57 protein-coding genes and 2 pseudogenes (2 of these 59 cut by a window edge) are annotated in these 57,671 nt (G+C 41.8%); 29 read left to right on the top strand and 30 right to left on the bottom strand.

Features of this window, described 5'->3' with window-relative positions:
- Window positions 1-1,210 carry the 5' portion of a 1-deoxy-D-xylulose-5-phosphate synthase gene (dxs, locus tag LZZ98_RS06095; protein WP_237787089.1) on the bottom strand. Its footprint begins 698 nt before the window's first position, so 1,210 of the gene's 1,908 nt are visible here — the first part of the coding sequence; the start codon lies at window positions 1,208-1,210; its stop codon lies off the left edge, out of view.
- Window positions 1,211-1,518: 308 nt separating this feature from the next.
- Between dxs and ribA the strand changes: the two genes are divergently transcribed.
- Window positions 1,519-2,121, top strand: a complete 603-nt coding sequence (ribA, locus tag LZZ98_RS06090) for a GTP cyclohydrolase II (RefSeq protein WP_237787088.1) — start codon at window positions 1,519-1,521, stop codon at window positions 2,119-2,121.
- Between the two features lie 110 nt (window positions 2,122-2,231).
- Here ribA and hemN read toward each other — a convergent pair whose 3' ends face one another.
- Window positions 2,232-3,596 (bottom strand): oxygen-independent coproporphyrinogen III oxidase, encoded by a 1,365-nt coding sequence (hemN, locus tag LZZ98_RS06085; protein WP_237787087.1) that lies wholly within the window; start codon window positions 3,594-3,596, stop codon window positions 2,232-2,234.
- 275 nt (window positions 3,597-3,871) lie between these two features.
- Between hemN and hemF the strand changes: the two genes are divergently transcribed.
- The 5 genes from hemF to LZZ98_RS06060 all read left to right on the top strand — a co-directional run bounded on the left by hemF (window position 3,872) and on the right by LZZ98_RS06060 (window position 9,566).
- A complete protein-coding gene (hemF, locus tag LZZ98_RS06080) occupies window positions 3,872-4,816 on the top strand; it encodes an oxygen-dependent coproporphyrinogen oxidase (RefSeq protein ID WP_237787154.1) in 945 nt (314 codons plus the stop codon).
- A gap of 279 nt (window positions 4,817-5,095) precedes the next feature.
- A complete protein-coding gene (locus LZZ98_RS06075) occupies window positions 5,096-5,302 on the top strand; it encodes a hypothetical protein (protein WP_237787086.1) in 207 nt (68 codons plus the stop codon).
- 160 nt (window positions 5,303-5,462) lie between these two features.
- A complete protein-coding gene (gene aroE / locus LZZ98_RS06070; protein ID WP_237787085.1) occupies window positions 5,463-6,251 on the top strand; it encodes a shikimate dehydrogenase in 789 nt (262 codons plus the stop codon).
- Between the two features lie 395 nt (window positions 6,252-6,646).
- Window positions 6,647-8,470, top strand: a complete 1,824-nt coding sequence (locus LZZ98_RS06065) for an acyl-CoA dehydrogenase C-terminal domain-containing protein (protein ID WP_237787084.1) — start codon at window positions 6,647-6,649, stop codon at window positions 8,468-8,470.
- 136 nt (window positions 8,471-8,606) lie between these two features.
- Window positions 8,607-9,566: a YncE family protein gene (locus tag LZZ98_RS06060; protein WP_237787083.1), complete on the top strand. Its 960-nt coding sequence runs from the start codon at window positions 8,607-8,609 to the stop codon at window positions 9,564-9,566.
- A 245-nt stretch (window positions 9,567-9,811) separates the two neighbouring features.
- On the opposite strand, the gene LZZ98_RS06055 is transcribed toward LZZ98_RS06060, so the two are convergent.
- Both LZZ98_RS06055 and hemW read right to left on the bottom strand, forming a co-directional pair.
- Window positions 9,812-10,402 (bottom strand): hypothetical protein, encoded by a 591-nt coding sequence (locus tag LZZ98_RS06055; RefSeq protein WP_237787082.1) that lies wholly within the window; start codon window positions 10,400-10,402, stop codon window positions 9,812-9,814.
- Window positions 10,403-10,412: 10 nt separating this feature from the next.
- On the bottom strand, window positions 10,413-11,567 hold the full coding sequence (hemW, locus tag LZZ98_RS06050) for a radical SAM family heme chaperone HemW (RefSeq protein WP_237787081.1): 1,155 nt from the start codon (window positions 11,565-11,567) through the stop codon (window positions 10,413-10,415).
- Window positions 11,568-11,691: 124 nt separating this feature from the next.
- On the opposite strand from hemW, the gene LZZ98_RS06045 reads away from it, so the two are divergent.
- Both LZZ98_RS06045 and LZZ98_RS06040 read left to right on the top strand, forming a co-directional pair.
- Complete coding sequence (locus tag LZZ98_RS06045) at window positions 11,692-12,153, top strand: DMT family transporter (RefSeq protein ID WP_237787080.1); 462 nt, start codon at window positions 11,692-11,694, stop codon at window positions 12,151-12,153.
- Window positions 12,154-12,189: 36 nt separating this feature from the next.
- Window positions 12,190-13,548 carry an MATE family efflux transporter gene (locus LZZ98_RS06040; RefSeq protein ID WP_330848193.1) on the top strand — a complete coding sequence of 453 codons (1,359 nt, stop codon included), beginning with the start codon at window positions 12,190-12,192 and terminating at the stop codon, window positions 13,546-13,548.
- Between the two features lie 109 nt (window positions 13,549-13,657).
- Here LZZ98_RS06040 and LZZ98_RS06035 read toward each other — a convergent pair.
- Window positions 13,658-13,726 (bottom strand): annotated as a pseudogene (locus tag LZZ98_RS06035) (DUF1737 domain-containing protein); the annotation flags it as partial.
- Window positions 13,727-13,938: 212 nt separating this feature from the next.
- Here LZZ98_RS06035 and LZZ98_RS06030 point away from each other — a divergent pair.
- A complete protein-coding gene (locus LZZ98_RS06030; RefSeq protein WP_237787079.1) occupies window positions 13,939-15,237 on the top strand; it encodes an ABC1 kinase family protein in 1,299 nt (432 codons plus the stop codon).
- Window positions 15,238-15,344: 107 nt separating this feature from the next.
- Window positions 15,345-15,599, top strand: coding sequence for a type B 50S ribosomal protein L31 (locus LZZ98_RS06025; RefSeq protein WP_237787078.1), 255 nt, complete (start codon window positions 15,345-15,347; stop codon window positions 15,597-15,599).
- Window positions 15,600-15,707: 108 nt separating this feature from the next.
- On the opposite strand, the gene crcB is transcribed toward LZZ98_RS06025, so the two are convergent.
- Window positions 15,708-16,088: a fluoride efflux transporter CrcB gene (crcB, locus tag LZZ98_RS06020; RefSeq protein WP_237787077.1), complete on the bottom strand. Its 381-nt coding sequence runs from the start codon at window positions 16,086-16,088 to the stop codon at window positions 15,708-15,710.
- A 155-nt stretch (window positions 16,089-16,243) separates the two neighbouring features.
- On the opposite strand from crcB, the gene LZZ98_RS06015 reads away from it, so the two are divergent.
- Window positions 16,244-16,576: a HopJ type III effector protein gene (locus LZZ98_RS06015; protein WP_237787076.1), complete on the top strand. Its 333-nt coding sequence runs from the start codon at window positions 16,244-16,246 to the stop codon at window positions 16,574-16,576.
- Between the two features lie 281 nt (window positions 16,577-16,857).
- Here the strand turns inward: LZZ98_RS06015 and LZZ98_RS06010 are convergent, their stop codons facing one another.
- On the bottom strand, window positions 16,858-17,265 hold the full coding sequence (locus LZZ98_RS06010; protein ID WP_237787075.1) for a protease inhibitor I42 family protein: 408 nt from the start codon (window positions 17,263-17,265) through the stop codon (window positions 16,858-16,860).
- 52 nt (window positions 17,266-17,317) lie between these two features.
- Window positions 17,318-17,878, bottom strand: coding sequence for a hypothetical protein (locus LZZ98_RS06005; RefSeq protein ID WP_237787074.1), 561 nt, complete (start codon window positions 17,876-17,878; stop codon window positions 17,318-17,320).
- A gap of 174 nt (window positions 17,879-18,052) precedes the next feature.
- On the opposite strand from LZZ98_RS06005, the gene LZZ98_RS06000 reads away from it, so the two are divergent.
- Window positions 18,053-18,670 (top strand): class I SAM-dependent methyltransferase, encoded by a 618-nt coding sequence (locus LZZ98_RS06000; protein ID WP_237787073.1) that lies wholly within the window; start codon window positions 18,053-18,055, stop codon window positions 18,668-18,670.
- Window positions 18,671-19,021: 351 nt separating this feature from the next.
- Here the strand turns inward: LZZ98_RS06000 and LZZ98_RS05995 are convergent, their stop codons facing one another.
- Window positions 19,022-19,489: a Holliday junction resolvase-like protein gene (locus LZZ98_RS05995; protein ID WP_237787072.1), complete on the bottom strand. Its 468-nt coding sequence runs from the start codon at window positions 19,487-19,489 to the stop codon at window positions 19,022-19,024.
- A gap of 119 nt (window positions 19,490-19,608) precedes the next feature.
- On the opposite strand from LZZ98_RS05995, the gene LZZ98_RS05990 reads away from it, so the two are divergent.
- From LZZ98_RS05990 to LZZ98_RS05970, 5 genes are all read left to right on the top strand, one after another.
- Complete coding sequence (locus LZZ98_RS05990; protein ID WP_237787071.1) at window positions 19,609-20,253, top strand: ParA family protein; 645 nt, start codon at window positions 19,609-19,611, stop codon at window positions 20,251-20,253.
- A 131-nt stretch (window positions 20,254-20,384) separates the two neighbouring features.
- On the top strand, window positions 20,385-21,512 hold the full coding sequence (locus LZZ98_RS05985; RefSeq protein ID WP_237787070.1) for an AI-2E family transporter: 1,128 nt from the start codon (window positions 20,385-20,387) through the stop codon (window positions 21,510-21,512).
- A gap of 115 nt (window positions 21,513-21,627) precedes the next feature.
- Window positions 21,628-22,176 (top strand): superoxide dismutase [Cu-Zn] SodC, encoded by a 549-nt coding sequence (gene sodC / locus LZZ98_RS05980; protein ID WP_237787069.1) that lies wholly within the window; start codon window positions 21,628-21,630, stop codon window positions 22,174-22,176.
- Between the two features lie 167 nt (window positions 22,177-22,343).
- Entirely contained in the window at window positions 22,344-24,494 is a 2,151-nt protein-coding gene (yccS, locus tag LZZ98_RS05975; protein WP_237787068.1) for a YccS family putative transporter, read from the top strand.
- A gap of 121 nt (window positions 24,495-24,615) precedes the next feature.
- On the top strand, window positions 24,616-24,912 hold the full coding sequence (locus LZZ98_RS05970) for a DUF3817 domain-containing protein (RefSeq protein WP_237787151.1): 297 nt from the start codon (window positions 24,616-24,618) through the stop codon (window positions 24,910-24,912).
- 75 nt (window positions 24,913-24,987) lie between these two features.
- On the opposite strand, the gene craA is transcribed toward LZZ98_RS05970, so the two are convergent.
- The 4 genes from craA to LZZ98_RS05950 form a co-directional block, all read right to left on the bottom strand.
- Window positions 24,988-26,217, bottom strand: a complete 1,230-nt coding sequence (gene craA / locus LZZ98_RS05965) for a chloramphenicol efflux MFS transporter CraA (protein WP_237787067.1) — start codon at window positions 26,215-26,217, stop codon at window positions 24,988-24,990.
- Between the two features lie 268 nt (window positions 26,218-26,485).
- Window positions 26,486-27,565 (bottom strand): hypothetical protein, encoded by a 1,080-nt coding sequence (locus LZZ98_RS05960; RefSeq protein WP_237787066.1) that lies wholly within the window; start codon window positions 27,563-27,565, stop codon window positions 26,486-26,488.
- An 85-nt stretch (window positions 27,566-27,650) separates the two neighbouring features.
- Window positions 27,651-28,028 carry a hypothetical protein gene (locus tag LZZ98_RS05955; RefSeq protein WP_237787065.1) on the bottom strand — a complete coding sequence of 126 codons (378 nt, stop codon included), beginning with the start codon at window positions 28,026-28,028 and terminating at the stop codon, window positions 27,651-27,653.
- A 111-nt stretch (window positions 28,029-28,139) separates the two neighbouring features.
- A complete protein-coding gene (locus LZZ98_RS05950; protein ID WP_237787064.1) occupies window positions 28,140-29,549 on the bottom strand; it encodes an FAD-binding oxidoreductase in 1,410 nt (469 codons plus the stop codon).
- A 357-nt stretch (window positions 29,550-29,906) separates the two neighbouring features.
- On the opposite strand from LZZ98_RS05950, the gene serA reads away from it, so the two are divergent.
- The 3 genes and pseudogenes from serA to LZZ98_RS05935 all read left to right on the top strand — a co-directional run bounded on the left by serA (window position 29,907) and on the right by LZZ98_RS05935 (window position 33,214).
- Window positions 29,907-31,139: a phosphoglycerate dehydrogenase gene (gene serA, locus LZZ98_RS05945; RefSeq protein ID WP_237787063.1), complete on the top strand. Its 1,233-nt coding sequence runs from the start codon at window positions 29,907-29,909 to the stop codon at window positions 31,137-31,139.
- Window positions 31,140-31,249: 110 nt separating this feature from the next.
- Window positions 31,250-32,151: pseudogene (locus tag LZZ98_RS05940) on the top strand (EamA family transporter).
- A gap of 196 nt (window positions 32,152-32,347) precedes the next feature.
- Window positions 32,348-33,214, top strand: coding sequence for an EamA family transporter (locus LZZ98_RS05935; protein ID WP_237787062.1), 867 nt, complete (start codon window positions 32,348-32,350; stop codon window positions 33,212-33,214).
- A 67-nt stretch (window positions 33,215-33,281) separates the two neighbouring features.
- Here the strand turns inward: LZZ98_RS05935 and LZZ98_RS05930 are convergent, their stop codons facing one another.
- The 3 genes from LZZ98_RS05930 to truB all read right to left on the bottom strand — a co-directional run bounded on the left by LZZ98_RS05930 (window position 33,282) and on the right by truB (window position 35,557).
- Window positions 33,282-33,749 (bottom strand): hemerythrin domain-containing protein, encoded by a 468-nt coding sequence (locus LZZ98_RS05930; protein ID WP_237787061.1) that lies wholly within the window; start codon window positions 33,747-33,749, stop codon window positions 33,282-33,284.
- 115 nt (window positions 33,750-33,864) lie between these two features.
- Window positions 33,865-34,632 (bottom strand): sulfite exporter TauE/SafE family protein, encoded by a 768-nt coding sequence (locus LZZ98_RS05925; protein ID WP_237787060.1) that lies wholly within the window; start codon window positions 34,630-34,632, stop codon window positions 33,865-33,867.
- Window positions 34,633-34,648: 16 nt separating this feature from the next.
- Window positions 34,649-35,557, bottom strand: a complete 909-nt coding sequence (truB, locus tag LZZ98_RS05920; RefSeq protein WP_237787059.1) for a tRNA pseudouridine(55) synthase TruB — start codon at window positions 35,555-35,557, stop codon at window positions 34,649-34,651.
- 149 nt (window positions 35,558-35,706) lie between these two features.
- On the opposite strand from truB, the gene LZZ98_RS05915 reads away from it, so the two are divergent.
- The 3 genes from LZZ98_RS05915 to LZZ98_RS05905 all read left to right on the top strand — a co-directional run bounded on the left by LZZ98_RS05915 (window position 35,707) and on the right by LZZ98_RS05905 (window position 39,064).
- Window positions 35,707-36,738 carry a lipase secretion chaperone gene (locus LZZ98_RS05915; RefSeq protein ID WP_237787058.1) on the top strand — a complete coding sequence of 344 codons (1,032 nt, stop codon included), beginning with the start codon at window positions 35,707-35,709 and terminating at the stop codon, window positions 36,736-36,738.
- Window positions 36,739-36,854: 116 nt separating this feature from the next.
- Complete coding sequence (locus LZZ98_RS05910; RefSeq protein ID WP_237787057.1) at window positions 36,855-37,835, top strand: lipase family alpha/beta hydrolase; 981 nt, start codon at window positions 36,855-36,857, stop codon at window positions 37,833-37,835.
- Between the two features lie 275 nt (window positions 37,836-38,110).
- The gene (locus LZZ98_RS05905) at window positions 38,111-39,064 is read left to right on the top strand and encodes an esterase/lipase family protein (protein ID WP_442862693.1); all 954 of its coding nucleotides are present in this window, start codon (window positions 38,111-38,113) and stop codon (window positions 39,062-39,064) included.
- Between the two features lie 74 nt (window positions 39,065-39,138).
- Here the strand turns inward: LZZ98_RS05905 and rplS are convergent, their stop codons facing one another.
- From rplS to ispH, 12 genes are all read right to left on the bottom strand, one after another.
- The gene (gene rplS / locus LZZ98_RS05900) at window positions 39,139-39,513 is read right to left on the bottom strand and encodes a 50S ribosomal protein L19 (protein WP_086198593.1); all 375 of its coding nucleotides are present in this window, start codon (window positions 39,511-39,513) and stop codon (window positions 39,139-39,141) included.
- 154 nt (window positions 39,514-39,667) lie between these two features.
- Window positions 39,668-40,408: a tRNA (guanosine(37)-N1)-methyltransferase TrmD gene (gene trmD / locus LZZ98_RS05895; protein ID WP_086174520.1), complete on the bottom strand. Its 741-nt coding sequence runs from the start codon at window positions 40,406-40,408 to the stop codon at window positions 39,668-39,670.
- A 57-nt stretch (window positions 40,409-40,465) separates the two neighbouring features.
- Window positions 40,466-41,014, bottom strand: coding sequence for a ribosome maturation factor RimM (rimM, locus tag LZZ98_RS05890; RefSeq protein ID WP_237787055.1), 549 nt, complete (start codon window positions 41,012-41,014; stop codon window positions 40,466-40,468).
- Between the two features lie 16 nt (window positions 41,015-41,030).
- Window positions 41,031-41,288 (bottom strand): 30S ribosomal protein S16, encoded by a 258-nt coding sequence (gene rpsP / locus LZZ98_RS05885; protein WP_068912833.1) that lies wholly within the window; start codon window positions 41,286-41,288, stop codon window positions 41,031-41,033.
- Between the two features lie 146 nt (window positions 41,289-41,434).
- Window positions 41,435-41,863: a type IV pilin protein gene (locus LZZ98_RS05880; RefSeq protein WP_269091579.1), complete on the bottom strand. Its 429-nt coding sequence runs from the start codon at window positions 41,861-41,863 to the stop codon at window positions 41,435-41,437.
- Entirely contained in the window at window positions 41,863-42,339 is a 477-nt protein-coding gene (locus LZZ98_RS05875) for a type IV pilin protein (protein ID WP_237787054.1), read from the bottom strand. Before LZZ98_RS05875 ends, LZZ98_RS05880 begins: the two co-directional genes overlap by 1 nt.
- A 13-nt stretch (window positions 42,340-42,352) precedes the next feature.
- A complete protein-coding gene (locus LZZ98_RS05870; RefSeq protein ID WP_237787053.1) occupies window positions 42,353-46,396 on the bottom strand; it encodes a PilC/PilY family type IV pilus protein in 4,044 nt (1,347 codons plus the stop codon).
- A 12-nt stretch (window positions 46,397-46,408) separates the two neighbouring features.
- Window positions 46,409-47,221 carry a PilX N-terminal domain-containing pilus assembly protein gene (locus LZZ98_RS05865; protein ID WP_442862689.1) on the bottom strand — a complete coding sequence of 271 codons (813 nt, stop codon included), beginning with the start codon at window positions 47,219-47,221 and terminating at the stop codon, window positions 46,409-46,411.
- On the bottom strand, window positions 47,218-48,231 hold the full coding sequence (locus LZZ98_RS05860) for a PilW family protein (protein ID WP_237787052.1): 1,014 nt from the start codon (window positions 48,229-48,231) through the stop codon (window positions 47,218-47,220). Before LZZ98_RS05860 ends, LZZ98_RS05865 begins: the two co-directional genes overlap by 4 nt.
- Window position 48,232: 1 nt before the next feature.
- Complete coding sequence (gene pilV, locus LZZ98_RS05855) at window positions 48,233-48,799, bottom strand: type IV pilus modification protein PilV (RefSeq protein WP_237787051.1); 567 nt, start codon at window positions 48,797-48,799, stop codon at window positions 48,233-48,235.
- Window positions 48,790-49,260: a GspH/FimT family pseudopilin gene (locus LZZ98_RS05850; protein ID WP_237787050.1), complete on the bottom strand. Its 471-nt coding sequence runs from the start codon at window positions 49,258-49,260 to the stop codon at window positions 48,790-48,792. The genes pilV and LZZ98_RS05850 overlap by 10 nt, the downstream gene beginning before the upstream one ends.
- A 163-nt stretch (window positions 49,261-49,423) precedes the next feature.
- The gene (gene ispH / locus LZZ98_RS05845; protein WP_237787049.1) at window positions 49,424-50,374 is read right to left on the bottom strand and encodes a 4-hydroxy-3-methylbut-2-enyl diphosphate reductase; all 951 of its coding nucleotides are present in this window, start codon (window positions 50,372-50,374) and stop codon (window positions 49,424-49,426) included.
- Window positions 50,375-50,509: 135 nt separating this feature from the next.
- Here ispH and gmk point away from each other — a divergent pair, with 135 nt between their 5' ends.
- The 6 genes from gmk to bfr all read left to right on the top strand — a co-directional run bounded on the left by gmk (window position 50,510) and on the right by bfr (window position 55,347).
- Complete coding sequence (gmk, locus tag LZZ98_RS05840) at window positions 50,510-51,133, top strand: guanylate kinase (RefSeq protein ID WP_237787048.1); 624 nt, start codon at window positions 50,510-50,512, stop codon at window positions 51,131-51,133.
- Between the two features lie 76 nt (window positions 51,134-51,209).
- Complete coding sequence (gene rpoZ / locus LZZ98_RS05835; protein WP_086174531.1) at window positions 51,210-51,491, top strand: DNA-directed RNA polymerase subunit omega; 282 nt, start codon at window positions 51,210-51,212, stop codon at window positions 51,489-51,491.
- Window positions 51,492-51,712: 221 nt separating this feature from the next.
- Window positions 51,713-53,818 (top strand): RelA/SpoT family protein, encoded by a 2,106-nt coding sequence (locus LZZ98_RS05830; protein ID WP_237787047.1) that lies wholly within the window; start codon window positions 51,713-51,715, stop codon window positions 53,816-53,818.
- A gap of 68 nt (window positions 53,819-53,886) precedes the next feature.
- Window positions 53,887-54,270 carry a RidA family protein gene (locus LZZ98_RS05825; protein WP_086174533.1) on the top strand — a complete coding sequence of 128 codons (384 nt, stop codon included), beginning with the start codon at window positions 53,887-53,889 and terminating at the stop codon, window positions 54,268-54,270.
- A gap of 168 nt (window positions 54,271-54,438) precedes the next feature.
- Entirely contained in the window at window positions 54,439-54,633 is a 195-nt protein-coding gene (locus LZZ98_RS05820) for a bacterioferritin-associated ferredoxin (protein ID WP_086174534.1), read from the top strand.
- Between the two features lie 249 nt (window positions 54,634-54,882).
- Window positions 54,883-55,347 carry a heteropolymeric bacterioferritin subunit Bfr gene (bfr, locus tag LZZ98_RS05815; RefSeq protein ID WP_166168618.1) on the top strand — a complete coding sequence of 155 codons (465 nt, stop codon included), beginning with the start codon at window positions 54,883-54,885 and terminating at the stop codon, window positions 55,345-55,347.
- Between the two features lie 62 nt (window positions 55,348-55,409).
- Here bfr and LZZ98_RS05810 read toward each other — a convergent pair whose 3' ends face one another.
- Together LZZ98_RS05810 and LZZ98_RS05805 are read right to left on the bottom strand one after the other, a co-directional pair.
- Complete coding sequence (locus tag LZZ98_RS05810; protein WP_237787046.1) at window positions 55,410-57,047, bottom strand: PglL family O-oligosaccharyltransferase; 1,638 nt, start codon at window positions 57,045-57,047, stop codon at window positions 55,410-55,412.
- Between the two features lie 85 nt (window positions 57,048-57,132).
- A protein-coding gene (locus LZZ98_RS05805) for a PglL family O-oligosaccharyltransferase (RefSeq protein WP_237787045.1) crosses the window boundary here: on the bottom strand, window positions 57,133-57,671 show its 3' end. It continues 1,111 nt past the right edge of the window; only the last 539 of its 1,650 coding nucleotides appear in the window; its start codon lies off the right edge, out of view; the stop codon is at window positions 57,133-57,135.

Raw genomic sequence — 57,671 nt, 5'->3', positions numbered from 1 at the left:
CATCATGAATCAGCTGGTCATAACCGCGTTGCAGGAAGGTCGAATAAATCGCAACAACAGGCTTCAGTCCTTCACAGGCCATACCGGCAGCTAGGGTTACCGCATGCTGTTCAGCAATCGCCACATCAAAAAAGCGTTCAGGAAACTGTTTGGCGAACTGCACCATGCCTGAACCTTCACACATGGCCGGCGTAATGGCCAGCAAGCGCTGATCTTGTGCAGCTTCATCGCATAACCATTGTCCAAACACATCGGAATATTTTGGTGCTGCATTGCTTGAAGATGCAGTATTTAATTTACTGATGGCATGGTACTTAATCTGGTCGGCTTCAGCTGGAGCAAAGCCCTTGCCTTTTTTGGTATAGACATGAATTAAACGTGGGCCTTTACGTTTTTTTAAGGCATTAAATACCTGTACCAGCTGATTGACATCATGCCCGTCGAACGGACCAAAATAGTCAAAACCAATGGCTTTAAACAGGTTGTCCGCAGCTTCAGTAGCAGCACAGTGCAAACGTGAATTGTAAGTCCATTCCGGATGCGGCTGGATATACGCTTCGCCCTCATCAGTAATATTCACTGATTCACCGCGTTCCCAAATGGCAGCCAGATGTTTGGCAAAACCGCCGGTACTGCATGAAATGGACATGTCATTGTCATTCAGCACCACCATAAGGTCGGCCTGATGGGCAACGGCATCATTCATGGCTTCAAAGGCCATGCCGGCCGTCATTGCGCCATCGCCAATAATGGAAACCACTTCACACGGATCTTTCTGGTAACGGCGTGCCAGTGACATGCCTAAGCCCGCAGAAATTGCAGTAGAAGAATGACCGACGCCAAAGGTATCGAATACCGATTCTTCACGCGCCGGAAAAGCAGCCAGACCGTCTTTGGCACGAATGGTAGTCAGTTGCTCACGGCGACCGGTTAAGGCTTTATGCGGATAGGCCTGATGACCGACATCCCAAATCAGGCGATCATGCGGGGTATTAAAACTATAGTGCAAAGCAACGGTCAGTTCGATTACACCCAAATTGGCACCGAAATGGCCACCGCTCTGTCCTGCCGCATACAAAATGTACTGACGTAACTCATCCGCCACTTGTTCTAATTGGCTGCGCTCGAGCAATCGTAATTGTTGAGGATGATCAATTGCATCCAGCAACGGAGTTACAGGGCGGTGAGTCGGTATTTCTGTATACAACATAAATGGCAAAGCCTTCTAAAGCCTGGCAAATCCTAAGCTAGGTAAACGGGTTATCGAGCACAATGGTCGAATTGTATCACCTTTAAATCAGCCACATTCCTAGCGATGCAGTTTAGAGGCAAATCTCTATACTGGGTGTTTGTTCATGAGCGAGATTATCCTGAATAATCTTACTATTTATCAACCATTATCGTTCGCTTTATACAAAAAAGAAAATCTTCTGCATAAATTCATCTTTACAATTCAACTAATGTCCAAGCATTCAGCTATACTTTAGCTAATTAATGAACTATTTAACGAGTTAAGCAGTGCCTATAGAGTTTGTCGCGACTTCAAGATTACCAACCGCTTTTGGTGAATTTAAAATCACGGTATTTCAAGACCCTAACACAGGTGAAGAACATGTAGCTCTTTCTAAAGGCTTAGACACTCCCCCTACTGAACCGGTATTGGTGCGGATTCATTCTGAATGTTTAACCGGTGATGCCTTTTCTTCACTCAAATGCGATTGCGGTCCACAGCTTCAAGCCACACAAAAATTAATCAATGAAGTCGGTCAAGGCGTGATTCTGTATTTACGTCAGGAAGGCCGCGGCATTGGACTGACCAACAAGATCCGTGCCTATGCCTTGCAGGATCAGGGACATGATACGGTCGATGCCAATTTAATGCTGAACTTGCCGGCGGATGCACGAAGCTATGACATGTGTACCATCATGCTCGACCATTTGCAGGTCAAACAGGTGAAATTGATTACCAATAATCCTTCCAAGATTCAGGCGTTACAAGAACTGGGTATTGATGTGGTGGATCGTGTGCCGCTAACTGTCGGCTTAAATCCGTTTAATGCCCAGTATTTAAAAACCAAACATGAACGCATGGCGCATATGTATAAGAAAGGCGACTTCTAATCCTCTTTTTCCATACCCCCCGACTTTGATACAAATCCACCCCAACCCTCCTTTACTAAAGGAGGGTGTTGTATTATTTAAAAAAGAAGGTTTGTAGGGATTAAATAAGATTAAATCGTCATCGAGAAAATACGGTTTTCCGGAACACGGCGTTTTAGGCGCAAATCAAAAGCCATACAGATATTACGTACAAAAGGTTTGCCTTGCTCAGTCACTGTGATGCCCTGCTCGTCAATCTGTAACAATTGATCCTGCTGCATTTCTGCAAGTTGCAGCAAAATTTCGGGCAATTCAGGAAACTGCATAGCTTCGGACTGCCAGGACGTGCTGAATGTACACATCAAATTCAAGATATGTTCGCGGATGATTAAATCCTCTGTATTCAGCACATGACCTTTGACCACTGGAATTTCATCCAGCTCTAAACGTGCATAATAATCTTCCAGTTTCTTTTCATTTTGTGCAAAGCTGTACCAGCTGTCACTAATGGAAGAAATTCCCAGGCCAATCATCACTTGCGTTTTGGATGAGGTATAGCCCATAAAATTACGGTGCAAAGTTCCGGCCTGAAAAGACTGATACATGCTGTCCCGACTTAAGGCAAAATGATCCATACCAATTTCATGGTAGCCATGCTTTAAAAACTGCTTCTTGCCTTCTTCATAAAGCTGGCGCTTCAGCTGATCTTTAGGTACATCGGCATCTTTAAAACCGCGTTGACCATTGCCCTTAATCCACGGCACATGGGCATAGCTATAAAATGCCAAACGGTCTGGCATTAAACTGTTGGTTTGGTCAATGGTATTCAGCACATCTTGCAAACTCTGAAAAGGCAAACCAAAAACCAGATCATGGGAAATGGACGTATAACCAATTTCACGGGCCCACTCAGTCACACGCTGTACATGTTCAAAAGGCTGAATACGGTGAATAGCTTTTTGCACATTTTCATTGTAGTCCTGCACCCCATAACTGACCCGTCTAAAACCCAGATCATACAAGGCCTGTAAATGTTCACGGGTGGTATTATTCGGGTGACCTTCAAAGCTAAACTCATGCTCGGCAGCAACCTCTGCCTTTGCCAAGATGCCTTGAATTAGCTGTTGTAAATGCTCCACCGAAAAGAAGGTCGGTGTGCCGCCTCCCAAATGAATTTCTTTAATTTTCGGCGTTGTTGCCAGCAACTGACAATACAAGTCCCATTCTTTGAGCACCGCCTGAATATAAGGCTGTTCCATCTCATGCTTTTTGGTTACCCGTTTATGGCAGCCACAGAAAGTACACAGGCTTTCACAGAAAGGCAGATGGATATACAGACTGATGCCTTCGCTTTGGTTAGATTCATCAAAGGAACGCTTTAAGGTCTGTTTCCACAGCTCAAGCGAAAATGGCTCGACTTCCCAATACGGTACCGTTGGATAACTGGTATAACGGGGTCCGGGCACATTATATTTTTGAATTAAAGAACTCGTCATAGTTGCTATCTACTCTCTACTGCAACAGCCAGTTATACCCATAACCAAGCCAATATTTTGCATCACCTGTTCAACCCATTTTGCTGAGCTTGATCATAGAATTCAACCTAGTGAAAAAGTCGGGATATTTTTCAGTGCTCACTTCGAAGCAAAGCCTGAACAAAAATGATTGCATCCGTTTCAAGAAAACATCCTGCTGCATAAAATCCTTAATCTTTTATACAATTTATGTTTTGATGTGATGAGTTCTTTAATAATCCCCCATGAGCGTTCTGATGCAACATCCGACTTCTAATGATATTCAACGTGTGCATGATTTTTTAGTCGATTTACAAGCGCGTATTTGTGCTGCCTTGGAGCAACAAGAATTAGCCGATGGTGGCACGGCTAAATTTGAAATTGATGATTGGCAGCGCCCTGAAGGCGGTGGCGGTCGTTCACGTGTCTTGCAAAACGGAATAGTGATTGAAAAAGGTGGTGTGATGTTCTCTCACATCAACATTTCTAAACTTCCGGCTTCTGCCACAGAGCGTCATCCACAAATTGCCGGAGCCAAAGCCCAGGCCATGGGGGTGTCTTTAGTGATTCATCCCAAAAATCCCAATGTGCCGACTTCACATGCCAACGTGCGTTTATTTGTGGCCGAAAAAGAGGGCCAGGATCCGGTATGGTGGTTTGGTGGCGGTTTCGACTTAACCCCCTTCTATCCAGATGATGAAGATGTCCTGGCGTGGCACCAAAAAGCCCATGATCTTTGCGCGCCATTTGGTGATACGGTTTATGCGGAACACAAAAAATGGTGTGATGAGTATTTCTACTTAAAACATCGCGATGAACAACGTGGGATTGGCGGTTTATTCTTTGATGACTTGAATCAGTGGGACTTTGAAACCTGTTTTCAATATATTCAGGCCGTGGGTAATGGTTATCTGGAAGCGATTCTTCCTATCTTTCAACGTAATCAGGATAAGCCGTATAGCGAAGCACAACGCGACTTTCAGCTTTACCGTCGTGGCCGTTATGTAGAATATAACCTGGTCTACGACCGGGGCACTTTATTTGGTCTACAAACCGGTGGTCGCATTGAATCCATTTTAGTCAGTATGCCACCGCTTGCTGCTTGGTCGTATCGTCCCGAGTGGGAAGAAAATTCGCCTGAAAAACGCTTAACCAACTATTATTTAAAACCGCATGACTGGTTAAGCGAACTTAAAAAATAAATTAAAAGTTTCTATCCCTTTTTCTGAGCAGAAAGAGGGATTTTTCTATTGAAATAAATTTTAAAATCTAATCGGCACATCAAATATTTAAAATCAATATCTTAAGATGACTTAAATACTTAACCATGCCATTAATACAAGAAAAACTGACATATTTCCTTACAGCACCAGACGCTAATATGTCACAAAATTCGTTTAGACTGAATCATTCAATTCACCATCATCGCGAATATGCACAGCATGCACAAATACAATAATTCATGCTGAAGGAAGATAACTATGCTTAATATGATTCTAAATCACAAGGCCATTCTATTTTGGTCGATTGTAACCCTGATGGTCTGCTCGATCAGCATTACCTTGCTTTCAGACAACACCCTTGCCGATAGCTTATCCATTAGCTTTACTGTGTTTGCAAGTTTTGCCTTGTTTTTTACTGCAGCCATGTGGCTTGAAGACCGAGTGCATGAAATTTGTAATCCTTAACAGTATTTGAATTTAAAGTTTGTCCTGATTCACTTGAGCAATTCAACCCAAACGATTTCAGCTCCTCCTGCTCTTTTTTAACTTTCCTCGTGGTGCTGGCTTTAGCCTGGGGGGGAAATCACGTATATTGAATGCCATTTCCGCACACGGATCTTGTGAAATGAGCAAACAATTCGCAGTGGTTGGCAATCCAATCGAACAATCACGCTCTCCAGAACTGCATCATGCTTTTGCAGAAAAAACCGGTATTGATCTTGTCTATAGCAAACGTCTTGCTCCACTGGATGGCTTTGAATCCAATATTCAAGAGTTTTTTGCTCAGGGCGGTATGGGTATGAACGTGACCGTGCCCTTCAAAGAGCAAGCTTTTGCAGCCTGCGCGGTATTAACCGAACGTGCCAAAATTGCCAAGGCTGTAAATACTTTGTGGATGCAGGATGGCAAGCTGTATGGTGACAATACTGATGGTCAAGGTCTGGTTGACGCGATTAAAGCGTTAGACTGGAAGCTAGACAATACTAAGCTGTTGATTATTGGTGCGGGCGGTGCAACCCGCGGGGTGATTTACCCTTTAGTACAGGCAGGTGCGAAAAAAATCGTGATTGCCAACCGGACTTTAGCACGCGCAGAACAACTGGTGGCCGATTTACAACAAGCAGTTCCTCAAGCCACTCTTGCAGCCATTTCATTGCAAGACCTGGCCGGTGATTTTGACATTGTCATTAATGCCACTTCAGCAAGTTTGAGCGGTGATGCTCTAGTTTTACCTGAAAGTCTTCAATTTAAACATGCCTATGAAATGGCCTATGGCAAACCGTCCAGCTTTTTAGATCAAGCCAAAGCACGCGGTGTTCCAACTTCAGAAGGTTATGGCATGCTGGTTGGACAAGCGATCGAATCTTTCTCGATTTGGAACGGGGTCAAGCCTGAACTCAAAGATTTTCTTTAATAAATGGTATTAATAAACTAATTGAAAAGAAGTAAACCTCTGCTTCTTTTCAGTTTTTATCAGCATAACTGGTTTTCAATTGGATTTTATGACATTCATATTATTTTATAAATATTCCTTATTATATGAATAAAAATTCGTTATCTTTATTTATAAAGCCCCAATAACATGATCATTTAATTATATTTTTATGTAAAAAATCAAAAATAACAGGCGCAAAAAATCCTACCAGACCCTATAATTTATTTAAACATCAAGTTGGATCATAAGCTCTTCAATTCGCCTTTCTGACATTTCTCTGAGGCTGCATCATCAATGTATTTTTATCAACAATGTGAATAATCAAATTATCGATTCGAATAATCCAATACTATTTCTAAATTAGGATTAACACTATGCCAGCTTATAAAGCCCCTTTGCATGATATTCGTTTTTTAATGAACGAAGTGCTTGATTACCCGGCACACTACAAAACACTTTCAAATGGTGAAGCGGCAGATGCTGACACTGTAGACATGATTCTTGAAGGTGCAGCAGATTTCTGTGAAAACGTACTTTCTCCTTTAAACCAATCGGGTGATGAAGAAGGCTGTCACTTTGAAAATGGTGAAGTAAAAACACCAAAAGGTTTTAAAGAAGCCTACGACCAATTCGTTCAAGGTGGCTGGCAAGGTCTTTCTTTCCCTGAAGAATTTGGCGGTCAAAACCTGCCTCAATCATTAAACCTAATCAAATCAGAAATGATGGGTACTGCAAACTGGTCATTCCAGATGTACCCGGGTCTAAGTGTCGGCTGTATGAATACCATTCTTCAGTTCGGTAGTGAAGAACAAAAAAATATCTATATGCCTAACCTGGTCACTGGTGAATGGTCAGGTACGATGTGCCTCACCGAACCACAATGTGGTACGGACTTAGGCCAGGTTAAAACCAAGGCTGAACCAAAGACAGATGGTACCTATGCCATTTCAGGGACTAAAATCTTCATCTCTGCCGGCGAACACGATTTAACAGAAAATATCATTCACATCGTTCTCGCACGCCTTCCAGATGCTCCTGCAGGTACCAAAGGTATTTCGCTATTCATCGTGCCAAAATTCATGGTAAATGCTGATGGTACAGTGGGTGAGCGCAACCCTGTAAGCTGTGGTTCAATCGAACACAAAATGGGGATCCGCGCTTCAGCGACTGCAGTATTAAACTTTGACAATGCAACGGGTTACCTGATTGGTGAGCCACACAAAGGCTTACATGCCATGTTCACATTCATGAACACTGCACGTATCGGTACTGCGATTCAAGGTATTGCACATGCAGAATTGTCTTTCCAGGGCGCACTGCCTTATGCCAAAGAACGTATGTCTATGCGTGCCCTTTCAGGTAAGAAAGACCCTGAAAAAGTAGCTGATGCGATCATTCACCATGCTGACGTGCGCCGTATGCTCCTCACTCAAAAAGCGATTGCTGAAGGTGGTCGTGCAATGATTTATTATGCTGCGCAACTTGCCGACAAAATGGCGGATGCTTTAATGCATGGTGATACCGCAGCATATGAAGCGCATGATGACCACTTAGGTTTCTACACGCCTATCCTGAAAGGTTTCTTGACGGAATTGGGTTATGAAGCTGCCAACCACGGTATGCAGGTGTATGGCGGTCATGGTTATATCAAAGAATGGGGTATGGAACAGATTGTTCGTGACTCACGGATTTCTACCCTGTATGAAGGTACCACCGGTGTGCAGGCACTTGACCTGATTGGTCGTAAAGTCCTGCTAACTTCTAAAGGTAAAGTGATTCGTGAGTACACTGCTGAAATCTTGAAGTTCTGTGGCCAACAAGCACGTAACAAATATATGCGTCGTTTTGCTTGGGATTTAACCAAGCTTTGCGCACAATGGAATGCACTCACCGTTCGCATCATGCTTGCTGCACGTAAGGACCGTGACATCGTGTCTTCAGCTTCGGTTGATTTCTTGATGTTCTCTGGTTATGTGATGATGGCTTATTTCTGGGCGCAGCAAGCTGCGGTTGCTTCTGCAAAACTTGCTTCTGGTGAAGGTCAGGAAGTACCTGAATTCTACAAAGCTAAAATCAAAACTGCTGATTTCTACTTCGAACGTATCCTGCCACGTACTCAAGGTCATGCTGAAGCAATGGTCAATCCATCCAAGACCATGACTTCACTGGCACCTGAACACTTTAGCTTTGACTACTAAGTTGCAAAGTGAAGTTCCAATTCTAAAATGAATAAAAAGAGCGCTACGGCGCTCTTTTTATCACTACAATAATCTCAATGTCATCGCGGTTTTGAACAGCATAAAATAATAAAAAATCAATCCGGTGACCTGTTAGATGAAAAAATTATTTTCGTTTCTAAGTCGCTTTTATCAGCCATATAGTGCAACCGTCCCTTTGGATGCGCATCATCTCGAGCAAGAGTTTGATTCTCCTGATCCTGCCAACTTAGGAGATGCTGCCCAACCGATTACCCTGATCAGAACAGGACTGGGTAATTATCATATTGTTCAAGGCTTGGCGCTCGACCACCGAAATCAATTTTTATACACCACTCATGTCGAGGGCCATCCAGAACAGGGCGTGATTAATCGATTTAAGCTGAACAGTTCCAATTTATGGTCGGCACAGGATGCACAAAAACCCTCTCCCCTTGTGGGTCATCAAGGCATTTCAGTCGATCCACAGAGTGACTTTATGTTAGCTTCGGCAGGATCCGGCATTCCCAATAAAGGCTGGTATATTTTAAAATTTCAATATATGCCCAATGCAGAACCTATGAATACCCAGGTTATTCAGGTATTTGATAAAAGATACAATAAAATTACCAATACCATGCCTGCAATCACGCCGGATGGTAAATATCTACTGGTGCGAGGTAATCACCATAAAACAAATGTGATCCGTATTTTTAAATTCGATTTAATCACTCAAAAAAATTTAACCGATATTCGTTTTCTATATGAAGATGAATGGCCGATTAATGCCAGTTTCACGCAAGATCACTGTGCATTTCAGGGCCTGAGCACCGATGGAACTTATATCTATCTGTTAAGTGGCAATAAAAATAAAGGTCCGAAAAGAATCTATGTTTATGACTTCGCAGGCAAACTGCTTCAAAAAATGAATGCTGTGACACTGGGTCATTTTGATACTACATCCGGTCATGCCATTCAATATTGGGAGCCAGAAGGTCTAACGGTAGATAGTCAAAACCATCAGCTCTACATTTTATATAGCATAGGAAATACTGGACAATTCTTGGGCCGTATTTATCGAATGAAAATCAATAAATAAAATAATATATCTGATTAAAATTAAATACTTATAATCTATTTTTTAAATCTCATGAAAGAATATACTGATCATTTTTTAACTCAAACTCTTAAATTACCCCCCTATTTTCTATAATGAAGAAAATAATTTCTTCTCTTATGATCGATCTTCTTGCTGCAATGGCAGCTCCAGCATTTGATCATAAGCATCCACCTGCGCATCATTTTGATAAAAAATCAATGCCACCTAAACATCGTTAATATTATTTATCCAAACAACATCGGGACATAATTTCCTGTTTTAATAAATTCAAATTCATTTGAATCACTCAAATCAGCCTTATCCACAATATCATTAATAATCAACAATGTATCATCATAAAGTTCTTTTATAGAATCCAACATAAGCATTTTTAACCAATCAATTGAGTGAATTGCTGCTTCATTTTTTTTAGGAGTCAAACTATCTGGAACACGTTTCCATTCACTATTGTAAAGACCAAAATTTTCATTTTTAAAGTGACACAAAATATCTCTCATTTTTTTTAATATTTTTAAGCTTTGATAAGGTTTCTTTCCAAAATCCAACTTAGAGAGTGATTGATATTCAACTAACTCAATAAATTTATCTTCTATTCCTTTTCTTTCAATTTCAGTAATAAATTTATTTTCATCACATAAAATCCAAGCTTTATTTATAACTGATTCTAATGAGGAATATAATAAAATAATACAAGTAGCAAATTCATGATGATTATCATATTTTTCATTCTTAGCTTCATCTTCATGATTTTTTAAAATTTTTTCGACATGAGACAAAAATGCTTGTTCTGCATAAAAATTTAATCGAAACGTCATATGTCTCTCCTTATAAAAACTCTTCCAACACCGAATTTAAAAACACATGCCCCTGCTCTGTACAAGACAAATGGTTTTGATCTTCAACCATCAATTTACGTGAACGTAGCGACGTTAATAGCTCATTCAAACCTTCTAAACTCAAACCTGTACGCTCGTGATAAAGTTTTGCTTCTACGCCATCATTTAAACGTAGCGCATTCATCATAAATTCAAACGGCATGTCTTCATCTTCAATCTTTTTAAATTGAAGATGCTCTGCCGGCACTTTGGCTAAATAATCTTTCGGTAAACGGGTTTTCTGGAAACGGTACACGCCATCAGGTCGTGTCACTTTAGCGTGTGCCCCTGCCCCAATCGCCAGATAATCGCCAAATTGCCAGTAATTTAAATTATGTGCAGAAGGTTTTTCCTTACGCCAAGCTGATACTTCATAATTCACAAAACCGTTGGCTTTTAAATAAGCCTCGCCCTGTTCCTGAATATCTTCCAGCACATCGTCCACAGGTAAAACCGGTTGGGTACGGAAAAATACCGTATTCGGCTCAATGGTCAGTTGATACCACGACACATGGGTTGCGCCATTTTCCACCGCCAGTTTTAAATCATTTAAGGCTTGTTCCAGAGTCTGTTCAGGCAGTCCATGCATCAAATCGACATTGACGCGTTCAAAGCCTGCTTCACGGGCCAAATGAATGGCATTGATCGCATCATCATTACTATGGATACGCCCCAATTTTTTCAGGTGTTCTGTATTAAAACTCTGTACACCAATCGAAAGGCGGTTGATCCCGGCCTCTAAATATCCCGCAAAGGGATCATGCTCCACTGTTCCCGGATTGGCTTCCAAAGTAATTTCACAGCCATTTTCAAAAGGAATCAGTGCTTTTAACTGGCTAAATAGCCATTGATAACCTTTGGCAGAAATCAGTGACGGCGTACCTCCACCAATAAATACGCTATGAATCTGACGTCCTTGGACAAAGTCGATCTGGGTTTTAAAGTCTTCGACCAAAGCCTGTAAATATTGCTGTTCCAAATCTAAGGACAGTTTTCCATCCGGGACGGCATGCGAGTTAAAGTCACAATATGGACACTTGCGCACACACCACGGCATGTGAATGTATAAAGATAAAGGAACCAGTGCAGGATTTAATTCAGCCAAGGAACAAGCTCGAAATGGGTAAAGGAAGATGCATATTTTAACATGACTGCATCAGGACACCGATAAAATCTCACAATGAATATCAGTACACTAGAAAAAACTACAGAAGAATTAAATTGTTAGAATGATGAAAATATCTGCTCAGTTATTGTTGCTCATGCCCCTGACTCTGGGGATTGGTATCGCCATGACCTTTCAGACTGCAATCAACAGCCAGTTAAGAGAATATTTAAATTCCCCCTTACAAGCTGCCCTTTTATCTTTTCTGGTTGGTACAATACTGCTGGCCATATTGGTGTTTTTTCAGCCGCTAGAAAAACCGGGATTTGCAACTTTTGTGCAACTGCCGTGGTATTTATGGTTGGGCGGATTTCTGGGCGTGTATGCCATTAGCCTCAGTATTTATGCCGCTCCCAAACTCGGTTTTCTAACCCTGTCCGGTTTAATTATTTTTGGTCAACTGCTCACTTCAATGGTTTTGGATCATTTTGGTTTACTCGGAACAGAAAAAGCACCTATCCATTGGCAACGCCTGTTAGGTGGCGTGGTGATTTTTATTGGTGTGCTTCTCACTTTACAACGCTAACACCTCATTATTCTAAGCACATGATGAGTATTTTTTGTGTCTAATGCCTCGTCGGTTACAACGACTCGTTATGAATTAAAACAGCTCTTTCATTTGATGATTCCAATTTTGGTGACTCAATTTTCCCAAGCTGGTCTGGGACTGATTGATACCATTATGGCCGGACATCTATCTCCGGTTGATCTTGCTGCCATTGCTGTCGGGGTAGGCTTGTGGATTCCGGTCATGCTGCTGTTCAGCGGCATCATGATTGCCACTACACCTTTGGTTGCTGAAGCCAACGGTGCACGTACGCCCGAAAAAATTGCCACTATTGCACGGCAATCCCTATGGATCGCATTGATTCTGGGGATCATCGCTGCGCTGATTTTACAAGTCATGCCGTTCTTGCTACCTGTATTGGGTGTACCTGAAGTCTTGCTGCCCAAAGCCAGCTTGTTCCTGCATGCCATTGGTTTGGGTATGCCTGCCGTAACCATGTTTGCGGCACTACGTGGCTATTCGGAAGCACTGGGTCATCCACGCCCTGTGACTGCCATTAGTCTGGTGGCATTAGTTGTTCTGGTACCGCTCAACTTTATTTTCATGTATGGCTTGGGGCCGATTCCTGAATTAGGTTCAGCAGGTTGTGGCTTTGCCACAGCTATTTTGCAATGGCTGATGTTTATCGCTTTGGCCATCTATGTGTTTAAAGGCAAGGCTTATGCTAAAACCCAGCCCTTTGCAGCCTTTGAAAAGATGGATACTTACTGGATTAAGCGCATTTTAAAACTCGGCTTCCCGATTGGTTTAGCCATCTTTTTTGAAGTGAGTATTTTCAGTACCGCCGCCATTGTACTCAGCCCGCTGGGTGAAACCCTGGTGGCAGCGCACCAGATTGCCATTTCCGTCACCTCACAACTGTTTATGATTCCGATGTCGCTGGCCATCGCGCTGACCATTCGTGTCGGCACCTATTATGGGGAAAAAAACTGGCAGGCGATGCATAAGGTGCAATATCTGGGCTTGGCCACCGGCACTGTGTTTGCCATCGCCACCATGGCATTGATCTGGTTTTTCCGGCCAGAAATTGTTTCTATTTACACTTCGAATTATGACGTGACTCAAGTCGCATTGTATCTGCTGTTATTTGCCATGGCCTATCAGCTGATGGATGCCTGGCAGGTCAGTGCGGCAGGTTGCCTGCGCGGTATGCAGGACACCAAAGGCCCAATGTGGATCACCATGATTGCTTACTGGGTCATTGCCTTCCCGGTTGGGGTTTATCTGGCGCGTTTTACCCAAATGCAGGCTGCTGGGGTCTGGGTCGGCTTGATTGTCGGTTTAACTGTCGCCTGTGTATTGTTATTAACCCGTTTATATATGAACAATAAACGTTTAGTGCAGCGGGTTTAATTCACAAACCAGCGATTCACCCATAAAAAGCGAAGTTTTGACTTCGCTTTTTTTAAAGTCTTCACTTTTTAGTTAAGTGCTTATTGCTGTGCAGCCATCGCATCTTTTAAGCCTTGGTCACTCCTCGAGCACAAAAATGCACATCATCTTTGCCTGTTAAATAACGATAAATTTTCATCACATATCATATGTATTAAACCTAGGCATTATTCTAATTTGCTTCCAGTGTACCGTGGGATAAGAAAATCTACCGCAACTCTCTCAAAATAGCTAAAAATTCAAATGAAAATTAAATACAAACAAAACCTTAACAATTTAAATTAGGCAGTTTGCCATTTGTCGCCTATGATCAGAGACATATCATTGATGATGATCTTCGAGGAATCTCGCATGGCAAAAACGGCTAGCACACCCGGTCGTCGCTTTATGAAACTTGCCAGTATGACGGCAAGTATTGCAACCAAAACAGTCTCAAATTCCATTAAAAATTTTAATGCCGATGAAGAACAAAAAAATGCTTCGCGCAGTAAACTTTTTCAGGATATCGGTTTGCAGATTGCCGATACGCTTGGCGAAATGAAAGGTGCGGTCATGAAAGTGGGGCAAATTGCTTCACAATATAAAGATATCTTCCCGCCTGAAGTGGCCCGTGCCATCAGCAAATTACAGCGTCAGGCACCTGCCATGCCTTTTGCCGAAATTAAAGCACAAGTGGAAAAAGAACTGGGTAAACCCATTCTGCAAATCTTTAAAAGTTTTGATGAACAGCCATTTGCGGCTGCTTCTATTGGCCAAGTGCACAAAGCCACTTTGCCGAATGGTCAGCAGGTGGTGGTCAAAGTACAATATCCGGGTGTGGATGAGGCCTGCGAAAGCGACCTGAAACAGGTACGCTTGGCCCTGCGTTTAATGGGTGTGCTGAAAATTGACCGTAAATTGCAGGATCAACTGTTCAATGAAATTCAGGAAAGTTTGGATAACGAGCTGAATTACCAGGTCGAAGCGCAAAATCTGCAAGTTGCACGTACCTTCCATGAAACTCTAGACAGCAAGATTATTATTCCTCAAGTCTATTCCGATTATTCTTCGCGTCACATTTTAACATTAAGCATGGAACATGGCGAAAGCATGGAAACCGCCAGTACTTGGTCTCAAGACACCCGTAATGAACTGGGTCGCCGCCTGTTCCGTGCCATTGGTCAGGAAATTTTTTATCTGAAACGTTTCCACTGTGACCCGCATCCGGGCAACTTTGCCTTTCGTGAAGATGGAACGGTGATTATTTACGACTATGGCGGTGTCAAAACCCTGTCCACTGAAATTGTCTCGAATTTCAAGACCCTGATTAATGCCGCCCGTGAAGGCAATATTGCCAAAATGGAACAGAAGCTGGATGACCTGCATTCCCTAACCACGCCAGGCAAGTTTCCTGAAAATCTATATCTCCAGTGGCTGGAAGTGTTGATGCGTCCGCTGATCACCCATTACGATTTTGCCGAAAACTCTGCCCATCATGATGGCGTCGAATTGCTGAAACCGTCATTAAAATATTGGGATGTGTTTAAGCCTTCACCAGATACCTTAATGGTTAACCGCACGGTTTCCGGACATTACTGGAATTTAATTCATTTAAAAGTGAATGATAATCTGAATGATTTATTTGAGGAGCTGGTGCCGCCTCGAGTGTGATCACGCCACACCCACCCGGTTAACCTAGGGTTACCGGGTTTTATTTGACTCGATAATTGTTATGTTATAACATTTCTTTAAATTTAAAATATACGATGGAGAAATGTATGCGTCCAGATATCCACCCCGACTATCAACAGGTACTGTTCCACGATACCAATGCAGATGTCTATTTTGTTATTGGCAGCACGTTAAAACCGACTCAGACCCATGAATATGAAGGCCAGACTTATCCTTATGTGACTCTGGATATTTCCAGTGCCTCTCATCCGTTTTATACTGGTGAACAACGTCAAACCAGCAATGAAGGCCGTGTAGCAAGCTTTAATAAACGTTTCGCACGTTTCAAACGCTCACATTAAATTCATACTGTTTTAAGATTTCAAGGTTAATCTTAAGACTTGAAAAGCCCAAGCCATCTCCTCCAGCTTGGGCTTCTTTTTTTCTGATATGACAAAAATTTTGAGCTGTTATCGACTCTGCAATAAGCCCTGAAACAGATAAAAACCCACAGCCAAAACAATAACTCCTGTGATCACACTGGAAATGACATAACCTAAAGCCAGAGCGATTTGGCCATGCTTTAATAACTGGAAGGTCTCCAGACCAAAACTGGAAAAGGTGGTAAAGCCGCCTAAAATACCGACCATCAAAAACAGGCGTGTTTCATTTTGCAAAACAGGAAATTTTTGGCTATAGGCAAAGAAAATACCGGCAAGCAAACAGCCACAAATATTGATCCACCATGTTGTCCACGGAAATCCGCTGCTCGGTTTAAATAGAAATACCCCTGCACCATAACGCAAACTTGCGCCAACTGCTCCCCCTAAAGCTACCAGTAGCCAATTCATATCTGTTCCAGTTTTATCGAGTCAAAGATCAAGATTGTATAAATGCTTTATTCACTATACCGCACAAATGCGCTGAAATTGTAATGAAATGCCGCAGTAAAAATTGTTATAGTCACGTGGTTTTTAAACTTTTTTTTCTATGAATTGAGGAAATTATGGCTCAGGACTTATTGGCACAGCTTCAAGCAGGTGAAATCAAATTTGCAGACGTGATTGCGTACATTGATGCACGTTATAACCACACTGCAACAGCATTCAAAAATGGCCAACAGGCCAATGCTGCAACGGAAAATCAAGGCAGTGCTAAAGTATTTTCTTTTGCCCAAATCAATGGTTTAGATCAGGCCCAAACCTTAAGCCTGTTTGCTGAACACTATGCTGCCGTACTAGCAACCCCTGAAGCCACAGACCACCAGAACATTCGCCAGTTTATGCAAAATGGCTGGGATGGCATTCAATTTGCAGGTCAGGCTTTAACAGCAAAATAAGTTACTCTTAGAATATAAAAAGCCCGCTTTAATAAAGCGGGCTTTTTTTTACTCTATTGATCACCCGAAATTTTATTACAACAAGCTTCAGATACGCGAATGTGGCAGGGATGCCACATGTTGCCCACCACAACACGGATGTTGTGTGTGGGTAACAAAGGCTTTTGCCTACTTTTGGCCTGTCAAAAGTAGGATTAAAGCCTGCACAAAGTACTTTTGACTTTTAAAGAAAAATAAGGCTGTGCCAACAGTAAGCTTCACACAAATACTAAATTATTAAATTAAGAAACCCGAACCCGACAACGCCACTCATCAATTGCGTTCTGTTCCCAGGGCCGGCTATGTTTCACGTGAATCCATTCTTCACCCGGTTGCAGCGCAGAAAAACGAAATAACTTTTCACCACCCACACCTACCATTGCCTGTTGGCCTTTGAGCGGGTCTTGCTGATAAATTTCTTCAACTTTTAAGATATTTTGCGGCTTTGCCACTTGCCAGATATAACCTGTAGTCGGATTCTCTGGTAAGGTGAGTTCCAGGGTTTGTCCAACATTCATTTCCAGCAAAGTCGGACATTGCTGCTTTAAGGAATAAACATGGGTTTTGCCATCAACCGTTGGACTCACGCTACTACACCCCACTAGGCTAAACCCCAGTACTGCCGAAAGACATAGCGCTAAAGCTTTCATCAACCTACTCTTTTTCCCATCTTATTACACTTATTACTGACTAGATGCCAGATTAACCTTTGACCCGCTCAATCCATTCAATGGAACTGACACGGAATAATTCACACGCGCCATCACCCGTATCGGTTGGGGTTAAAGATGAAGTCCACACCAGATTCTTGTCTTTAATTTCCACCAGCTCACCTTTTAGCCGCACCAAATCTCCACGTTTTACATTTTGAATCTGTTTGGCAATCTGAGGGGTGGCAGGAATGATGTGCATATTCGACACCATCTGCATGGCTTGCTCGGCAGGTACAGGCAGGCGATCTATCTTCCAGTTTAAAAAGCGGTCATATTGATTGACCGAGATATGCCGTGCAATTTCAGGCTCGGCAAACAGCCCCCAGCTTACGGCATAATCAATGGGCGAAAACTTGGCTTGTTCATCGCTGGTATAGATTTTCGAACCCAAAATACGAAAATCCCCTTTAAAGGGCTGCAATTTTTTGATCGACTGGTCTTTAGATACCGGAGCCAGACCTTTGGAAATATTATGATCGACAGAGGCACTCGCACTCACCTGCAACATACTGGCTGCAAGTAAAGTACTGAATAATATTGCTCTGATCATCTGTATGCCCCTAACAAATTTCTTGATTTATAACTTAATCTTAAATCAGTAAACTTAAATAACTATATGGACTTGGTAACAATAGAGATATATTCAGTCACTTTTTTGTCTTATTCCGTGACCCGAATTTTGGTTAAAATAAAACGATATAAAGCAAGAAAAATTAAGTGATCAATGATTTATAAATTTTACCAACAACATATTTTTCCGCATTTACTCAATCAAGTCATGCAAACACCCAGCCTGATGGATCAGCGCCGTGAACTGCTGTTACCTATTGCAGGCGAAGTACTGGAAATTGGCTTTGGTACCGGGGTCAATCTGCCTTTTTATCAAAATGTCGATACGCTCTACGCTTTGGAACCGAATGCCGATATTTATCAGCTCGCGATTAAACGCGTGCATGAAAGCGCCATTCATGTGCAGCACGTTCAGGCCAGTGCAGAAAAACTGCCTTTTGCCGACAATAGCATCGAGCATATAGTCAGTACGTGGACCCTTTGCAGTATCGAATATCTGGATCAGGCCTTGGCTGAATTGCATCGCGTGCTCAAGCCGACCGGAACTTTGCACCTGGTCGAACATGTGCTGTCTGACCGACCTACGCTGCAACATCTGCAAAACCTGCTGACACCCGTTCAAAAACGCCTGGCAGATGGCTGTCATCTCAACCGCAATATTGAGCAGGCCTTAATAGATGCACATTTCAGCTTTAAGGAAAAACATTATCTAGATGCAGCTGGCGTTCCTGGCATTGCCCAGCGCATGCTGTTTGCCCGGGTGCAAAAATAATAACTGACCTGAGTTCGACAAAAAATATGATACTCGGAAACGTCATCTGTAACCTGCGTAGTGTAAAAAAGATAATGTTTCTGCGATATATTTTAATAAATGCAAGAAGATAACAGGTTTTGCAGTGAGGAGCACTGCTCTGCAAGGTGATTTTCTTGCGAAGCTTTCAGCTTCTCATTTTCCCGAATGAGAAATATATTTCGCAAGGTAGGGCGAGCCTCAGGCTGATCCTGAAATTGGGTGAGAACTTGGTAAGATTCCGCCAAGAATATTTTTTTCAATAGGTTATAGAAATATTTAAGTCGCACTCAGGTTAACTGAAATACAATGGCGTGGATGAATACCGCCGTTTTAATCATCAAAATCGATGCGTACCGTTTCAAAACGTACCCGCCCTTCCCGTATGGCCTGGGCAATCGCCTGTTGGCCCTTGGTCAGACGTGCACCGCCACTTTTAATGTCTATCAGCACTACCTCGATATCTTCAGGGCTGCCTTCGCCATCCCGCAGGTCGGTATAGCCATCGAAAACCACATAATCGACCGGATCACCCAGAAATTTGGCATCACTGGGTAAATATTGAAACTGGGGCATAATCGGCGCCAGCTGCTCTGCCATCTTGCCTTTCAGCACCGCACGGCTGGTATTGACACTGCGTTTTTGTGCATGAGCCAAGGCCTGCTGATGCTCCAGCTCCAGTTCTGCAATGTACTGTTCATACTCTGCTTTAATGCGTCCATTCCGGGTATTGCTTAAAATCATGGTGGTGAGCACCACACCAATACACGCCCCAATCAGCATTGCCATCCAAATGGACATTATTTTTCCTTAATTGCAAAAATTACCGCTACTTATGCCTTAAGACTTTTGTCCCGAGTCATATTCACTGCATCAAACAATGATATGCTAGGACTGAGCAGAATAAAATCATCAGGGTCATGAAAACTATCTTAATTGCCAATCAAAAAGGTGGATGCGGTAAAACCGTTACTGCAATTAATCTGGCTGCCGCTTTGGCACAAAAGGGGTATAAAGTCGCACTTGCCGATGCCGATAATCAAAAATCGGCCTTGCAATGGTTAAAACAACGACCGCAAGAGGCGGCTCCTATTCAAAGTCTGGACTGGCGTCAGGAAAAATCAATTGGCGATGTACCTAAAAATATCGAATATTTAATTATTGATGCACCTGGAGCCTTATCTGGCGAGCATGCTGAACAGTTGATCAGTGAAGCACACGCGATTATCACCCCATTGCAGCCGTCTTTCTTTGATATTGAAAGTACCCGTCGTTTCCTGAAACATTTACAGGATATTAAACGCATCCGTAAAGGGAAGGTACAGATTTTACTGTTGGCTAACCGGATGAAAGCAAACACTGCCAGTTCCAAAGATATACAGGATTTTTTCCAGAAAATTGAACAGCAACCCGTGGCCTGGATTTCCGAGCGCACTGCGTATGCTCAACTTGCCATGCAGGGACTGAGTATTTTTGATAAAACACAGAAAAATTATCTGGCCATGCAAGATCAATGGCAACCGCTGTTAAATGCGATTGTTGATGATCCCAGCGCCTGGTTTTAATGCCATCAAGAGGATGCAACGAGGAAGTCTGAATTTAAGCGCGCAATAAATATTCATCACAACTTGCCCAGCTCTCGTTCTCGGGAGCTTTTTTTTCGGTTAAGATGAACTCCGAACTTAGGAAGTAGTCAGTGAATTCAGTGCAACGTTACGCGCCCACATTACAAAAAGTTTTATTATTTGGACTCTTTTTCATCCTGATGTATTTGAGCTTTAATGTACTCAAATATTTTATTGTCCCTGTAGTTTGGGCGGCAATTATTGCCTATGTCACCTGGCCGCTGTATCAGTCAGTATTACGCATGTGCGGACAGCGTCCGACCCTGAGCGCCACAGTGATGATTCTTTCTGTGGTTCTGGTACTGGGTTTACCGATTATCTTTGCTATTTTTATGTTGCAGCATGAAGGACGAAACCTGTATTACGAATTACAGAAACAAGTTTTTTCTGGTCATCTGAATGTTCCTGACTTTGTTCGCCAGCTGCCGATTGTGGGCAAAGAAATTTCCCGTTCCTTAAGAGAAATCAATCAGGATCCCAACAGCACCATTCAGTCAGTTTCTTTGTGGATTCAAGGTCACTTAAATTACGGGAAAGCGGTACTGAATGAAGTCAGTAAAAACATGATCAAGCTCTGCTTTGCCGTGATGTCGTTATTTTTCTTCTACCGTGATGGTCACACCATTTTAAATCAGGTCAGCAAAGCCCTGGAAATGGTCATTGGTCCGCGTATTCATCATTATTTAGAGACCATTTCTGAAACCACACGTGCCGTGGTTTATGGCGTAGGACTGACTGCCATTGCCCAATCGTTTCTGGCAGGCATCAGCTATTTTGTTGCCGGTGTGCCTAATCCGATGGTACTGACCATTATCACCTTCCTGTTGGCACTGATTCCTTTTGGACCTCCGGTTGCCTATACTTCCGTTTCGCTGTGGTTGTTTTCTCAGGGACAAACCGTTGAGGCGATTGGGGTGATGGCGTGGGGCGTGTGTATTGTCAGTACCGCCGATAACGTGATCCGTCCATTGGTGATTTCCGGAGCTACCCAGATTCCGTTCTTGCTGATTATGTTTGGGGTACTGGGTGGCCTGGCCAGCTTTGGCATGGTGGGATTATTTGTCGGCCCGGTCATTTTGGCAGTATTACTGGCAATCTGGCGTGAATGGCTGCATGAAACCAATGAAACTGAAGGTTTAATGATGCCTAAAGCCACCTTGGCTCATGATATTGATGATGAAACGCGCCCCCCCAATTAAGCCGGCAAGCCTAAGTTAAGAAACTTATACATTCCACTACTTAAAGCAGGTGGTCTTGCATCTTTTACTTTGCTTCAATGATGCCAATTATAAAAAAGATAGGATGCTTTGAGTCATGAAAATACGATTTAAGCACGCTGCACTTGCCATACTGGGTGCAATATTTTTGGCCGGATGTGCTGGCCACATGCCAACAGATGAACATAAAGGTCAACGCGTAACGGTCAATGCGGTCACAGCCCAAGGCGTAGGTGAGACTATCGGAACGGTAGAATTGCTCGATAGTCCGGATGGCTTGGTTCTCAATACCCATTTACGCAATCTGCCACCCGGTCCTCACGGCTTTCATATTCATGAAAAAGGTTTCTGCGGTCCAGCGGAAAAAGATGGAAAAATGGGCGCAGCCATTGCCGCTGGCGGTCATTTCAACCCCAATCATGCACCACATCACGGTACGCCACTCACTGGCCATCTGGGTGATTTACCCCTGCTCACCGTTGATGCTGCAGGCAAATCCACCGAGCAGCTGGTTGCGCCACGTTTAAAACTGGCTGATGTTCAAGGTTTGGCAATTATGATCCATGCCGGTGGTGACAACTATGCCGATCAACCTAAACCTCTAGGCGGTGGCGGAGACCGAATTGCCTGTGGTGTGATTCAATAAATTGCCCACAAAACCATACAATGAAAAAGCAGGCTGAATGTCTGCTTTTTTTCGTCATAGCCTTAAAAATAAAAGATTAAATAAAACCACGCTAACGATCATAAATTGACACAGCAGCCAAAAAAGCTCAGGCTATATCTATACAAAAAATTGATCTTTAGAACATCGTGCATAGCCTGAAAGACTTACTTCAACGCTTTAAATCCAATTCCACTTTAATCTATTGTCTGCAAATTTTTATTGTTCTTAGCGGAACCACTCTAGGCCTGCTTTTTTTAGGCTATGAAGCCTTGATTGTGCCCGTTACTTTAGGGGCTATTGCCACTGCCCTGACCGATTTTGATGACCGTTTAAGTATCCGTCTGCGTAATCTGGTCTATGTCTGCATGCTGTTTTTTGGCGTCAGCAGTATTCTCGAATTTCTCTATCCTTATAAACTGCTTTTTATTCTGTATTTATCCTTATCTAGTGCTGGCTTTATTTTAATGGGTGCGCTGGGACAGCGTTATGCCACCATTTCTTTCGGCACCATTTTATTATCCATTTACACCATGTTTGGACTGGGCGAATACAGCGAATGGTATCAGCAGCCAAGCTATTTTGTGCTGGGTGCAGTCTGGTATGGCCTGAGCTCCATCATCTTTTATTTACTCAAGCCCACGCAGGCGGTACAAGACAATTTAGCCGCCAATTTCAATGCCATTGCCGCATTACTGCTGGCCAAAGCCCGCCTGTTTGATCCCGATAATACCGACAATATTGAACCGCTGCTGTATGAGCTTTCCTTAAAAAACAGTGAAGTGGTGCAAAGCCTGAATACTACCAAGGCATCTTTACTCACCCGTTTAAAAGCCTCGCGTGCCAATAAAAATACCATTTACTGGCTGAATCTGTATTTTCTGGCGCAAGACATTCATGAGCAAGCAACATCAAACTATCTGCATTACGAAAATATTCATAAAAACTTTAGCCGTACCGACCTGATTTTTCGGATTCAAAAGAATGTAAAACTGCATGCTTTATCGTGTCAGAAACTGGCGCACGATATTCTCAACCATCAAAGCTATCAATCCAATCCAGATACAGATATTGCGATTGCCAATTTAGAAAACTCGATTAATTTATGGATTGAAGAAAATCCGCAGAATCTGGAAGTAAAAAACCTGCTGCTGATTTTGCGTAACCTGAAAAAAATCCAGGAACAATTTATTAACTTAAGTCATGAACAAAACAATTACCGTCAGAATTATTTACAGCATCAGGAAAATTTAAACCTGCTGGATGATGATATTCACGATGTGCAGGATTTATGGCTCAAGCTGAAACAGCACCTGACACCGAACTCTGCCCTGTTCAGACATGCCGTACGGATTGCCTTTGTATTTGCGGTCGGCTATGCCATCTCTTTATTACCTTTTGCCAAAAATGGCTACTGGATTTTACTGACTAGTTTATTTGTCTGCCAGATCAGTTATTTTGCCACCAAAAGCCGTTTAAAACTGCGGACTTTAGGTACAGTTTTAGGAGTGCTGCTCGGCATTCCAATATTATATTTTGTACCGAGTATCGAAGGTCAACTGGTACTGACCATTATTTCAGGGGTGTATTTTTTCTATTTACGTTCCAAAAAATATGCCATGGCGACGCTGATGGCAACCTTAATGGTGCTGCTGATTTTCAACTTAAAAGGTGCAGGTTATGCCATTATTTTGCCACGCATTATTGATACCCTTTTAGGCTGTCTGATTGCCTGGTTTGCAGTCAGCTTTATCTGGCCGGACTGGAACTTCCGTAATATTTCCAGCACCATCAAAAAGAGCAATCAGGCCACTTTGGACTATTTTGATGCGGTGGTGAAGCAATACCAATTCGGTAAAAATAACAGTCTGAATTATCGTCGGGCCCGTCGTACCGCACACAATGCGCAGATTGAATTATCGAGCATGATTTCCAGCTTAAGTACTGAACCCAATCCCAACCATGTGTTGATTCATTCCGCCTTTCGCTATCTGGTCTATAGCCACAGCCAGCTCAGTTATGTTTCTGCTTTGGGCAGCCATCGTGAGCAGGTTCAGGATACTCAGGTACTGGATTTAATGTTGTGGTGTAAAGACACCTTATTCGCCGTGCTGTTACAGCAGCAGCCTTTAGATACAGATAAAATCCAAGATAAACTTCAAGAAATTAAACAGATGAGTACACAGGAAAATCTGTCTGAAGATTTATTACTGGTACTGAAACAGATTAGCTTATTACTCGAAACACTACCTGAACTGTTAAATCTAAGAACGACGTTATGGGTGCAGGAAATAAAATAATCCAAGCTAAATGCTTGGTTATAAGTATTTGATATATTTTATAAATACATCAAGTTTCGATTCACTGCTGCAGTAATATTAAGTACACTCAGGGTTCATTCTCATTGATTTAAGCATGACCATGAATATCCAAACTTTACGTATTGTCGGTCTTTTAGAAGGTATTTCCTTTCTGTTGCTTCTTTTCATCGCGATGCCGATGAAATATATGCTGGATAATCCAATCTTGGTGAAATATGTCGGTATGGGGCACGGCGTACTGTTTATCCTGTTCTTGATTGTTTTATTTACCGTTTGCGAAAAACAGAAATGGTCGATTTACATGTTTATTCTGGGTTTAATTGCATCCATTTTACCGTTCGGCACTTTTGTTTTTGATCGCAAGTTGAAGGCTGTTGAACAGCCAATTGCTGAATAAAAACTATTTCTTTAAGTTCAAGTGCATTCCTCCTCTGCTGCACTTTTGAAGCAGAGGACGGTGTGGCCTCAATGTTTAAAACGCGCCACTCTGTTTACGTTCTTTTAAAATCTGCTTAAGCGTCACTCGCGGGAAACTAAACCATAGCGCGATTAAAATAAAACACGCCACACTATATGCCAAATAATGATATTGCTCATACATCACTCGAACCAGTTCAATAATAATAAAGAAGCCGAACATCAACAGCATCGATACCGCTGCCGCAACTGTGCCTTTAGAAACTTCCGATGACATTAGCGCAAAGCGGTACAGCACGGAAAAACTGATGCCTTCACCAAAACTGATTAAAGTCATGCCTGCAATTAAGCACCAGATCAGATAATCCTGCCAAATCACCCCAGCCATTAAAACCACGGTTCCGAGTAACATAATCGGCAAGCCGATCAACACCGATTTCCCCAAAGCCAGTTTGTCGATAATTTTAATCAGCACCACATTACCGACAATCAATCCACCCAATACCGGAAACTGTGCCAAGCCATATTGCATGCTGCTAAAACCCAGTTCTTCCACCAGCATGACCGGTGACAGTGCAATCCACAGCATTAAAGGCATGCTAACCATCGGCAATGCCAGCGTCATGGCTAAAAAACGTTTGTTTTTATAGACCTGTTTAAAGTCATCCCAAATATAACTGAGCGGCTGTTTTGGAATGCTCACCTTTGTATCCGGCATTTTGGCTTTAAGTCCAAACCAGCTTAAAAAGGCCAACAAAGCAATACCAATAAAACCCCAATGCCATGACACATGATCAATCAGGAATGCACCAATCACAGGGCCGAGTAACGGTGCAAGCAAGGAAATGTTTGCCATCAATGCCATGACTTTAATGGCATCACGTTCTTCAAATGTTTCCTGAATCGCGGCATAACCGACTGCAGAAATGACCGTTAAGCCAATCCCCTGTAAAAAGCGCAGTGCTAAAAAGCTTTCAATATTTTTCGTTAATAGAATCAGTAAACAGCACAGTACAAAGAACAATACGCCTGCAAGCAGCACTTTTTTACGTCCCAAACGGTCGGACAATGGGCCGAGTAACCATGCCACACATGCCCCACCGAGCAGATAAAACGACATGGAAGATGGTGCCCATGAACTGCTTACGCCAAAGTCTTTGGCAATGGCGAGCATGGCTGGCTGAACCAAGTCATTGCCGATATAGACGGAAAATTCAAACAGAACCAATGCCAATGGGAACATAAGCGTGGCACGGTTTAAGGTGGCGGTTTGAACGTTTTGCATTGTTTTTCTACATATATTTTAGGCTTGTAGGGGGCTAAACACTGTTTTTCAGGGAGATCAGTATTCGCCCAATGACAAGCATTGAGTATTTAAATTAAATTTTGAAAAATATATAAAGCAATAAAAGGTTAAGACAATGATTTTTAAATCATGTTTCATTCATAAAACAATTAGATTTCAAAGATGGATACTCAAACAAATACACCTACTTGGTTGAGTAGGTGTAGTTTAACAGAGGCAGTCTAAAGCGTCGATCAGGCTTTAAAATTCAACTGAGATTTTGCTTAATTTTCAGAGATTCTGCCAAAACTTTATTTGCTTCGGCTATTAACTTAATTTGCTCAATTGAAACATCATTCGTATTTTTGGTATTTGATGAACCATTATAAAGCTCCTGTCCGAAGAAGCGATCAGCAAGACTTTTACGTAATTCAAGTCGATCTTCATCTTTAAACTCACGTGCATATAAAGGGAATGAAGCAAGTTCAGTACCTAGCATTTTCGCTTTATAAGCTACTTTTCGATGCTTAGAAGATTCTCGAGTTAAATACCAAGCAGGTGTTGTTAAGCTAAAAAGCATCAACGTTTTTAATAAACTGTCCCAGCCAAAAGGAATATGAATATAGGAGCTATCTCTCAAATGATTCCAATTTTGAATTGATAAATTTAAGAATCCAAATAATAGAAATGCCCCTATCACAGCGAAAATTAATAATGCCCAATTTCTATATTGATTCGCTAACTTAATTTCTTGATCATAAATACTTTCATATAATTTCTTAATTTCAATATTACTATCTTGATCAATTAATTGGCTATACACTTGATTTTTAGATTTTAATTCTTCAACAATTTTTAATGCCAAACCCCTACTATTCAATAAATCATTATTTAATATATCAATTTTTTCTTGCTGTAATTGAATATTGTTAATATTTTCTTGCAACAGCTTTAGATCATTTTTTATTTTGTAATATTGTATTTTTGCAAGTGAAAAATCCAAATCATCATTTTTATCTCTTAATAAGATATTTAAATTAGATTCATTTTTATATTTACTAAAGCATATCAAAACTACTTGGGCATTTTGATCAGCATCTAATAAATGATTCTTTGAAGTTGATTTTAAGTACAAATCTAAAGAATTATTAAATTTTTTAAAAACATCATGATGGGAAAAAAAGAAAGAATCTTGTTCCTTGAATTCGTCTTTTTCAATTTGTCTCTTTAATTCATCAAGATATGGATATTCTTCTTTAATTTGTTCTTCACTAATTTTTGAAACAAGGTCACTTAGCAAATTTTTCACATTAGAAAAGTAATTAAATAACTCCATTTTTTCTTGCATTTAAGTCCCTTACAAAAAGCGCATCAATCGATACGCTTTTTATGAGGCACAACAGCCTAATTTTCAACCATAAATCAAATATTTATTAAGAGCATTTAGCTTTTTGAAAAGACTTGGTGTTTTTGCTACGCATACATTGATACTCAGCTTGCGTACCTGTTTTCTTCCAGTCACCATCTACATTTTTAAAACTGTACGTGGTACGAATCGAACGAACAGAATCATCCTTTAAACCTGTTTCAGTTACTTTTACCTGTGCAGCTGTTGGTGACTCGGCACTGTTAAAATATTGACGAATCTCAACCGTTGCGGAGTCCTTACGCAAATCAGGTCTTTCTTTCAAGACTTGTTGTAATGGCGTACCGGATGAACCAAGATTCACTTTAGAAGCTAATTTTTGTGTCGTTGCACAGCCCGACATTAACCCTAAACAAATGACTGAGGCAGAGAGTAGACGTAACATTGGGAAATTTCCCCCATAAAAAAAAGACATTGCATCTATGATGCCATGCCTTTTTTTCATACTCGATAACAGTTATGTAGTCATCGGCGCATAGAACTTACAGGTTAAATATTACAAATCGAATAATTTACCCGGATTCATAATACCATTTGGATCGAATACCTGTTTCAAGGCTTTCATGTAGCCAATTTCTTCTTCAGAACGGGTGTAGTTGAGGTAAGGTTTTTTGGTCATACCAACACCGTGTTCCGCAGAAATCGAACCGTCATATTTTTTCACAGTTTCGAATACATATTTGTTCACTACCTGACATTTGGCAAAGAATTCGTCTTTACTTAGGTCAGCAGGTTTCAAGATATTCAAGTGCAAGTTACCGTCACCAATATGACCGAACCAGCAAATTTCAAAGTCTGGGTAGTTTTCAGCAACAATGGCATCAATTTCTTTGATGAATGCAGGCACGTGAGTAATCAGTACTGAAATATCGTTTTTGTATGGTGTGAATGGTGCGATTGATTCAGAGATATCTTCACGCAAACGCCATAAGCTATGCACTTGATCCAGGTTTTGACTCATCACGCCATCAAGTACCCAACCCTGTTCCATGCAATGCTCGAAGATTTCCATCGCCGCATCCATGATCGGTTCAAATGGCGCTTCAAACTCAAGCAACACATAGAAAGGACAAGCCGTTTCAAATGGACGTTGTACATGACCATTGTCCAGTACTTTCTGCATGGCCAATTCACCAAAGAATTCGAATGCAGTTAAATCAATTTTGTTCTGGAATGCGTGAAGTACCGGCATAATCGCATCAAAGTCTGGTACGCCTAAAACCATCACTTGTAAGTCATGCGGTTGACGCTCAAGCTTGATTTCAGCTTCAGTCACCAAACCTAAAGTCCCTTCACCACCAATGAATAAGTGTTGAAGCGCATAACCGGTTGCATTCTTGATCATGCCCTTGTTCAGACGAAGGATGTCACCTTTACCTGTCACAACAGTCAGACCAAGCACCCAGTTACGGGTCATGCCGTATTTAATCACTTTAATACCGCCAGCATTGGTACCAATGTTACCGCCAATTTGTGAAGAACCTGAAGATGCAAAATCTACCGGGTAATACATACCCTGTTCTTCAGCATAGTTTTGCAATTGTTCAGTCACTACACCGGCTTGTACACGTACCATACGGTCTGCAGGGAAGAACTCAAGAATCTGGTTCATCTTGTCCATGCTAATGACAATTTCACCATTGGCTGCAACCGCACCCGCAGATAAACCGGTACGACCACCAGACGGCGTAATTGCCACATTAAACTGGTTGGCAAGTTTTACAATCTGTTGCACTTGTTCCGTGCTAGATGGAAAAACGATGACCGACGGGTTTGGATCGAAATGTTTAGTGTGGTCCCGACCCCAATTTTGCAGGCTATCCGCATCTGTTTTAATGCGGTTTTCACCCACAATAGCTGTCAATTGGGTTAATAACTCAGGTGTTAAAGCGACTGGAGCATTCATCGTTTGCAAACCTAGCAAGAAATATACAAGTGGTGGATGGTCTATAGAGCATTCATTTGTAAAAAGATTCACAAGAAAATGTCATCTTGAACCGGGCGTGAACATAAAACCAGCAGCAGCACTGTGATCGATTTCACTGCCCGACATTATAAGGCATTTTCCACTGAAACCCCGAGGAAATAAGCATTTTGACAATCTAGCCTTAAAAATTACAACCTTAGTTAGACCAAAATTTGTCGTTCACGGCATATGTATGGCAAAAATACCTATCGTCTGTGTCATAAAAGGAAATGTCTATAGACCCTTCTCGTATGTTATCATATCGCGACTAAATTTGGCCTTTGTAGCGGAGCCGTAATGAGCCAACATCTTTCACTGCCTAAAGATAAAATTCGTTTCTTGTTGTTAGAAGGCGTTCATCAAAACGCAATCGACACATTAAATGCTGCTGGATACACCAACATCGATTACCGTAAAACTGCGCTTGAGGGTGAAGCGTTGAAAGAAGCGGTAAAAGATGCCCACTTCATCGGTATTCGTTCACGTACTCAACTGACTGACGAAGTATTTGAAGCAGCCAACAAGCTGATCGCTGTTGGCTGTTTTTGTATCGGTACCAATCAGGTAAATCTTGATGCTGCGATGGTTCGTGGTATTCCAGTATTTAACGCACCGTATTCAAATACCCGTTCAGTTGCTGAACTTGTACTTGCTGAAGCAATTCTTTTGCTTCGTGGCGTACCTGCTAAATCTGCTTCTACTCACCGTGGTGGCTGGAACAAATCTGCAGCAGGTTCGTTTGAAACTCGTGGTAAAACTTTAGGTATCGTTGGTTACGGCTCAATTGGTTCGCAACTTTCAGTACTTGCTGAAAGCATGGGTATGCACGTCATTTATTATGATGCTGTAACCAAACTTCCTATGGGTAATGCACGTCAAGTGGGTTCAATGGGTGAACTTCTTGCCAATGCAGACGTTGTATCTCTACACGTTCCAGACGTTCCATCTACGCGTAACTTCTTTGGCAAAGACCAGTTTGCACAAATGAAAGAAGGTTCGATCTTCATCAATGCTGCACGTGGTACTTGTGTGATCATTGAAGATCTTGCTGATGCGATCAAGTCTGGTCACATTGCAGGTGCTGCAGTTGACGTATTCCCTAAAGAACCTAAAGCAAACGGTGAAGAATTTGTTTCTCCACTTCGTGGCTTGGACAACGTGATCTTGACTCCTCACGTGGGTGGTTCAACCATGGAAGCGCAAGCTAACATCGGTTTGGAAGTTGCAGAAAAATTTGTTGCTTACTCAGATAAGGGTATGACTTTATCTGCGGTGAACTTCCCGGAAATCGCGTTGCCGTTGACTGAAGGTAAACACCGTTTACTTCACATCCACAAAAACATCCCGGGTGTATTGTCTAAAATCAACAACCTGTTTGCTGAACACGGCATCAACATCTCTGGTCAGTCATTAATGACTAAAGGTGACGTTGGTTACTTGGTGATGGACGTTGACGCAACTGCGTCTAAAGAAGCGCTTGATACACTTCAAGACGTTGAAGGTACAATCCGCGTTCGCGTATTGTTCTAATTCAATTTTATTAAAAAAACCACAGCATTCGTGCTGTGGTTTTTTTATTTTTATAGCTTTAGCTTTTTTGCTCCTCTCCCGCTATTCGATAAATCGAAACAAATTTAGTTATGCCGAATTTTAAAATGGCACCTCATCTCCAAGCGCCACTGATTCTTCTTATCGCAATGATGAGCATTCAAAGCAGTGGCTCTTTTGCCAAGTATTTATTCGGACAGTTTCCCATCCTGACTGTTTCGGCAATGCGCTTACTGCTAGGTTCATTGATCCTGACACTAATTTTTAAAATCTGGCAGATTAATTTCCGGCAGGTCAAATGGTCTGCCATTATCAGTTATGGCATTGCTCTGGCTGGTATGAATATGCTGTTTTACCTGTCGATTGATCGCCTTCCGCTTGGCATTGCCGTTTCTTTTGAATTTATTGGTCCACTCAGCGTTGCCTTATATCATGCACGACAAAAATACGATTTCATCTGGGTTGGGCTGGCCATACTTGGATTGGTTTTACTGTTTCCTTTTGCTCAGGCTGCCCAGTCTTTAGACCCACTGGGGATTTTCTTTGCCTTGGCTGCCGGTGCATGTTGGGCACTGTATATTGTGTCAGGTCAAAAACCTTCAGGTGTTTCAGGTAATCATACCGTGTGCTTAGGGATGTTTATTGGCATGCTGCTATTAATGCCCATTGCGCTGTTCTCGGGTATGCCTGCCCATACTTTCGCGCCAAGCAGTCTGATGTACTTTATGGCTTTGGCTGTGCTCGCGAGTGCCTTGCCCTTTAGTTTAGTTTAGTTTAGTTTAGTTTAGAGATGATTGCCTTACGCAATTTAAGCGCCTTAAGTTTTGGTACTTTAATGAGTGTGGAACCTGCCATTGCGGCACTTTCAGGTTTTATATTTTTAGGCGAACAGCTGCTTTGGAATCAGTGGCTGGCTTTAGCCACCATTATCACCGCCTCGATTGGCTGTACCTTTACCACGCAGCGAGCGAAAAAAGCCGTTGCAAGCAGCTAGAGCACTGTTTATTTTTCTCTTTTGATTTGAATTCAAAACTGATCGACTTCAGCAACTTGCATTTTAAAGATTGAAAAATTTTGAATTTAAATTTTAGTCTGCGAATGGCATACCTCAAAATTCAAACGATTTTCGTTATAATGCAGGCCCCTTTTTCATATGAACTACCACTACCGCTGTAGTTCTTGTATGTGCCATGCCCAAATCCCAAATGATTGCCGTGCTGTTTATGCTGCTGTCGATGGTGTCCTATCAAATTAGTGCATCTTTCGCCAAACAGCTGTTTATGGTACTTGATCCCCTGACTGTTACTATTTTGCGCTTGGGTTTTGCCTCGGTCATTGTCTGCATCATGTTCCGTTCATGGCACATCTTAAAGCGTCTGTCCTTCTTAAAATGGCGGGACTTATTGTGTTATAGCGCGGCACTTGGATTCATGAATATCCTGTTCTATATGTCTTTGGGGAAACTGCCTCAAGGCATTGCTGTCGGTTTGGAGTTTATCGGGCCTTTGGGCTTGGCCTTACTGTCTATCCAGCGCCGTAGTGATTATCTTTGGGTCGGACTTGCCATTTTAGGTATTGCCCTGATGGTACCGTGGGGACAGGCTCAAAGTGAACAATTTTCACTGATCGGTGCTGCATGTGCCTTAGCGGCGGGACTATGCTGGGCATTTTATATTTATTTTGGCCAAAAGGTGGTGCAGCAGAATATTGGCATGCATGCCCTGACCATTGCCATCAGTTTATCTGCATTGACGCTATTACCGATTGGACTCTACCACAATGCAGCGGCATTAGTTGAAACCCAATATTGGGGCAAGGCCTTGGCAATTGCAGTATTGGCAACCGCCATTCCTTATGCACTAGATCTGCAAGCACTTAAACATTTAAGTAAGCTGAGTTACGGCACATTATCCAGTCTTTCTCCTGCTCTGGCTGCACTTATGGGACTGCTTTTGCTGGGAGAAAAAATAGGAATATTACAGTGGATTGCCCTGCTGTGTGTCATGCTGGCATCGGTTGGGGTGACGTTCAGATCCCGCCAAAAAGTCAAGTCTTGAAATAACTCAATTCAAAAAAGATGGCACTAACGCCATCTTTTTTATCCTGCAATTTTGAATTTAAATTTTAGTTTTTTACCAGCATATCTTTTTTCATTTCTTTATAACGCTGATATTCATTCTTGTACTGCACTGCTAAATCTGTTTTCTGTTCCTCTTCCAGAATTTTTCCAGCCTGTTGAAAAAAGCCGTGTTCTTCCTCTTTCAAATGATGATGGACCTTTTCAGAAAGCTTTTTGGCTAGCGCGATCCAGCCGGGATTGCTGAAATCGGTTTCACTCAGCTCTTCAATCATCTCATCCATTTCATGATGTTCGGCCAAAGCATGACGGGTAATATTCAGTCCAGAGTCTGTCAGCATGAGTGGAATATAAAAATAACGGTCTTCAGCCGTCTCATGTGCAAATAATTCATTCTTTAGTTGTTTGAATAACTCATGGCGTTCTGGTGAATCCCCAGAAGTGTGCAGTAATTTTTCTGCCAGATCGCGCTGGATTTCATGACTTTCCCTTAATGCTTCGAAAATGGTCATCATGTAATTTTTCTCCTGTTTTTATCATGCCTTTAATCCAGCATAGAATGGAATTGGCAAATATTCAGGAACTTTTATAAGGAGAATTTGTATAAGAAAGTTTAATGTCGAAAATGATTTATGGGGAAAATGTTTGATAAGCCAAACGGCAGATCAATATGCTCACCAGAATTAAAAACAGAATCCGGATAAAACCGCTGCCATATTTCAATGCAGCCCGCACACCGACTATTGAACCGGCCACATTGGCTACAGCCATCATTAAACCCAAGCCAAACAGGACATGACCGGTCGGGGCGAAAAAGCTCAGTGCCGCCAGGTTGGTGGTTAAATTGGCCACCTTGGACAACGCTGAAGCATGCAAAAAGTCTGCTTGTAGGTAACGGATAAAAAAGAAGATGAAAAAGCTGCCGGTGCCTGGACCAAAAATGCCGTCATAAAAACCAATCAGCAGGCTGCCTACTGCTGCCAACAGCAAGATTTTTGGCGTCAGTTCCTGACGCACATGCACCTGCCCAAACTGCTTTTTCATAAAGGTATAGATGGCAATCACGATCAGCATCACCAATACACACGGACGCAACACTTCTTTGGGAATCATGCTGACACAGGCCGCACCGGCAAAAGAGCTGACAAAAGCACAACTGGCAATAACCGCCAGCAGCTTCCAGCGCAATTTGACTTTACGCACAAATGAATAGGCCGCCGATGCAGTACCGCAAATCGAGGACAGTTTGTTGGTGCCAAACACGGTTGCTGGCGACAGTTGCGGCATGGCATTCATAATCGCTGGAATCTGAATCAGTCCCCCACCTCCTACTGCTGCATCAATCGCACCTGCAAAAAATGCAAAGAACAGAAGGCTTAAGACAATTTCAATTTCCATAAATTTACTTCAACAATTACTCGAGATTTAACACGCGTTTCGGAACCAGACGATTACGCTCGGTAATTTCAGCCAGACCTAAACATTTTTCACCATCAAACACCAGCACCTGAGCTTCAGCTGCATGTTCAATATTGCTTTCCATGCCACGGCTAAAATATTCAGCACGTCCTTCAGGCACCTGAACTTTAGGAAAATGATCCACAGGTGCATAGGCAGGCAACAACAAAGCCTCACGCTCTTGCTCAGTCAGGCTCTCCAGATACTCAATGGTGTATTCAGGAATCAGGTCGAAATGACCGGTTTTAATACGGTGCAGATACGTCAGATGACCAAAGGTACCCAAGGCTTGGGCAATATCTTCACCCAATACACGAATGTATGTACCTTTAGAACAGGTCACATCAAGGCTAATACTATTTTCGGTAAAAGAGAGTAATTCGATGGCATAAATATGAATCGGACGTGCTTCCCGTTCAATTTCTATCCCTTTACGCGCCAACTCATATAGCGGACGGCCTTCTTTTTTCAGTGCCGAATACATGGGTGGCACTTGCTGAATATCGCCGACAAATTTTGCCAAAACCTGGGCAATTTTCTCTTCAGTCAATGCAGGCACAGCCTGTTCCAGCAGCACTTCCCCTTCAACATCGCCAGTCGTAGTGCTATGTCCCAAATGAATGGTGGTTAGGTAACGCTTGGTCGAATCGAGCAAATAATGGGAAAATTTGGTTGCCTCACCCAAACAGATTGGCAATAAACCTGAAGCCAATGGATCTAAAGCCCCAGTATGCCCGGCCTTTTGCGCCCGATACAGCCAGCGTACTTGTTGCAAGGCAGCATTTGAACTGATACCCAAAGGCTTATTCAATAAAAATACGCCACTGATATGACGGCGCTGAATTTTAGGTGAAGTCTTTTTCATAGTGAAAATCAAACAAGTTCAAACGGCTGCTATGTTAGCAACCGCTTGTCATTTTTTACAACTTTTCTACGCTTTATTAATTTTTTTTATGGCACATTGGGTTCACTTTTTAGAACCATAAAAAACAGAAAAAGAAGGTTGCATAGGAAATGCATAAACATCATAAATTATGGATTATTTTGGTGGTGATTTTGGTGTGTCTAGGAGTGCTGTTATTTTGGCTTGCACCATCCCAGTCCACCGCAGAACAAACAGAGGCTGCTCAAGCGGCTAATGTACAGAATAATGCCTTAACATCGTCTATGCCAGCCACTACAGATCAAAGTCGGGCTTTGGTCAGTCATAGTCAGCAAGACACGCAAGTGAACTGTCAATTAAGTCTAGACAATGCCAATCATTTAATCGTGAATGAACAGACACGCAACTGTTTTGAATATTTCATTACCGAGTATGGTGAAAAAGATCTCAAGCAAATCAAACATGATTTCAAAGCCTACATCCAGCTAAACTATAAAGAACCCGCTTTAGGGCAAATTATTGATTTGTGGAATCGCTACATGGATTACCGGGAAAAACTAGGCGATTTGCAGGCACCTAATATCGATAAGGAAGATCCCAAATATTATCAAAGCATTTTTGCGAATATGAAAAATTTGCGTAAACAACTTTTCTCTGACTACGAAATTGAAGGCTTATTTGGTACTGAAGATACCTATCATGAATATACTCTCAATCGCATGGCCATTCTGGCAGACAAGAGTTTAACCGAAGCACAAAAAGCACAAAAATTAAAAGATCTGTTTAATCAGTTACCTGAAGACTGGAAAGAAAACCTCGAACAACTCAATAAACTGGAAGACTTGCGCAAACTCACCGCAGACATAAAAGCCCGTGGCGGTTCAGCGGAAGAAATTCATCAGATGCGTACCAATCTGGTAGGTCCCGAGGCCACCCAACGTTTAGAAGCCTTAGATAGTCAACGCACCGACTGGAAAGATAAGGTCAATCAATATCTGAATGAACGGGACAGCATCATGAAAAGCGGCATGAGTGATGAAGCCAAGCAACAAGCCGTGCAGAAATTACGGACTCAGCATTTTAAAAAACCAGAAGAACAACTTCGAGTAGGGACTTTTGAAACTATCCATGATCAGGGAGGAAAATTACCATATAGCGAGTAATCGCAATGTAGACCAATAAGGCGATCAGATCGATCCTCTTATTATTCAGCACCTGTACCAACTAAAGTTTAAAAAATGGGGACAGGGTTAAAAATAAAAAAAGTGAGATAAACAAAATGAAATGGAACTCAAAGCGTTTAATTTGCGCAATTTTATCTGGCGCTGCAATTGCATCCAGCCAAATGGCTGTAGCGGGTAATGCATCGCAAATTAAAGGGAATGCGATCACCAGCTATGCAAAAACCAAATATCCATTGGTGTTTGCTCATGGTATGGGCGGCTGGATTCGTGCAGGAACTGATGAACTGGGTGTGGATTATTGGTATCAAATCTTGCCAGATTTGGCTCGCAATGGATCAAATGTCTGGGCAACCCGTGTTTCACCCTTTAACTCATCAGAAGTTCGTGGCGAACAGCTGCTACAACAAGTGGATGAGATTCTGGCTTTAACCGGTGCGCAGAAAGTCAACTTATTGGGACATAGTCATGGTGGTCACAGTATTGCCTATGTTTCAAATGTGGCTCCACAAAAGGTAGCTTCAGCTACGGCTATCTCTAGCCCGCTGAAAGGTTCAAAAGTCGCAGATTTGATTATTTCTGCTGAAGGAACCGCGCTAGAAGGGCCTTTAGTCAATGTCGTGAATTTTGCTTCTAAAATGCTGGTTTGGGCACAAGGACTCGATCCAAACTCCTTCCCGCATGACTCATTAAATGCGGGTAAGAGTTTAAGTCTTGCAGGCTCTGCAGCATTCCAGACCAAATATCCTCTAGGAATGCCAAAAACCGCATGCGGTGAAGGGGCAGCAACTGAAAAAGGCATTTATTTTTATTCCTTCTCAGGTGTAGGAACCGTGACCAATACAAATGACCCAGACATGCTCTTGGGTGTAACGGCATTGCTTACTGATCTTAAGGGTGACAATGATGGTCTGGTTTCTCGCTGTAGTGCCAAATATGGTAAAACCATTCGCGACAACTATAACTGGAATCATCTAGATGCAATTAACCAATTCTTTGGTTTAACTGCCTTTTTGGCACCTGATCCGGTTGCTGTTTACAGACAACATGCCAACCGCTTGAAGCTACAGGGTTTATAAAAATATTGGCATAAGTGCAGCCTGCGCTTATGCCATCGTCTGAATATCAAGCATGATGATCAGCGCGACTAAATCCATGCACTATTCAGTACTCCAATGAGCACTTTATTGCTGTCCCAAAAACAGCTCGTCCATAGCATGGATACCTGATGATCACAGGAGGAACTATTCAACCATTCACCACCTTTAATAAAAACAACCTCCAAATAAAAACATCATTTAAGGAAAAGTTGATGAAAACTTTAAATGCTAATCTAAGAAATAAAAAAGCCATCATGCTTGCCGTGATAACTACTTTAGCTATAGGACTTAGCGCAGAAACTCAAGCTTCAAAAGGAATTTTACAAATTAAAGAAACGGTAAAGTCTGACTATGCCAAAACCAAGTATCCTATTGTCATGGTCCATGGCTGGTTAGGCTGGTCACGCATCGGTGATGACAGTTTCAATCTTGATTACTGGTACCAGATTTTGCCTGATATGGCCCGCAATGGTTCAACGGTTTTTGCCGCACAACTCTCCCCTGCCAATACCACCGAGTTCCGTGGTGAACAGTTGATTGCTCAAGTAGAAGAAGTACTCGCGATTACTGGTAAGGACAGAGTCAACCTGATTGGTCACAGTCATGGTGGCCCAACCGTACAATATGTAGCAGCTGTAAAACCGCAGTATGTAGCATCGGTAACAGGCGTGGGCGGAACATATCGCGGTTCTAAAGTCGCCGATGATATTCAAAACAATACGCTTAGCCGTAGCGCATTCAATATCTTGGGACAATATCTGATTGGGCCGATATTAACTTGGGCACAAGCGAATCCCGATATTCCCGTTAACTTTGATGCATCAATGAAATCATTGACTGAAGTCGAATCTGCAAACTTTAATAAGCGCTTCCCGACCACAGCCTTAGCTTCTGACTGTAACAAGAGTGGCGCTAAAGTGGATAAGGGAATCTATTATTATTCTTGGGGTGGTACCGCACAAACCACCAATCTTTTAGACATTGATACAATTCTGATGCAACTTGGCCCATTGTCTTATGGCAACAAGGACAATGATGGCATGGTGGCTCGTTGTAGTTCACATATCGGTCAAGTCATTCGTGATGATTACAACCTTAATCACACCGATCTGGCCAATATGATGTTTGGTTTAAAAGGTCTCTTCGCACCTGATCCTGTTGCTCTCTTTAGGCAACATGCCAACCGCTTAAAACTGCAAGGGTTATAAATTTACATAGCCAATTTCAAGCATAAAAAAATGCGCCGAAGGGCGCATTTTTTTCACTCGTATAAAACTTAAAATTAAGCTTTAACTTTACGAGCTGGCAATTTTTCACGAATACGTGCAGCTTTACCAGACAATTCGCGTAGGTAGTAAAGTTTAGCACGACGAACGTCACCACGACGTTTCACTTCGATACCAGCAACGATTGGTGAATGTGTTTGGAAAACACGTTCAACACCAACACCGCTAGAGATTTTGCGTACTGTGAACGCAGAGTTCAAGCCACGGTTTTTCTTAGCAATTACAACGCCTTCAAATGCCTGAAGACGTTCACGCTCACCTTCTTTTACTTTTACTTGAACTACTACAGTATCACCAGGAGCAAAAGCAGGGATATCTGATTTTAACTGAGCATTTTCAATAATTTGAACTAAAGGATGTTTACCACTCATTGTGGGAATCTCCAATATGTGCGGGACAGAAGAGGTCTGTGCTACCGCTGGGGATAGAGGCTAAATCGCGTATCGACCCGTTTATCTTTCCCTTTATTACTTAAGCAGATACTCAAGCCAATAAAGAGCCTATTCATTAATACTTAAATCAAATTTAAGTATGCAAATCTTTTAGCCATTTTTTTTGCTGCTTGGTCAACTCCGCTTTTTCCACCAACTCAGGTCGGCGTTCAAGGGTTCGTTGATAGCGCTGCAAAAACCGCCATTTTTCAATGTTGGCATGGTGTCCCGATTTTAATACTTCAGGAACATCCAAACCTTCAAAATGGTCTGGCTTGGTATATTGTGGGCAATCTAACAGACCATCCACAAATGAATCTTGCACAGCGGACTGTTCATCTGACATGGCACCCGGAAGTCTCCGAATGATACTGTCCAATAAAACCATCGCAGGCAGTTCACCACCCGATAACACGTAATCGCCAATTGACCATTCCTGATCAACATATTGCTGGATCAAACGTTCATCGACCCCTTCATAACGTCCGCACAACACAATCAGTCCGTCATATTCGACAAACTGCTGTACCGCAGGTTCGTTTAAGGTTTTTCCTTGCGGCGACATATACACCACAGGAACCTGAACACATCCTGCTTGCTTTGCAAGCTCTTTGGCATGGTTGATTGCTTTGGACAGAGGTTCTGCCATCATCACCATACCTGGACCACCACCAAATGGACGTTCATCCACTCTTTTGTAGTTGCCCTCAGCATAATCGCGAGGATTAATGCAAGTAACTTGCACTATTTCACGTTTTGCCGCACGCCCGCTAATACCGTAGGCTGTAATCGCTTCAAACATTTCAGGAAAAAGCGTAATGACTGCAAAAAACATCGCAGACTCCTCTACTTTCCTGCTGCGTTCATCCTTAAAGGACAAGCTCTTAAATATTTAGTAATCCACGCCCCAATTTACGTAGATACGACCAGCTTCAAGATCAACTCGCTGTACCACATCTTTATGCCATGGAATCATGCGTTCTTCAGCATCAATGCTGTCCGGTGTTGCGTGAACCACCATCACATCATTGGCACCCGTCTCAAACATTTCATGGATTTTACCGAGATTCACTTCTTGTTCGTTTTCATCAAGACCCAACACGGTTAAGCCTTTTAAATCCGACCAGTAAAACTCATCCATTCCTGCTTTCGGAAGCTGCGCTTTTGAAATCCAGACATTTACGCCAACCAAGCCATCCGCTGCAGTGCGATCACTCACACCCTTCAACGAAACAACCAGGCCTTTGCCATGCGGTTTCCAACGTTTTACATCTACTGTTTGCCAACCTGCTTTGGTTTCAATGTACCAAGGAAGATAGTCAAAGATGTTGCTCATAGGTTCTGTATTGGAATAGACCCAGAGCCACCCATTTAATCCATATGCTGAACGTAACTGTCCAATCTGAATACGATCTTCGGGAACATTCTGTGTTGGTGTCATGGGCTACCTACTACAATTAAGCAGCAGCTGCAGCTTTCTTAGCTTGAGCAGCTAAAGAAGCAACGCGTTCAGACGGTTGAGCGCCTTGAGCAACCCAATGAGCAAAACGATCAGCATCTAAACGAAGTTTTTCTGCTTTACCTTGAGCTGTAGGGTTAAAGAAACCAATACGTTCGATGAAACGACCGTCACGCGCATTGCGGCTATCAGTTACAATAACTTGATAGAACGGACGTTTTTTAGCACCACCGCGTGCTAGACGAATTACAACCATGATAGAACCTTATAGTTTTTACGGATTATCCATGAACCGACCATCGGCAGCATTTCAAACCCCTTTCATAGAGGGCAATATTTTACGTTATATTTGCCCTGAAAGAAAGATCAAATTTTAGGTTATCCACAGTTTTGAATTTAGATTTATCTGCCATCCCAATTAGAGGTTGCAGATAATGCACATGCTGTTGCACCTTTGGCCCAGAATTTTTGACCTTGGTCGTTTAGACAAATAATACCATCCCCTGCTTGTGATGAAGTTGATATAGGCGTGGCAGTCATCACCCAGGTGTTATCGGTCAATGTACTAAAGGCAAGTGTAAATGATGCAGTACCTGTTCTCGGAAAAACATTGCCCCCATATAAACTGGTCATGGTTGCAGTTGCCGGATATTTAAAATTAGCCAGCTTATGAGACTCAAGACGCTGTGCCCTATTCATCATTTCTACCTGAACATCGGCACGGTTTACTCTTTTTTTATATTGGGCATAACTAGGCAGTGCAATTGCTGCAATTATGGCAATTATGGCCACCACAATCATTAACTCAATCAATGTAAATCCATTACGCATTACCAGGCCTCACTATTGGTTTCACAAACCGTACACACTGCGCTAGAACAATCATTATCCACGGCTGTTGTGGTTGTACTCTGACAACGCAGTCCCGAACTTTTCGCTAGTAACTTCATTTGTTTAGCCTCTGAAGTTGTGGCTTTAATCACCCAGGTTTGACCATTAGTCGCAGTTGAATTTAACGCATTTCCAGCTGCTGTATCATCCGTAACAGTAAGGGTGTATCCACCACGATTAAGCGTAACTGTGCTCGTAGCAAAATTTTTATAACTGAAGTTCCTAGTCTTATGCCTTTCCAATTGATCAGCCAATTTTAATATTTCCTGCTGAGCAAAAGCGGCATTCGCCTTACGAGTATACGCCTGATAGCCAGGAAGTGCGATTGCTGCAAAAATTGCAATCACCATTACCACAATCATCAATTCAATCAGGGTAAACCCCTGATTGAATTTTAGCGTTAAAGATCTGTTCATTCATACTATCCTGTTAACGATAACGCTCATACCATCGTGTTGGAATAAACTGACTTGTACATTGCCATTCGCCAGTACCCGCAATATTTCCAGCCATAGTGAGTTGACCACAACTTCCTGATGCTGAGCTCCCTGCCCCCCCACCTTTTGCTACAAATGAAATTCCTCGAATACCACTGCCCACTACATTACTGTTTTTATTAGCAGTGGTTAACTGGAATCCAGTTTTAGACTCTGAGGTACTATTTAATGTTCCATCAGCTTTCAAACAAGCCCCAAACGGCAGACAGAATCTTTGCCAATCAGTCTCACCAACAATACGAGGATTACAAGGATCATTTGGAGAAACCCCATCACCCTCCGGATCATATACAGATACTAACAGATGATTTGTTAAGGCCACGGGCTCTTCAAATGCTTTTAAACCACCCTCACGTCTAAATGAGTTATTAGCCTTTTCAGTTCCATCATAAAGACTTGATAATGAACGATACCACCCAAACTTTTGCATAACACCGTTTAAAATAAAACGGTTTACCACATTGGTTGTAGCTAGGGGTACAACTTGTGGATTTCGAATTAAATCAACAAGGGTTTTGTTTACAGTCGTTAATGTCGGTGTACCTGTAATTAGGTCTTTTGTGGCAAAATCTGCATCAATAATGCCGTACACATTATTTACAGGCTTTGTAGATAACGCTGTACTTGGCAACATCCCTTCGCGACCAATTGTTGGAGCAACATCCAATGGAGTGCTTCTGTCACCAGAAGCAGCACCTACCACTATAAATGTTTTACCACCTTCATCATGAATGGTGACTGTCACTGGTTCATAAAAACGAGGAGCATTACTATCTAGATATGTATTACTGCTCGTATATCCCGCATCAGTAATTGCAGATGCCAGATTTGCAAGGCGAGTAACTCGTTTTCCTAGTGCCGAAGATGTTGTTGCATTATTATTCAAATCAATACGGAATATTTGTCCACCCAAATCCCCAAAATATAGATGATCTACCAGACCATCCGCATCACGATCTAGTGTACTTATACGACTGACAATACTATGTTTAAGATACTTTTTACCATCAACATCCGTTGCACTACTATCATAAGTTGCTGACCATATGAGATCACCATTTGACGCATCAATGATATAAACAGCATTTCCTTTAGCCGTAGTTTTACTATTGCATCCTGTTGGATAAGTTAATCCACTTGCACCTAGTTGGAAGTTTGGATTTTCATAACATTGGTCATAACCACCACCAATAATCATGACACGTTTAATTACACCACCATAACGCACATTTGCTAATACTGGCTTAGACCAAGATTGCCCCATATCACCGAAATTTGTACTGTTATTATTTATTCTAAAAAGTAATTTAGGTTTTTTAGGATCAAGCACATTTAGTCCATAATAGCTCCCCCCCCCCATACGCATACCACCATATACATTCATACGGCTTGCAGTAACTTTTGTTGTTGTGGTTGTACCACTCGTACTACTCGTCATGTTATATGCAGGATCAGCTACCCAAGCACCATCTACCCCATGTGAAGGAGCTGTAGTATCCGTTGCTGTAGGAGACAGCGCTTTAGATTTCACCGTGTCATTCAAAATTTCAACAGGAACAAATACTGATTGCTCATCTCCTGTTGAAGCATCAACAATATGCAGACCGCCCTCCATGGTTCCGAATAGGACAGATCTATCACGCGTAGTTGTCAAATCGCCATTTGCATCCAATGTGCCTGAGTAAGTCAGCTGTACTGGATATGAGTGAATAATTCCACCTAAAGAAAAATATGGTGCATCTGACACAGTAAGGGTGCTAGGTAAGGCATCTGTGGTAAGTTCTAAATTAAAGCCCAAATAATTCAGTAATTTTCTTTTCAGCAATGCTGGATAATCTTTAATGGTTGTTGCTGTAGCAAATTGATCAAGAATATATGAAGCACTCGTAGCCGGAACAGTAGTATACCCATCTGTCGGAGCAGTCGGAATTTTTAATAAAGTTGCACCTGTACTAGCCCCAGCTACAGCTGCAAGTGGAACTGTAGCTGTTGAATCGTATACACCAGCATCCGTATAAAAATTACGTACAGAGCCAGAAGAAGCATAAGCATATCTTATGACATCGTTTTGAGCATTTCGTTGTTCTGTTTGCCCCAATGCTGGTACAGGCATATGCCAGCGTACCCCTCCTATCTCAACATTACCGCCATCATTATAGCTATATGAGGTGGATCCAATTGTAGTTGCTGTATTCCAATAATCCTTAGTAGATTTCGAAAAATCACCCGTACTGTTATAAACTAAATTGCCTGATTTATCTTGAAAAGCTCCCGCATTCGTTCCGGTTAAGATTGTTTCGTATTTTTTTAGGTTACCCCGCCAAGTCAAAGAAGTACTGGCTGGGTTTGGCTCAAGTGCACGCAAATAACCCGTGGTGTCTAAAGTTTTTGGATTCAGAGCATCATAAGGTACCGCTATTGCTCCTGTTGTTAATGGTGCAAGCGGGGCTGCGCCCAAATTACGAATGAATTCCAATACACTTTGTGTGACTTCATCATCAGTATCTGCAATAAAGAACCCTCCATTACCATAACCACCATCAAAAGCGGTCTGGGAGCTCGGTGCTGTTACGCCAAAGGTTGTACCTGGTGAACATCTGTCATTTGGAGCTGATTTTGTAATTGGATCATTATATGCACGTGATGCCAATTGACAGGAGGATTTCACGTACGATTGGGTCAAACTATTCATGTCAGAACCAAAACCAACAAATGCTGTTTTAATTGATACGCCTGTTGGATTGGTTATTGGATTGAAGAGTTTTTTGGCATAATTTGCCATACAGCCCAATGCTGAATCAGTACTGTTACCATTTGCACCAATTAAACTGTCACTACAATTTAAAGTACTGGCATATGTTGTAGTTAAAGAAGCTTTCATAACAGAAAGTGCTTCATCATTGCTTGAATTATTCGCTGCACCATCTGAAAGGATATATACGCCTTGCCCATCACAACTTTGCCGATCAGCAACTGCTGGAAGTGGCGAGGAATACTGAGCAGTTGCATCTGAAGCCGTCCGATCAACTACAATTCCCGGATTTGTTGCATCCTTAACTTTAGAATTTGCAATCCCAGTATTATTAAGCGCATTATAAGTAGCACTTTGATTTATATAATACGATCTAAAACCATTAGAATAACTATCATCCCTTACATCATAAGATGGCAAGTTACTATCACTTGGCTCACTTGTAAGATTAGATTGATAAGCTGTAGTTTTCCATGAATTACACATTTGAAAATAATCAGAACCACTTTTACTGGTATCATCCCAACTATTATTGCATTCATAAACAGAATATTTTCTATTCTTATTATTTCCTGTTCTTTCAATCCTAAAAACTTCTCTGTACGCTGTTACTGAAGATACATTCACAGCATAAGTTGATGTTCCCATTAGATAAGCTGCTGCTTCTGCATAAGCATGTGCAGTCGGTGTATAACCTGAAGCATTTAGATTTGCTATGGCCTTTTTCAGTCTTGCTCTTTGTTCACTGCCAGCAACCCCCAATGGTGCCGCTGGTACTAAAATCTGCCCTGTTTGACCATCACCATTTGCAGAATAATTTCCCAATCCCACACTGGTTCGTGGTAAGTCAGCATTATTACTATTTAATAGCGCAAACATACCGTCTTGTAGTCGACTCAAACGTGTATATTTTCTCTGACCAGAAGGACAGCCTGAACTAGAAGAATCACGTGTATAACTAATCGTTTCACTTCTTCCTCCAATTGTAATTGTTTCACTATATGGGGAAGTTTTTGTAGCCTGACAATTATCATACCCATCCATACTGCCTGAAGTATCAAGCATCATGACAATCGTTTTTTTACCAGCTTCTGGCACTGCATATATCTGTAAATCACTAGCACGCACAACCGAAGCCGTCATTAACCAGGACATGGTCAATGAACTGGCACATACTGCAAGCCACAGCTTATTACGTTTCAAATTTTTAAATTCATTTTTCATTTCATTCTCTCCTTAACCGCCTGGAGCTGTGACTTCAGTCAGCTTATTCAGGTAATTAAATTCCTGAACCTGAACACTAAATGGGACGTTATTTGTTCTTAAACAATCTGCGAGCGTTTCTTTATCTTTTAATTCAGTAGAAAGATTGTCGCTAATTTTAGTATGAGCAGCACTTAAACAATTTGTCTGAATTGTTGAGATTGAAGTCGATGAATATGCCGGCAACATTGCAGTAGAAATAACCCTAACTCGTTGTGTAGAAGTCATACTTTTTGGAAGTTGTGCACCTTCTGTTAAATTAATACCACGCGGCAAATTTGAACCCGGAGCATCGGAGCTCGCATCTGTAGGAATACTCACTGCTACTTGCGTTACTACTGCAGCACGGCTACTACCAAAATCGCTATCGAGTGTACAAAAACCATTTCCAATGCCAGCCTCTTTTGTAGCATCATTAGCTGTACCGGCCCGAATCAAAGCAGCATCGACTGTCTGTGAAAACTTAACTGTTGCAGAGGTAGGCTTATAACAAAAAATATATTCTGCACCGGGACTACTCTCATGTGCTCGTAAACTTGCACCCACTACATTGCCAAAATTCGTTAATGTCGTAGGATCTGTTTTTGTCAATAAATAAAGTGGCGTATCTGAAGCCTGAAAGTTCAATTGATCAACCTGACTATTTGTTGCTACGCCTAATGAGACAATCGCAACACGTATGGCTAAAACCCCAACCACAGTAATAACCAATAAAATAATTAGGACAACAATTAATGTCGCACCTTGCTGTCGATGCAATGTATATATTGGAGTCATTGGTCTCATAGGTTTTCCCCCATTGCATTACGCAAAGCTACCGTAGAGTTATAAGCACGTCTTACAAAGCGATTCGTTGTATCCGCTGCTTTAACCGTTGTATCCAACATGACGTAAGTTGCCTGCGTAGGATCAACCACTGTATTTTTTGCATTATTTGTAGAACGAATAAGCACTGAAGCCTGAATTGCCAAAATTCTTGGTGCTTTCTTTGCGGTAGGTGTAGTTGCCCTGGCAGTAATTGCGGCAGTTCTATACTGTGGAATGGTGTAATAACTTAAATTCCCTGTCTCATCTCTTGCTTTTAACAGCACATGAAAGTGATCCACTCGTGGAATAACAATTTGTCCCGCCGTTCCTAAACCGGTAATTGTGGTAGGTTGAGCAGAAACAGCTGTTGCCGATGTTGCAGGTGTATTGGCATCACAAGCAAGTGCAATATCACTGTCTCCAGTCCCGTTGGCATCCACTCTTAAAAAATACCGTTGTACAACCAAATCGCCTGGAAATACTGTTTGCCCTTCACAATTAAACATTTGAGAAGGAGCAACGAATTGAATGGTCAATTGATCACTGATTTGAGCTGTACCCGCTGTATTTTTTACATTAGATAATCCTTTCCAGTAATTATCTGTGCTTGAAACAGCATCTCCACTACCTCGACTTAATAATGCCGCATCAATATAAGCAGTTGTACCTACTTTAGGCACAAAATTCACGTTGGTCGTGCTTGATGCTGTAGATCCCGTAAGAACAATACCGCCATATGCAGTCTGGTCATTAATTTCCAGATTGGTTGAATTCCCCACATTCGCCAGACGGATATCCCGCAGCATATAATCCACACCAAATACACCACTGTCCTGAATTTCAGCATTGGCACGTTGCAACTGGCTAGACAGAATTCCCCCTGTAAATAGCTGAATTGCAGCTGCAACTAGGATTAACCCTAAAACTAGCGCCACCATCAGCTCAATCAACGTAAAACCCTTTTGTAGCTTAAAAGAAGGTCTATTCATCTTAATAAGCCTCCATCATCAAACATGAGGCGCCACTTACATACGTTCCTGAACTTGACATGCAACTAGAAGCATCAATAGTGGTGGTAGAAACACCCCCTGTCGTTGTAGTCGTAAAATTTGGCTGTGTTTTGCCCCAAAAAATATACAAACATTGACGTTTTAAACTCATCGTGCTTGTGACACCCGGGCAGTTTTCCATTGTAATTTTCATTCCATACTGGTCAGCATTTTTAGCAGCATTATAAGCATCATAGGTCGCCATCTGCACTGCTGTACATGCTGAATTCAGACAGGATGTAGGTTCAACTGTAGTAGACGAATAATTACCGTATCCTTGAACTAAAGCAGGATAATTCGAAAATGCCGCAGGATTGGAACGTATATTTTCAGCTAGTCCTCGCATCACAAGCATGGCCTGTGACTTACTTAAGGCTTCTGCAGAAGCATCTATGGCTCGCAATTGTAAAGCCACATAACCTAACACCCCAATCGCGAGTACAAGCAAAGCCACCAGAACTTCAACCATACCAACACCGGCCTGATTTTTTAACATTTTCATGAGCATGTTCCCTCAGGTTTGGTATAAACAGTGCCCAATCTGGTTAATACGAGTTGTTTGTTTTTCTTTAACTTTGTATTACACAGACTGATTAAAGCATCCTGATTTAAACCACTGACTAAGCCATTTTTATCAAATATCAAGCTAGTTCCTGAATAAGTTCCCAATGTTTGATCTGCCGCTAAGGTCTGGATGGTTAAATCCACATTAACCCCTTTATCCCAATTCATAATGGTATCGGTATTACCTGCTGTTGAATTAAGAGCCAAAGTCACATTCGTTCTTTTTAATATTGCTTGACTTTTGGTTTGGGTTAATATTGAAAGTAATTCTCTTTCTTTTTTTTGAAATCTTTGTTTTTCTAACAAATTACCCATAGAAGGAGCAGCCATTGTTGCAATAATCGCCAACACAGCTATTGTCATCATTAATTCAATTAAGGTGAATCCTTGTTCTTTTCTTTGCATACTCCCCCCAAGGCAACAAAACTTTACCCTATTTAAAATAATATCGGACTTAATTACAAATTAAGCACACAAAAGGATAAAAGGCATAAAAAAACAGATAATTGCCAAAAAGCAATTATCTGTCAATTTTTTAAAATTTTCAGAATGTTAAACAATTCACGGATTAACCCTGTATTACGGGAATACGTAACTCTTTCGGCAAACTAAAAGTAATATTTTCTTCACGTCCCGAAAGTTCTTCCGGCGCTTTGGCACCCCAGTCCTGTAAACGTTGAATCACCTGTTTGATTAAAATCTCAGGCGCTGAGGCGCCTGCGGTTACGCCAATTTTGGTCTTTTCATTAAACCAGGCCTGCTCCAGCTGATCTGCATTATCGACTAAATAGGCATGTTTCCCCATACGCTCCGCCAGCTCACGCAACCGGTTTGAATTAGATGAATTAGGCGAACCCACCACCAAAACCACATCACATTGTGCCGCCAAGTCACGTACCGCATCCTGACGGTTTTGAGTGGCATAGCAGATATCATCCTTACGTGGCCCCTGAATGTGAGGGAATTTGCTACGCAAGGCATCAATGACTTTCGCCGTGTCATCAATCGACAAGGTAGTCTGAGTCACAAAAGCCACTTTTTCAGGATGCTGTACCACTAAAGCAGCTACATCTTGTTCATCTTCCACTAAATAAATGTGACCGCCATTTTTTTTATCATATTGCCCCATGGTGCCTTCAACCTCGGGATGACCTTCATGCCCAATCAAGATAGCTTCCGTTCCTTCACGCGCATATTTAGTCACTTCAATATGCACCTTGGTCACCAGCGGACAAGTGGCATCAAACACCTTTAAACCACGGCGTTCCGCTTCCTGTTGTACCGCTTTCGATACGCCATGCGCACTAAAGATCACGATATTGTCATCAGGAACCTCATCCAGTTCATCGACAAAAATTGCACCGCGCTGACGCAAATCATCTACCACGAACTTGTTATGTACGACCTCATGACGCACATAAATAGGTGGATTAAAGCATTCTAGTGCCCGATTGACGATCGCAATTGCTCGGTCGACACCTGCACAAAAACCACGTGGATTGGCCAATACAATTTCCATAAGATCCTCAATGTTCACCCGAAGTTGAGCGGAATAATTTGAAATAAATACCAACAAAAAGACGCTTGGCTATTTTGTTTGCGAGTCGTCTACTCTAAAATAGAGAAGATATTTTATCATATCAGGAAAAATATCATGTCGGGTCTCTTGTTTGTCGTTTCTGCTGCATCCGGAACAGGCAAAACATCCCTCGTTAAAGCCCTGCTTGACCGTGTCACCAATCTACACGTTTCTGTCTCTCACACCACGCGTGGCCAACGTCCTGGCGAGCTCGACGGTGTGCATTATCACTTTTCAAAAAAAGAAGATTTTCTTGCCCTAGTTGAGCAAGGCGGTTTTATTGAATATGCAGAAGTGTTTGGCAATTATTACGGTACTGCTCAAGCAACCGTAAAACAACAGCTTGCCAAGGGCCATGACGTTCTACTTGAAATTGATTGGCAAGGTGCGGAGCAAGTTCGCAAACTTTTTCCTGAATCACGTCAAATCTTTATTCTTCCACCCAGCCAGTTCGATTTGCGCCAACGCCTGTCCAATCGTGGTACCGACTCGGTTGAGGTGATTGAACGTCGCTTAGGCTGTGCAGTTGAAGACATGCAGCAATATAGCAATTTTGACTATGTCATTATTAATGATGACTTTAATAAGGCGCTGCATGATCTGGAATGCGTGATTATTGCCAATCGTCTAGTATTATCGCAGCAAGCAACCCGTCATCAGGAATTGATTGAAAAATTAATTACTCCTGTTGAACCGTGATTAAAACTTGAGTCTGCAGGCAAAGCATTTTATACTGCCCAGTCTGTTCAAATTTAATATTCAAACGAGAATTCTTATGGCACGCGTAACCGTTGAAGATTGTTTAGACCATGTAGACAACCGCTTTGAGCTTGTACTAGTGGCAAGCAAACGCGCGCGTCAATTGGCACGTCAAGGGATCGAACCTACTGTAGAATGGGATAACGATAAACCGACTGTAGTTTCTTTACGTGAAATTGCTGCCGGTCATGTATCTAAAGACATCTTGAAACAACGTGATCAAGACTATCAAGCTTCTAGCCTTGACCTGGCACTTTCTGCAAACAATCTGAATTTAGATGGCTTTTCTTTCCAATAAGAAAAAATATCTGAGAAAAAGCCTAGTTTTAACTAGGCTTTTTTTATTGCATAACTTTTATATTTGCCCAATAAACGTTATAACATAGGTATAAAGATACGTTATTTAAGAGGTATCTTTTTGCTTTTTTTTAAATGAAAAAATTGACAAGTCATGCAATATGCTTTTCATTAAAGCTCTAGCGATTTAAATTGTAGAAACTGAAGTAGTAAAGGTGTTATATGCCAGGCCCACAGGTCAGCCAAGCCAAGCAACAGCTCAAAATTATTATCGATGCGTACTTAAGTGCAAGTGATGTCGAGCGCGTGCTTGTGGCCTGCGATTATGCTGATATTGCGCATGATGGCATCACCCGTAAAAGTGGCGAACCTTATATCCTGCATCCGATTGCAGTGAGTAGCATTCTTTCGCATATGCGTCTGGATGCCGAAACCCTAATGGCCGCCCTACTGCATGATGTCATTGAAGATACCGATTTTAACAAGGAAGACATCGCTGAAAAATTTGGGCGTACGGTTGCAGAACTGGTCGATGGTGTCACCAAACTCAGCCATTCTAGTGATAAAGAATACAATAAAGCCGCATCCTTCCGTAAAATTCTGCAAGCTACCTTACAAGATCCACGTGTCATTATTATTAAACTGGCCGACCGTTATCACAACATGACCACCTTGGATTCATTGCGCCCAGATAAACGCATGCGTATTGCCCAGGAAACTTTTGATATATTTGTGCCCATGGCGCGCATTGTCGGCATGAATGAAATGGCCGACAACCTGGAACATCTGTGTTATCAGAATCTTGATCTGGATATGTTTAATAATGTTCAAGATGCCTTATTACAAACCAAGCCTAAACGTTGTGAATATCAGAGCCTCTGGGAAAAGAACCTGACTGAACTGCTGCAACAGCACCAGATTACTGGCCGCATTAAAAAGAAAAATAACAATATTGAATTACTGCGTCACTTTGTGAAAAACGACATTGATTTACAGGAGCTGACTCATAGTCATGCTTTTGAAATTATTTTACAAAGCATTGCCGATTGTGACCGTCTGGCAGAAATCCTGCGTGAAAACTTCCAGATTTTGCATTATGAAGATCATATTCGTCGCCCATTACCGGGTGGCAACCAATCGTTGATGATGCGCTTAAAAGGTGAAAAAACCACACTATCATTGACCATCCAAACCGAGTTAATGCGTAGGGCAGCCCGTTTTGGCGTGGTACTGGGTGAAAATGCGCCGCAAGCCTGCCGCTCAGCCATTCAGGCCTCTATGCAGAACCTGAATGTACTGATTGATGGTGCCTGTGCCAAAACTACCTTTAGCGACTTGTTAGATTATTTACACCAGGAAAAAATCTGGGTGTATACCCCGCATGGCAATTTGCACGAACTCCCTCAAGGTGCTACAGCAGTCGATTTTGCTTATTCAGCCAGCCTGTTTTTAGGCAATCACGCTGTCGGAGCAAAAATAAACGGCGAAACCCGCCCTCTTTCAACACCACTTATTAGTGGGCAAGTGATTGAGATTATTACCGATGTTCTAGCGACACCAAATCCAGACTGGCTAAGCTTCATTAACACCCAAAAAGCACGTCGCGCCTTGCAAAATATTTTGCGTGATCAGGACATTGAAGAACAGCAATTAGTCGGCCAGCAGGCACTTAACCGTGCCCTTAAACTGTTTAATCGATCAGTAAAAGACTTAACTGAAGCAGATTGGCAGGATATCCTGCAATGGCGTCATATTGAGTCCAAAGAACAGTTATTTGAGCAGATTGCTGTGGGCGATTTGCTTCCACAACTGGTTGCCAATCATCTTTTTGCACAAGGTCAAAATCTGGAACCACAATCATCAACCCGACTGATTCAAGGGACGGAAGGTATTGATGTCAAATATGCGCATTGTTGCAACCCGGTACTCGGTGATCCAATCCAGGGACACCTCTCACGCCGTGGCTTAATTGTGCATCGTGCTCGCTGTCATAATCTTTTGCATGAACAGCATCAGCATCCAGAAAATATTATGCCGTTGCACTGGACCGCTGAAGATATCAATGACATTAGTTTCACTGCTTATTTAAGTATTGATATGCTGATGAATGATGAACAAATTTCTGACCTGATTTATCAGTGCCGTAAAGAAAAAACCGGTGTAGAAATGGTTCATGCCCATGAAGGGAAAACCTACGTCCACATTGTGGTGCATAACCGCAAACAAATTGCTCAAATTATTCGCGATTTACGCATGCACTTTGGTTTTCCACGCATAACCCGTTTAGCCCAGCCAATCAACATTGCCGAAGCATCTAAAGCAAGTTAATTCAATCATATGCAACTTTTTTGCCTGATATACGCTATGATGTATGAAGATGATATAAGGAGAAATCAATGTCACGCCAAGTAATCCATACTGAAAATGCACCTGCAGCTATTGGTACATATTCTCAAGCGATTTTAGTTGAAAATACTCTGTACCTTTCAGGTCAAATTGGTTTAGATCCTTATAGTATGGAATTGGTGGAAGGTATTGAAGCTCAAATTCGCCGTGTATTTGATAATTTAAAAGCGGTCTGTGAAGCAGCTGGTGGCTCATTGGCAGATATCGCCAAACTGAATATTTTTCTGACTGATCTTTCACACTTCCAATTGGTGAATCAAATTATGGGTGAATATTTTGCCCAGCCTTATCCAGCACGTGCAGCCCTAGGGGTAGCAAGCTTGCCTAAAGATGCCTTAGTGGAAATGGATGGCATCGTGATTATTAATAAATAATTTTCAATTAGTTAGAAAATTGCACAAAATACCACCGATAAGGTGGTATTTTTTTATTCAAAAACTCAATCATAATAAATGATATTTCAAATGAATTTCATTGACAAACGATAATAATTATCAATAATATTACTTATCCCATTTCACTATTTAGTGTGGCTAGTTCAAATGTACGTGTGCTTATGTCGTGGTATTACCGATCAAGATATTAAAGATGCAGTCGCAAATGGCGCAGAAAGCTATCGTGAAATTCGCGACCTACTTGATTTAGGTACCTGCTGTGGCCGTTGTGCACCTGAAGCACGTGCCATCATTAGCGAAGAGCTTTCAGAAATTGCAGCCCGTATATCGGTAGCGGCTTAAATCCGATAATCTTAATGATAAATTTAATGGTCAGAAGATCATTCCTCCTCTCCCGCTTATGACTCTAGGCGGGTTTTTTATACACCCTGTCTAGCTTGCAGCCTTTTATGGTTCTTGATTGCGATTTTCATTTGCTGTTCAATAAACCACTCGCCATTGTTTTGCTTCTTGTTTAAGATAATTACAATAATAATTTTTTTGATTGCCTGACCCTTTGTGAAGGCAAAAATTGTTGATGGAGAACTTACAATGAAAGGCAATCGTGACGTCATTAATCAGTTAAATCAGGTGCTTTATCACCAGTTGACTGCCATTAACCAGTATTTCCTGCACTCACGCATGTTTAACGATTGGGGAATTGAGAAGCTGGGTTCGGCAGAATACAAAGAATCGATTCAGCAAATGAAAGATGCGGATAAAATTATTGAACGCATTCTATTTCTTGAAGGCCTGCCCAACTTACAAAATTTAGGCAAGTTATACATAGGCCAGCATACTGTTGAAGTACTGAATTGTGATGTACGTAAAGTCAACGAAAATATTGAAGCCCTGCAAAAAGCGGTCAGCCTGGCTGAACAGGAAATGGATTATGTGACTCGCGATCTTGTTCAGGAAATCCTGGAAAAAGAAGAAGAATATCTGGACTGGACCACCACCCAGCTTGATCTAGTCGAGAAAGTCGGTATCGAAAACTATATTCAAAGCCAGATTTAAGAGTTTAAAAAGCCAGTCGATTGACTGGCTTTTTTAGTTATTAGATTCGCTTTTTGACCGTCTTATTTTTTGGCTACGGGTTGGGCCAATGATGCGTAATCTATATCGACTTTACGTAATTTTTTTAACAACCAGAGCTGATGTTTAGCTTCCTGCTCATAACCATTAAAAGCCAGTATTTTGGCATACTTGAGCAGATCATAGGAGGTTGGATAATTGAGCACCATCTCCCTAATTTCTTCAAGCTGTTGTGCACTCACCTTGCTATAGGGATTCATACGAATCCAGTCAATACGCCGGTTAAACTCTTCCAGCAAGTAAATCTGATCCTGATTGGTGATTTTTTCCGGCTTTTTTTCATAGCGTAGTGTTTGATTAAGTTTAGGTACTAGAACTGAATAATCTCGCACAATCAGAATCAGCAGCAGAATAGATAGTCCATAAGTCACCCGCATATAATTGGGTGAAAGGGTCAGGACTTTAGTATCCGCCTGTTGCGACTGAATCAAGCCAATGATAAAACCTACCGGAAGCAGAAAATACGCATAGTATTGAGGGAATTCCAGCATTGAATGAATCAGCACTGCGCCAACCATCAAAATCCCAATTACCGATTCTACCGAATTGACCCGTTTATTCAGCTGATAGCCCCAATAGCCAAAGTAGGCCAGAAAAGGAAGTCCGATAATAAGGCCGTTCCACAGGATAAAATCGAGAATAAAATTATGTGCGCTACGAATCCAGACCGGTCCCTGAAAATGATCACTGACCAAGGTATAAGCCACACTGGTCTGATTCCAGCCATAACCCAACCATGGACGGTCAGCAATCGCATGCAGCATCTGTTGCCAAATGGCTAAGCGCGACATATCACCTGTGGCACGCTGTACCACATCACGGCTTTGAATAATATGTGCATCTGTGGCTTGAGCAAGAAGTTGGCTCAGTATGGGTGCTACAACAATCAATCCGACAAATACACCCAACCAACTGATTGTCCAATACCATTTAAGCCGAATAAAGCCACGATATTGTTGATAAGCCAAGTAGACTAAAATACATAAGCAAGCCACCCAAGAAGTTCGTGACTGACTTAAGGCAACACCTATTAATATAGGCAATGCACAAGCGACTAACCATTTGGTTTGTACCTTTTTCTTTTCATAGAGATACAAACACGCCATTAATGACATCATCAAAAAAGTTGCCATATTATTGGGTTGGGCAAAATTTGCGTAGGGGCGTGTATTACCTTGTATGTTGATCATGCCGGGCAAATGGGCATCTAAATTTGTCCATTGGCATATGGCGATACCAGCCGTTGCTGTACCTGCCATTAAAACTACACAACTAAGCCCAGTAAAAATGCGTTCACGGTCTGGTTTTTCAACCGATAAGTTATAACCAATCACCATACTCAGCCAAAAGCCAAGCACAAACAAGGTACAGATCAAGGCTTTATCAAAGAAAAATAGTTCCCCTGCCCCATATTGAACCAAAGGGATAGCCGCGAGAAGCAATAATGGCAAACCGATCACCGGTAATTTAATTTTGTCTTTTAAATAAATGGCAGCGAGTACAAAAAGCGATAAAAAGGCAAAAAGTTCACCAGTATAGGTAACCCAAGGGCGGTAGTGGATAGGCAAAAGCCAAGCCAGTGATATAAAGACACTGGCTAAAATAAAACCAAAAGCTAACATATAAAAGTCATAAAAAAACTTGGCATCTTATATATTATGATACTTAATCATTAAAAGCTGCCACTTAATATACATCTGCCTAAGTTTAATTTACATGAGCTAGCTGAGCTTTACGATTTAATTCAATCAGCTCCGATAAATGAATATTTTGCTTATATAAATAATTGAGTATATACAGCTGATGCTCTGCTTCTGAATATTTATTGTTATATACAAGTAACATAGAGTACTTACCTAAATTGTACATTGTAGGATTTTTTTTCACTATATTTTCAACCATTTTTAGTTGATCATCAGACATCATTGTTAATGGATTAAACCTAGCCCATTGTATAAGATCTTTAAATTGAGTTAAAAATACAACTCTTGAACTTCCCCAAATTTTCACATCCGTCTGTTGCTGTGTCGCCAATGATTTTATTTGGGCATGACAAAGTTTATAATCACGCCAAATTAGCCCAATAAGAACTAGAAATACTAATCCATAAATACGAATAATTATTTTATCAATTAATATTCCTTGTAATGTCGGAGTCTGAGCCTGAATAAGTCCTAATAAAAAGCCCATTGGCAATAAAAAATATGCGTAACGGTATGGAAACTCTAGCAGTGCATGAATAAGAA

The sequence above is a fragment of the Acinetobacter sp. SM34 genome (assembly GCF_022012365.1).
Classification (GTDB): Bacteria; Pseudomonadota; Gammaproteobacteria; order Pseudomonadales; family Moraxellaceae; genus Acinetobacter.
The sequence above is the reverse complement of the archived record's forward strand: the minus strand, read 5'-3'. Positions and strand labels throughout refer to the sequence as shown.

Excerpts from the sequence above, each read along its gene's own strand:
- hemN (WP_237787087.1), bottom strand. The coding sequence starts at position 3,596 with ATGACGAGTTCTTTAATTCAAAAATATAATGTGCCCGGACCCCGTTAT.
- hemF (WP_237787154.1), top strand. The coding sequence starts at position 3,872 with ATGCAACATCCGACTTCTAATGATATTCAACGTGTGCATGATTTTTTA.
- LZZ98_RS06075 (WP_237787086.1), top strand. The coding sequence starts at position 5,096 with ATGCTTAATATGATTCTAAATCACAAGGCCATTCTATTTTGGTCGATT.
- aroE (WP_237787085.1), top strand. The coding sequence starts at position 5,463 with ATGAGCAAACAATTCGCAGTGGTTGGCAATCCAATCGAACAATCACGC.
- LZZ98_RS06065 (WP_237787084.1), top strand. The coding sequence starts at position 6,647 with ATGCCAGCTTATAAAGCCCCTTTGCATGATATTCGTTTTTTAATGAAC.
- LZZ98_RS06060 (WP_237787083.1), top strand. The coding sequence starts at position 8,607 with ATGAAAAAATTATTTTCGTTTCTAAGTCGCTTTTATCAGCCATATAGT.
- LZZ98_RS06055 (WP_237787082.1), bottom strand. The coding sequence starts at position 10,402 with ATGACGTTTCGATTAAATTTTTATGCAGAACAAGCATTTTTGTCTCAT.
- LZZ98_RS06045 (WP_237787080.1), top strand. The coding sequence starts at position 11,692 with ATGATGAAAATATCTGCTCAGTTATTGTTGCTCATGCCCCTGACTCTG.
- LZZ98_RS06030 (WP_237787079.1), top strand. The coding sequence starts at position 13,939 with ATGGCAAAAACGGCTAGCACACCCGGTCGTCGCTTTATGAAACTTGCC.
- LZZ98_RS06025 (WP_237787078.1), top strand. The coding sequence starts at position 15,345 with ATGCGTCCAGATATCCACCCCGACTATCAACAGGTACTGTTCCACGAT.
- crcB (WP_237787077.1), bottom strand. The coding sequence starts at position 16,088 with ATGAATTGGCTACTGGTAGCTTTAGGGGGAGCAGTTGGCGCAAGTTTG.
- LZZ98_RS06015 (WP_237787076.1), top strand. The coding sequence starts at position 16,244 with ATGGCTCAGGACTTATTGGCACAGCTTCAAGCAGGTGAAATCAAATTT.
- LZZ98_RS06010 (WP_237787075.1), bottom strand. The coding sequence starts at position 17,265 with ATGAAAGCTTTAGCGCTATGTCTTTCGGCAGTACTGGGGTTTAGCCTA.
- LZZ98_RS06005 (WP_237787074.1), bottom strand. The coding sequence starts at position 17,878 with ATGATCAGAGCAATATTATTCAGTACTTTACTTGCAGCCAGTATGTTG.
- LZZ98_RS06000 (WP_237787073.1), top strand. The coding sequence starts at position 18,053 with ATGATTTATAAATTTTACCAACAACATATTTTTCCGCATTTACTCAAT.
- LZZ98_RS05995 (WP_237787072.1), bottom strand. The coding sequence starts at position 19,489 with ATGTCCATTTGGATGGCAATGCTGATTGGGGCGTGTATTGGTGTGGTG.
- LZZ98_RS05990 (WP_237787071.1), top strand. The coding sequence starts at position 19,609 with ATGAAAACTATCTTAATTGCCAATCAAAAAGGTGGATGCGGTAAAACC.
- sodC (WP_237787069.1), top strand. The coding sequence starts at position 21,628 with ATGAAAATACGATTTAAGCACGCTGCACTTGCCATACTGGGTGCAATA.
- LZZ98_RS05970 (WP_237787151.1), top strand. The coding sequence starts at position 24,616 with ATGAATATCCAAACTTTACGTATTGTCGGTCTTTTAGAAGGTATTTCC.
- craA (WP_237787067.1), bottom strand. The coding sequence starts at position 26,217 with ATGCAAAACGTTCAAACCGCCACCTTAAACCGTGCCACGCTTATGTTC.
- LZZ98_RS05960 (WP_237787066.1), bottom strand. The coding sequence starts at position 27,565 with ATGCAAGAAAAAATGGAGTTATTTAATTACTTTTCTAATGTGAAAAAT.
- LZZ98_RS05955 (WP_237787065.1), bottom strand. The coding sequence starts at position 28,028 with ATGTTACGTCTACTCTCTGCCTCAGTCATTTGTTTAGGGTTAATGTCG.
- LZZ98_RS05950 (WP_237787064.1), bottom strand. The coding sequence starts at position 29,549 with ATGAATGCTCCAGTCGCTTTAACACCTGAGTTATTAACCCAATTGACA.
- serA (WP_237787063.1), top strand. The coding sequence starts at position 29,907 with ATGAGCCAACATCTTTCACTGCCTAAAGATAAAATTCGTTTCTTGTTG.
- LZZ98_RS05935 (WP_237787062.1), top strand. The coding sequence starts at position 32,348 with ATGCCCAAATCCCAAATGATTGCCGTGCTGTTTATGCTGCTGTCGATG.
- LZZ98_RS05930 (WP_237787061.1), bottom strand. The coding sequence starts at position 33,749 with ATGATGACCATTTTCGAAGCATTAAGGGAAAGTCATGAAATCCAGCGC.
- LZZ98_RS05925 (WP_237787060.1), bottom strand. The coding sequence starts at position 34,632 with ATGGAAATTGAAATTGTCTTAAGCCTTCTGTTCTTTGCATTTTTTGCA.
- truB (WP_237787059.1), bottom strand. The coding sequence starts at position 35,557 with ATGAAAAAGACTTCACCTAAAATTCAGCGCCGTCATATCAGTGGCGTA.
- LZZ98_RS05915 (WP_237787058.1), top strand. The coding sequence starts at position 35,707 with ATGCATAAACATCATAAATTATGGATTATTTTGGTGGTGATTTTGGTG.
- LZZ98_RS05910 (WP_237787057.1), top strand. The coding sequence starts at position 36,855 with ATGAAATGGAACTCAAAGCGTTTAATTTGCGCAATTTTATCTGGCGCT.
- LZZ98_RS05905 (WP_442862693.1), top strand. The coding sequence starts at position 38,111 with ATGCTTGCCGTGATAACTACTTTAGCTATAGGACTTAGCGCAGAAACT.
- rplS (WP_086198593.1), bottom strand. The coding sequence starts at position 39,513 with ATGAGTGGTAAACATCCTTTAGTTCAAATTATTGAAAATGCTCAGTTA.
- trmD (WP_086174520.1), bottom strand. The coding sequence starts at position 40,408 with ATGTTTTTTGCAGTCATTACGCTTTTTCCTGAAATGTTTGAAGCGATT.
- rimM (WP_237787055.1), bottom strand. The coding sequence starts at position 41,014 with ATGACACCAACACAGAATGTTCCCGAAGATCGTATTCAGATTGGACAG.
- rpsP (WP_068912833.1), bottom strand. The coding sequence starts at position 41,288 with ATGGTTGTAATTCGTCTAGCACGCGGTGGTGCTAAAAAACGTCCGTTC.
- LZZ98_RS05880 (WP_269091579.1), bottom strand. The coding sequence starts at position 41,863 with ATGCGTAATGGATTTACATTGATTGAGTTAATGATTGTGGTGGCCATA.
- LZZ98_RS05875 (WP_237787054.1), bottom strand. The coding sequence starts at position 42,339 with ATGAACAGATCTTTAACGCTAAAATTCAATCAGGGGTTTACCCTGATT.
- LZZ98_RS05870 (WP_237787053.1), bottom strand. The coding sequence starts at position 46,396 with ATGAAAAATGAATTTAAAAATTTGAAACGTAATAAGCTGTGGCTTGCA.
- LZZ98_RS05865 (WP_442862689.1), bottom strand. The coding sequence starts at position 47,221 with ATGAGACCAATGACTCCAATATATACATTGCATCGACAGCAAGGTGCG.
- LZZ98_RS05860 (WP_237787052.1), bottom strand. The coding sequence starts at position 48,231 with ATGAATAGACCTTCTTTTAAGCTACAAAAGGGTTTTACGTTGATTGAG.
- pilV (WP_237787051.1), bottom strand. The coding sequence starts at position 48,799 with ATGCTCATGAAAATGTTAAAAAATCAGGCCGGTGTTGGTATGGTTGAA.
- LZZ98_RS05850 (WP_237787050.1), bottom strand. The coding sequence starts at position 49,260 with ATGCAAAGAAAAGAACAAGGATTCACCTTAATTGAATTAATGATGACA.
- ispH (WP_237787049.1), bottom strand. The coding sequence starts at position 50,374 with ATGGAAATTGTATTGGCCAATCCACGTGGTTTTTGTGCAGGTGTCGAC.
- gmk (WP_237787048.1), top strand. The coding sequence starts at position 50,510 with ATGTCGGGTCTCTTGTTTGTCGTTTCTGCTGCATCCGGAACAGGCAAA.
- rpoZ (WP_086174531.1), top strand. The coding sequence starts at position 51,210 with ATGGCACGCGTAACCGTTGAAGATTGTTTAGACCATGTAGACAACCGC.
- LZZ98_RS05830 (WP_237787047.1), top strand. The coding sequence starts at position 51,713 with ATGCCAGGCCCACAGGTCAGCCAAGCCAAGCAACAGCTCAAAATTATT.
- LZZ98_RS05825 (WP_086174533.1), top strand. The coding sequence starts at position 53,887 with ATGTCACGCCAAGTAATCCATACTGAAAATGCACCTGCAGCTATTGGT.
- LZZ98_RS05820 (WP_086174534.1), top strand. The coding sequence starts at position 54,439 with ATGTACGTGTGCTTATGTCGTGGTATTACCGATCAAGATATTAAAGAT.
- bfr (WP_166168618.1), top strand. The coding sequence starts at position 54,883 with ATGAAAGGCAATCGTGACGTCATTAATCAGTTAAATCAGGTGCTTTAT.
- LZZ98_RS05810 (WP_237787046.1), bottom strand. The coding sequence starts at position 57,047 with ATGTTAGCTTTTGGTTTTATTTTAGCCAGTGTCTTTATATCACTGGCT.